48 protein-coding genes, 6 tRNA genes, 3 rRNA genes and 1 riboswitch (2 of these 58 only partly in view) are annotated in these 57,147 nt (G+C 57.9%); of the genes, 35 read left to right on the forward strand and 22 right to left on the reverse strand.

All coding sequences use genetic code 11. The features are described 5' to 3' along the window. The 4 genes from astD to astE all read left to right on the forward strand — a co-directional run. On the forward strand, positions 1–58 hold the 3' end of the coding sequence (gene astD, locus BLU48_RS02440) for a succinylglutamate-semialdehyde dehydrogenase (protein ID WP_164484857.1). The gene continues 1,412 nt to the left of window position 1, outside the view; only the last 58 of its 1,470 coding nucleotides appear in the window; the start codon falls outside the window, past its left edge; the stop codon is at positions 56–58. A 156-nt stretch (positions 59–214) separates the two neighbouring features. Next, complete coding sequence (gene astB / locus BLU48_RS02445) at positions 215–1,561, forward strand: N-succinylarginine dihydrolase (protein WP_057023896.1); 1,347 nt, start codon at positions 215–217, stop codon at positions 1,559–1,561. A gap of 23 nt (positions 1,562–1,584) precedes the next feature. Then, complete coding sequence (locus BLU48_RS02450) at positions 1,585–1,875, forward strand: hypothetical protein (protein ID WP_003214319.1); 291 nt, start codon at positions 1,585–1,587, stop codon at positions 1,873–1,875. Positions 1,876–1,886: 11 nt separating this feature from the next. Continuing rightward, positions 1,887–2,891 (forward strand): succinylglutamate desuccinylase, encoded by a 1,005-nt coding sequence (gene astE / locus BLU48_RS02455; RefSeq protein WP_057023897.1) that lies wholly within the window; start codon positions 1,887–1,889, stop codon positions 2,889–2,891. Between the two features lie 131 nt (positions 2,892–3,022). Here the strand turns inward: astE and BLU48_RS02460 are convergent, their stop codons facing one another. Beyond that, the gene (locus BLU48_RS02460) at positions 3,023–3,532 is read right to left on the reverse strand and encodes a 6,7-dimethyl-8-ribityllumazine synthase (protein ID WP_032879834.1); all 510 of its coding nucleotides are present in this window, start codon (positions 3,530–3,532) and stop codon (positions 3,023–3,025) included. A 113-nt stretch (positions 3,533–3,645) separates the two neighbouring features. Next, positions 3,646–3,815, reverse strand: a riboswitch (FMN riboswitch). Between the two features lie 191 nt (positions 3,816–4,006). On the opposite strand from BLU48_RS02460, the gene ltaE reads away from it, so the two are divergent. The 8 genes from ltaE (at position 4,007) to mgtE (ending at position 11,758) form a co-directional block, all read left to right on the forward strand. Next, complete coding sequence (gene ltaE / locus BLU48_RS02465; protein WP_057023898.1) at positions 4,007–5,011, forward strand: low-specificity L-threonine aldolase; 1,005 nt, start codon at positions 4,007–4,009, stop codon at positions 5,009–5,011. A gap of 146 nt (positions 5,012–5,157) precedes the next feature. Continuing rightward, positions 5,158–7,776, forward strand: a complete 2,619-nt coding sequence (alaS, locus tag BLU48_RS02470; protein ID WP_057023899.1) for an alanine--tRNA ligase — start codon at positions 5,158–5,160, stop codon at positions 7,774–7,776. 95 nt (positions 7,777–7,871) lie between these two features. Further along, positions 7,872–9,113: an aspartate kinase gene (locus BLU48_RS02475; protein ID WP_057013601.1), complete on the forward strand. Its 1,242-nt coding sequence runs from the start codon at positions 7,872–7,874 to the stop codon at positions 9,111–9,113. Between the two features lie 176 nt (positions 9,114–9,289). Beyond that, a complete protein-coding gene (gene csrA / locus BLU48_RS02480) occupies positions 9,290–9,478 on the forward strand; it encodes a carbon storage regulator CsrA (protein ID WP_003175645.1) in 189 nt (62 codons plus the stop codon). A 62-nt stretch (positions 9,479–9,540) separates the two neighbouring features. Next, positions 9,541–9,631, forward strand: a tRNA-Ser gene (locus tag BLU48_RS02485). Positions 9,632–9,739: 108 nt separating this feature from the next. Continuing rightward, positions 9,740–9,816 (forward strand) — tRNA-Arg (locus tag BLU48_RS02490). 72 nt (positions 9,817–9,888) lie between these two features. After that, positions 9,889–9,965 (forward strand) — tRNA-Arg (locus BLU48_RS02495). Positions 9,966–10,315: 350 nt separating this feature from the next. Then, a complete protein-coding gene (mgtE, locus tag BLU48_RS02500; RefSeq protein ID WP_043050354.1) occupies positions 10,316–11,758 on the forward strand; it encodes a magnesium transporter in 1,443 nt (480 codons plus the stop codon). 105 nt (positions 11,759–11,863) lie between these two features. Here mgtE and BLU48_RS02505 read toward each other — a convergent pair whose 3' ends face one another. From BLU48_RS02505 to BLU48_RS02515, 3 genes are all read right to left on the reverse strand, one after another. Continuing rightward, a complete protein-coding gene (locus BLU48_RS02505) occupies positions 11,864–12,190 on the reverse strand; it encodes an Arc family DNA-binding protein (protein WP_003193592.1) in 327 nt (108 codons plus the stop codon). Positions 12,191–12,565: 375 nt separating this feature from the next. Beyond that, complete coding sequence (locus BLU48_RS02510; protein WP_057023900.1) at positions 12,566–12,745, reverse strand: PA3371 family protein; 180 nt, start codon at positions 12,743–12,745, stop codon at positions 12,566–12,568. Positions 12,746–12,756: 11 nt separating this feature from the next. After that, a complete protein-coding gene (locus tag BLU48_RS02515; protein WP_057023901.1) occupies positions 12,757–12,987 on the reverse strand; it encodes a hypothetical protein in 231 nt (76 codons plus the stop codon). 327 nt (positions 12,988–13,314) lie between these two features. Between BLU48_RS02515 and BLU48_RS02520 the strand changes: the two genes are divergently transcribed. Next, positions 13,315–13,391 (forward strand) — tRNA-Arg (locus BLU48_RS02520). A 71-nt stretch (positions 13,392–13,462) separates the two neighbouring features. Here the strand turns inward: BLU48_RS02520 and BLU48_RS02525 are convergent. From BLU48_RS02525 to BLU48_RS02560, 8 genes are all read right to left on the reverse strand, one after another. Next, positions 13,463–13,726 (reverse strand): hypothetical protein, encoded by a 264-nt coding sequence (locus BLU48_RS02525; protein WP_057023902.1) that lies wholly within the window; start codon positions 13,724–13,726, stop codon positions 13,463–13,465. Then, the gene (locus tag BLU48_RS02530) at positions 13,726–17,178 is read right to left on the reverse strand and encodes a tape measure protein (protein WP_057023903.1); all 3,453 of its coding nucleotides are present in this window, start codon (positions 17,176–17,178) and stop codon (positions 13,726–13,728) included. The genes BLU48_RS02525 and BLU48_RS02530 overlap by 1 nt, the downstream gene beginning before the upstream one ends. A gap of 385 nt (positions 17,179–17,563) precedes the next feature. Further along, a complete protein-coding gene (locus BLU48_RS02535; protein WP_057023904.1) occupies positions 17,564–18,685 on the reverse strand; it encodes a phage major capsid protein in 1,122 nt (373 codons plus the stop codon). A 9-nt stretch (positions 18,686–18,694) separates the two neighbouring features. Next, positions 18,695–19,369, reverse strand: a complete 675-nt coding sequence (locus BLU48_RS02540; protein ID WP_057023905.1) for an HK97 family phage prohead protease — start codon at positions 19,367–19,369, stop codon at positions 18,695–18,697. Positions 19,370–20,133: 764 nt separating this feature from the next. Continuing rightward, on the reverse strand, positions 20,134–20,934 hold the full coding sequence (locus BLU48_RS02545) for a hypothetical protein (protein ID WP_057023906.1): 801 nt from the start codon (positions 20,932–20,934) through the stop codon (positions 20,134–20,136). 69 nt (positions 20,935–21,003) lie between these two features. Next, positions 21,004–21,351 (reverse strand): hypothetical protein, encoded by a 348-nt coding sequence (locus tag BLU48_RS02550; RefSeq protein ID WP_231989009.1) that lies wholly within the window; start codon positions 21,349–21,351, stop codon positions 21,004–21,006. After that, positions 21,348–21,560 carry a hypothetical protein gene (locus tag BLU48_RS02555; protein WP_057023907.1) on the reverse strand — a complete coding sequence of 71 codons (213 nt, stop codon included), beginning with the start codon at positions 21,558–21,560 and terminating at the stop codon, positions 21,348–21,350. Before BLU48_RS02555 ends, BLU48_RS02550 begins: the two co-directional genes overlap by 4 nt. Continuing rightward, positions 21,557–21,757, reverse strand: a complete 201-nt coding sequence (locus BLU48_RS02560) for a helix-turn-helix domain-containing protein (RefSeq protein ID WP_057023908.1) — start codon at positions 21,755–21,757, stop codon at positions 21,557–21,559. The genes BLU48_RS02555 and BLU48_RS02560 overlap by 4 nt, the downstream gene beginning before the upstream one ends. Positions 21,758–21,876: 119 nt before the next feature. Here BLU48_RS02560 and BLU48_RS02565 point away from each other — a divergent pair, with 119 nt between their 5' ends. Further along, on the forward strand, positions 21,877–22,407 hold the full coding sequence (locus tag BLU48_RS02565; protein WP_057023909.1) for a hypothetical protein: 531 nt from the start codon (positions 21,877–21,879) through the stop codon (positions 22,405–22,407). On the opposite strand, the gene BLU48_RS02570 is transcribed toward BLU48_RS02565, so the two are convergent. Continuing rightward, positions 22,400–23,611: a phage integrase gene (locus BLU48_RS02570; protein ID WP_057023910.1), complete on the reverse strand. Its 1,212-nt coding sequence runs from the start codon at positions 23,609–23,611 to the stop codon at positions 22,400–22,402. The two genes, BLU48_RS02565 and BLU48_RS02570, sit on opposite strands and share 8 nt — an antisense overlap. Positions 23,612–23,857: 246 nt before the next feature. Continuing rightward, a complete protein-coding gene (locus tag BLU48_RS32175) occupies positions 23,858–24,352 on the reverse strand; it encodes a hypothetical protein (RefSeq protein ID WP_231989010.1) in 495 nt (164 codons plus the stop codon). 32 nt (positions 24,353–24,384) lie between these two features. On the opposite strand from BLU48_RS32175, the gene BLU48_RS02580 reads away from it, so the two are divergent. From BLU48_RS02580 to BLU48_RS02605, 6 genes are all read left to right on the forward strand, one after another. Then, positions 24,385–25,921, forward strand: a 16S ribosomal RNA gene (locus BLU48_RS02580). A 122-nt stretch (positions 25,922–26,043) separates the two neighbouring features. Next, positions 26,044–26,120, forward strand: a tRNA-Ile gene (locus BLU48_RS02585). 10 nt (positions 26,121–26,130) lie between these two features. After that, positions 26,131–26,206: transfer RNA gene (locus BLU48_RS02590), tRNA-Ala, on the forward strand. Between the two features lie 237 nt (positions 26,207–26,443). Next, positions 26,444–29,335: ribosomal RNA gene (locus BLU48_RS02595) — 23S ribosomal RNA — on the forward strand. 157 nt (positions 29,336–29,492) lie between these two features. Next, positions 29,493–29,608, forward strand: a 5S ribosomal RNA gene (gene rrf / locus BLU48_RS02600). Together the 16S, 23S and 5S rRNA genes with 2 tRNA genes alongside form the textbook arrangement of a ribosomal RNA operon. Positions 29,609–29,962: 354 nt before the next feature. Continuing rightward, complete coding sequence (locus tag BLU48_RS02605) at positions 29,963–31,336, forward strand: MFS transporter (protein WP_057025508.1); 1,374 nt, start codon at positions 29,963–29,965, stop codon at positions 31,334–31,336. A 59-nt stretch (positions 31,337–31,395) separates the two neighbouring features. Here BLU48_RS02605 and BLU48_RS02610 read toward each other — a convergent pair whose 3' ends face one another. From BLU48_RS02610 to flgA, 4 genes are all read right to left on the reverse strand, one after another. Further along, entirely contained in the window at positions 31,396–32,145 is a 750-nt protein-coding gene (locus BLU48_RS02610) for a flagellar brake protein (protein WP_057025509.1), read from the reverse strand. 96 nt (positions 32,146–32,241) lie between these two features. Then, entirely contained in the window at positions 32,242–32,712 is a 471-nt protein-coding gene (locus tag BLU48_RS02615; RefSeq protein WP_057014683.1) for a flagella synthesis protein FlgN, read from the reverse strand. 48 nt (positions 32,713–32,760) lie between these two features. Then, entirely contained in the window at positions 32,761–33,084 is a 324-nt protein-coding gene (flgM, locus tag BLU48_RS02620; RefSeq protein WP_046069175.1) for a flagellar biosynthesis anti-sigma factor FlgM, read from the reverse strand. A gap of 141 nt (positions 33,085–33,225) precedes the next feature. Beyond that, positions 33,226–33,990, reverse strand: coding sequence for a flagellar basal body P-ring formation chaperone FlgA (gene flgA / locus BLU48_RS02625; protein ID WP_057025540.1), 765 nt, complete (start codon positions 33,988–33,990; stop codon positions 33,226–33,228). 73 nt (positions 33,991–34,063) lie between these two features. Between flgA and BLU48_RS02630 the strand changes: the two genes are divergently transcribed. From BLU48_RS02630 to BLU48_RS02660, 7 genes are all read left to right on the forward strand, one after another. Further along, the gene (locus tag BLU48_RS02630) at positions 34,064–34,996 is read left to right on the forward strand and encodes a chemotaxis protein CheV (protein WP_046069174.1); all 933 of its coding nucleotides are present in this window, start codon (positions 34,064–34,066) and stop codon (positions 34,994–34,996) included. 43 nt (positions 34,997–35,039) lie between these two features. Continuing rightward, positions 35,040–35,867 (forward strand): protein-glutamate O-methyltransferase CheR, encoded by an 828-nt coding sequence (cheR, locus tag BLU48_RS02635; RefSeq protein WP_057025510.1) that lies wholly within the window; start codon positions 35,040–35,042, stop codon positions 35,865–35,867. Positions 35,868–36,169: 302 nt separating this feature from the next. After that, the gene (gene flgB / locus BLU48_RS02640; protein ID WP_046069172.1) at positions 36,170–36,577 is read left to right on the forward strand and encodes a flagellar basal body rod protein FlgB; all 408 of its coding nucleotides are present in this window, start codon (positions 36,170–36,172) and stop codon (positions 36,575–36,577) included. A 3-nt stretch (positions 36,578–36,580) separates the two neighbouring features. Further along, positions 36,581–37,024, forward strand: a complete 444-nt coding sequence (gene flgC, locus BLU48_RS02645; RefSeq protein WP_057025511.1) for a flagellar basal body rod protein FlgC — start codon at positions 36,581–36,583, stop codon at positions 37,022–37,024. A 16-nt stretch (positions 37,025–37,040) separates the two neighbouring features. Then, a complete protein-coding gene (flgD, locus tag BLU48_RS02650) occupies positions 37,041–37,760 on the forward strand; it encodes a flagellar hook assembly protein FlgD (protein WP_057025512.1) in 720 nt (239 codons plus the stop codon). Between the two features lie 30 nt (positions 37,761–37,790). Next, positions 37,791–39,107 carry a flagellar hook protein FlgE gene (gene flgE / locus BLU48_RS02655; protein ID WP_057025513.1) on the forward strand — a complete coding sequence of 439 codons (1,317 nt, stop codon included), beginning with the start codon at positions 37,791–37,793 and terminating at the stop codon, positions 39,105–39,107. Positions 39,108–39,288: 181 nt separating this feature from the next. Beyond that, positions 39,289–40,386: a hypothetical protein gene (locus BLU48_RS02660; RefSeq protein ID WP_371851121.1), complete on the forward strand. Its 1,098-nt coding sequence runs from the start codon at positions 39,289–39,291 to the stop codon at positions 40,384–40,386. Between the two features lie 93 nt (positions 40,387–40,479). Here BLU48_RS02660 and BLU48_RS02665 read toward each other — a convergent pair whose 3' ends face one another. Then, the gene (locus BLU48_RS02665; protein ID WP_043050107.1) at positions 40,480–43,374 is read right to left on the reverse strand and encodes a ribonucleoside-diphosphate reductase subunit alpha; all 2,895 of its coding nucleotides are present in this window, start codon (positions 43,372–43,374) and stop codon (positions 40,480–40,482) included. A 684-nt stretch (positions 43,375–44,058) separates the two neighbouring features. Between BLU48_RS02665 and BLU48_RS02670 the strand changes: the two genes are divergently transcribed. Beyond that, on the forward strand, positions 44,059–44,784 hold the full coding sequence (locus BLU48_RS02670; protein WP_057025514.1) for a response regulator: 726 nt from the start codon (positions 44,059–44,061) through the stop codon (positions 44,782–44,784). Continuing rightward, positions 44,781–46,394: an ATP-binding protein gene (locus BLU48_RS02675; protein ID WP_057025515.1), complete on the forward strand. Its 1,614-nt coding sequence runs from the start codon at positions 44,781–44,783 to the stop codon at positions 46,392–46,394. Before BLU48_RS02670 ends, BLU48_RS02675 begins: the two co-directional genes overlap by 4 nt. A gap of 7 nt (positions 46,395–46,401) precedes the next feature. Here BLU48_RS02675 and BLU48_RS02680 read toward each other — a convergent pair whose 3' ends face one another. Further along, complete coding sequence (locus BLU48_RS02680) at positions 46,402–47,118, reverse strand: 4'-phosphopantetheinyl transferase family protein (protein ID WP_057025542.1); 717 nt, start codon at positions 47,116–47,118, stop codon at positions 46,402–46,404. A gap of 139 nt (positions 47,119–47,257) precedes the next feature. Between BLU48_RS02680 and BLU48_RS02685 the strand changes: the two genes are divergently transcribed. The 3 genes from BLU48_RS02685 to BLU48_RS02695 are packed head-to-tail and all read left to right on the forward strand — an operon-like array spanning position 47,258 to position 49,605. Then, positions 47,258–47,566, forward strand: a complete 309-nt coding sequence (locus BLU48_RS02685; protein WP_057025516.1) for a hypothetical protein — start codon at positions 47,258–47,260, stop codon at positions 47,564–47,566. A gap of 18 nt (positions 47,567–47,584) precedes the next feature. Continuing rightward, positions 47,585–48,262, forward strand: coding sequence for a response regulator (locus BLU48_RS02690; RefSeq protein WP_057025517.1), 678 nt, complete (start codon positions 47,585–47,587; stop codon positions 48,260–48,262). Continuing rightward, complete coding sequence (locus tag BLU48_RS02695) at positions 48,259–49,605, forward strand: ATP-binding protein (RefSeq protein WP_046069160.1); 1,347 nt, start codon at positions 48,259–48,261, stop codon at positions 49,603–49,605. Before BLU48_RS02690 ends, BLU48_RS02695 begins: the two co-directional genes overlap by 4 nt. Positions 49,606–49,699: 94 nt before the next feature. On the opposite strand, the gene BLU48_RS02700 is transcribed toward BLU48_RS02695, so the two are convergent. Then, positions 49,700–50,698 carry an AraC family transcriptional regulator gene (locus BLU48_RS02700; protein WP_057025518.1) on the reverse strand — a complete coding sequence of 333 codons (999 nt, stop codon included), beginning with the start codon at positions 50,696–50,698 and terminating at the stop codon, positions 49,700–49,702. Between the two features lie 337 nt (positions 50,699–51,035). Here BLU48_RS02700 and BLU48_RS02705 point away from each other — a divergent pair, with 337 nt between their 5' ends. The 3 genes from BLU48_RS02705 (at position 51,036) to BLU48_RS02715 (ending at position 54,079) form a co-directional block, all read left to right on the forward strand. Continuing rightward, the gene (locus BLU48_RS02705; RefSeq protein WP_046069158.1) at positions 51,036–52,367 is read left to right on the forward strand and encodes a dicarboxylate/amino acid:cation symporter; all 1,332 of its coding nucleotides are present in this window, start codon (positions 51,036–51,038) and stop codon (positions 52,365–52,367) included. A 144-nt stretch (positions 52,368–52,511) separates the two neighbouring features. Beyond that, entirely contained in the window at positions 52,512–53,498 is a 987-nt protein-coding gene (locus BLU48_RS02710) for an XdhC family protein (protein WP_057025519.1), read from the forward strand. After that, on the forward strand, positions 53,495–54,079 hold the full coding sequence (locus BLU48_RS02715) for a nucleotidyltransferase family protein (RefSeq protein WP_057025520.1): 585 nt from the start codon (positions 53,495–53,497) through the stop codon (positions 54,077–54,079). The genes BLU48_RS02710 and BLU48_RS02715 overlap by 4 nt, the downstream gene beginning before the upstream one ends. A gap of 174 nt (positions 54,080–54,253) precedes the next feature. Here BLU48_RS02715 and rne read toward each other — a convergent pair whose 3' ends face one another. After that, on the reverse strand, positions 54,254–57,147 hold the 3' portion of the coding sequence (rne, locus tag BLU48_RS02720) for a ribonuclease E (RefSeq protein ID WP_057025521.1). 253 nt of this gene lie beyond the right edge of the window; 2,894 of the gene's 3,147 nt are visible here — the last part of the coding sequence; its start codon lies beyond the right edge, outside the window; its stop codon occupies positions 54,254–54,256.

Here is a 57,147-nt window from a genome sequence, read left to right on the forward strand (position 1 = left end):
GGAGACTCCAAGTCTGGTGGTTCCAGCCACGCTAACCCCTGGCATTACACTGATCTAAATGTGGGAGGGGGCTTGCTCCCGATAGCTATCTATCAGTTGATGAATCAGGTGACTGAGCTGCCGCTATCGGGAGCAAGCCCCCTCCCACACCGGTTCAGTGGTGTGTTTAAGTAATTTGATGCCTATAAAAACAGATGTTCGTGGAGCCTCGCCGATGAAATCCTATGAAGTCAATTTTGACGGTCTAGTGGGGCCGACCCATAACTACGGCGGGTTGTCCTACGGCAACGTCGCGTCCCAGAGCAACAGCCAACAATCTTCCAATCCGAAGGAAGCGGCGTTGCAGGGTTTGCAGAAAATGAAAGCCCTGATGGACATGGGCTTTGTGCAAGGTGTGTTGGCGCCTCAGGAACGCCCGGACGTAGCCGCCTTGCGCAAACTCGGTTTCAGCGGCAGCGACGCCCAGGTGATCCAGCAAGCGGCCAAGCACGCGATGCCGTTGCTGGTGGCCAGTTGCTCGGCATCCAGCATGTGGGTGGCCAACGCCGCAACCGTCAGCCCGAGCGCCGACACGGCAGATGGCCGCGTGCATTTCACCGCCGCGAACCTCAACTGCAAGTACCACCGCAGCATCGAACACCCCACCACCAGCCGCGTACTGGGGGCGATGTTCGCCGATCAGAAACACTTCGCTCACCACGCCGCCTTGCCGGCGGTGGCGCAGTTCGGCGATGAGGGCGCGGCCAACCACACACGTTTCTGCCGTGAATACGGCGAGGCCGGCGTTGAGTTTTTCGTGTTTGGCCGCAGCGCGTTCGACACCCGTTACCCGGCCCCGCAGAAGTACCCGGCGCGCCAGACCCTTGAAGCGTCCCAGGCGGTCGCGCGCCTGCACGGCCTGAAGGATGACGGGGTGGTCTACGCCCAGCAGAACCCGGCGGTGATCGATGCCGGCGTGTTCCACAACGATGTCATCGCGGTGGGTAACGGCGAGATGCTGTTCTACCACGAAGATGCGTTCCTCAACACCGAACAGATGCTCGCCGAGCTGCAAGCCAAGTTGGGCAAGCTGGGCGGCAACTTCCAGTCCGTCTGCGTGCCCCGTGCCCAGGTCAGTGTCGAGGACGCGGTGCGCTCCTACCTGTTCAACAGCCAGTTGCTGACCCGCCCTGACGGTTCGATGCTGTTGATTGTGCCGGAAGAGTGCCGCGCCAACGAGCGCGTGTGGCAATACCTGCAGGGCTTGACCGCCTCCGGAGGGCTGATCCGCGAGGTCAAGGTCTTCGACCTCAAGCAAAGCATGCAGAACGGTGGTGGGCCGGCATGCCTGCGTCTGCGCGTGGCATTGAACGAAACCGAGCTGGCAGCGGTGAATCCAGGCGTTATCATGACGGCGTCGTTGTACGACACGCTGGCCCAATGGGTCGACAAACACTACCGCGACAGCCTGCGCGAAACCGACCTGGCTGATCCGCAGTTGCTGCTTGAGTGCCGGACGGCACTGGATGAACTGACGCAAATCCTTAAACTGGGCTCGGTTTATCCTTTCCAGATCAATTAACGCCGTACGGCTGAGAACTATTTATGACCACCGACACCCTGAAACTGATCCTTGAAGACACTGACGGCACCCAGCTGGAAACGTCCTGCACTCGCGTTGCCGTGGTGTGGCAGGGCAAGGAGATCTGGATCCAGCACGACGGTCGCGGCCAACTGCTGATCGGTGTGGATGTGGAAGAGGGCGACGCCGAATACGCCAATCTGCTGATGCGCCCATTGGCTACCAACCTGATGAGCCTGCAACTGGAAATGGAACCGGCCGACGTTGAGGGTGATGATGACGATCACGTCCATGGTCCTGGCTGCAACCACTAAGGAAGCTGCTTATGCTCGCCCTCGGCAAACTGCTTGAACTGACCCTCGCCGGTCGTGAACCGGCGCAAAAAATTCAACTGACTGTCGACGGCGTGCAGATGCGCTGGCTCAGTGAGGGCGCGCTTGAAGTGCGCCCACCTGAGGCGCGTGACAATGGCAGCGACCTGCTGCTGTCGTCCGGCATCCATGGCAACGAGACCGCGCCGATCGAGTTGCTCGACCGCCTGTTGCATGGCATTGCCCGCGGGGAGATCAAGCCCCGTACCCGTATTCTGTTCCTGTTCGGTAACCCCGAGGCCATGCGCCGCGGCGAGCGTTATCTCGAACTGGACATCAACCGGCTGTTCAACGGCCGACATGAAAGCAACATTGGCCCTGAGGCCATGCGCGCCGCCGAACTTGAGCAACGGGCCCGCAGCTTCTTCAGCCTACCTGGCCGCTCGCGCCTGCATTACGACCTGCACACCGCGATTCGTGGTTCGAAGATCGAGCAGTTCGCGTTGTACCCGTGGAAGGAAGACCGACAGCATTCGCGCCGTGAGCTGGAGCGCCTCAACGCGGCCGGTATGCAGGCGGTGCTGCTGCAGAACAAAACCTCGATTACCTTCACCGCGTTTACCTACGAGCAACTCGGTGCCGAGGCGTTCACCCTGGAGTTGGGCAAGGCGCGGCCGTTCGGACAGAACGACGGTGTGGACGTGTCGCGCCTGGAAGCGCGTCTGAAGCAGATCATCGAGGGCAACGAGCCTGAGACCGGCAGCCTGGACGGCCTGCAACTCTTCGCCGTTGCGCGGGAAGTGATCAAGCACAGCGACGCCTTCCTGATGCATCTGCCCGCAGATGTGGAAAACTTTTCGGAATTGGAAAAGGGCTACCTGCTGGCCGAAGACGTGGCCAAGACCCGCTGGGTGATCGAGGAGGAGGGCGCCCGCATCATCTTCCCCAACCCTAAGGTGAAGAATGGTCTGCGCGCCGGGATTCTTATCGTGCCTGCCACGGATGCTGGGTTGGCTTAAATCTTAAGCCCAACTGGATCCAAATGTGGGAGGGGGCTTGCTCCCGATGACGGTGTATCAGTTACAGATGAGCTGACTGACACTCTGTTATCGGGTTCAAGCCCCCTCCCACATTGTCTTTGCAGTGTTGCTTATACCGCTACAGCCCGCGGCTCACTACGACGGATCGCCCGTACTTTGTGCAGGGTATCGGCGCACGTACGCGCAGCTTCCTGGCCCTTATGCACGAAGTGCTCATAGAAGAATGTGGTGTGCTCGCTGCCCGCGTGGAAGTGATGCGGCGTCAGGGACACCGAGAACACCGGCACTTCGGTTTCCAGTTGTACCTGCATCAGCCCGCTGACCACCGACTGTGCGACGAATTCGTGACGATAAATGCCGCCATCCACCACCAGGGCGGCGGCAACGATGCCGGCGTAACGGCCGGTCTTGGCCAGCAGCTTGGCGTGCAGGGGCAGTTCAAAGGCGCCGCCGACTTCAAAGAAATCGATGTCCGATTCCTGGTAGCCCTGGGCGATCATTTCGGCGAGGAAACCTTTGCGCGATTGATCGACAATATCCTTGTGCCAGCAGGCCTGGATAAACGCGACGCGCTCACCGTGATGGTTTTTGCTTTTGCTGTCGATTGCGGTGGGTTGCATGTTCTGACTCCTGTTTAAGAAAAAAACAGGGCGTTATGAATCGAATGGGATTTAAGGGTACGAACAACGGCGTCATGCAGGCATGAGGTCAGTGCGCGGCCCTTAGGTGCCAATCCCGTTCTCTCTTCATCCGGACTATGACCGTCGGCCCCGGGATCACACCGGGTCTGCTGACCTTGTCGCCGTCCCGCGTGAGCAGTTCGAGGCGCCAAGCGCTCGCGGGCTATGCACATTGCGTGCAATTACCGCCGGTGGGGAATTGCACCCCGCCCTGAGAACGTTGCCGCCAGAATCCTGGCGGCGGAGAGTTTTTAACATGGTTTTTCAAAAACTGCACGATTGCCGTATCGATAACCTATATCGGTTTGTTTGGTTGGTATTCGATTGAATACAGGCGGGGCTTGATATTCCGCGGCTTTGCCCGCAGTAATCACTCACAAAAGGATTTATCCATTCCATCTGAGGCCCCCCTTCATGACCGTGATCGACCTGCGCAGCGACACCGTGACCCAACCCACCCCCGGCATGCTTGACGCGATGGCCAGTGCCGTCAGCGGTGATGATGTCTATGGTGAGGACCCCAGCGTCAACCGCCTGGAGGCCGAGTTGGCCAAGCGTCTGGGGTTTTCCGCTGCGCTGTTCGTGCCCACCGGCACCATGAGCAACCTGCTGGCGTTGATGGCTCACTGTGAGCGCGGCGAGGAATACATCGTCGGCCAGCAGGCCCACACTTACAAATACGAAGGCGGCGGTGCAGCGGTGCTTGGTTCGATCCAGCCACAGCCCCTGGAAGTGCAGGCTGACGGCTCGCTCGATCTGGACCATGTGCTCGCAGCCATTAAGCCCGACGACTTCCACTTTGCCCGCACGCGCCTGCTGGCGCTGGAAAACACCATGCAGGGCAAGGTGCTGCCGTTGGAGTACCTGGCCAAAGCCCGCGCCTTCACTCGTGAGCACGGCTTGGCCTTGCACCTGGACGGTGCGCGGATCTACAACGCTGCGGTCAAGCTGGGAGTCGATGCGCGCAAGATCGCCGAGCATTTCGATTCGGTGTCGGTGTGCCTGTCCAAGGGCCTCGGTGCGCCGGTCGGCTCGGTGTTGTGCGGCTCTACGGCGCTGATCGCCAAGGCGCGGCGGCTGCGCAAGATGGTTGGCGGTGGCATGCGCCAGGCCGGCTCCCTGGCGGCGGCGGGGCTGTATGCCCTGGATCATCAGGTGCAGCGCCTGGCTGATGACCATGCCAACGCGCAATGGCTGGGGGATGAGCTGCGCAAGGCCGGCTACACCGTGGAGCCGGTGCAGACCAACATGGTGTATGTGCAGGTCGGTGACCAGGCCCAGGCCCTGAAAGCCTTTGCTGCCGAGCGTGGGGTCAAGTTGAGTGCTGCGCCACGGTTGCGCATGGTCACGCACCTGGACGTCAGTCGGGCACAGACCGAGCAAGTCGTGCAGGCATTCGTCGAGTTTTCGCGAAAATGACAGTGCACGCCGTCTAATTGAGTGTTTCTATCACATAAACACGCTGTACCACCGGCAAAGGGCCGATATAATGCGGCCCTTTGCCGTCGCTCCGTCTGATGATGTTGCGCACTGGCCTTTGGCCGCAGCCTCCGTGGAAGAACCTAATGAAAAGCGCAGAAATCCGTGAAGCCTTCCTTCGCTTCTTCGAAGAGCAAGGCCACACCCGTGTAGCCTCCAGCTCATTGATCCCAAGCAATGACCCAACCCTGCTGTTCACTAACGCGGGGATGAACCAGTTCAAGGACTGTTTCCTGGGCCAGGAAAAACGCGCCTATACCCGCGCAGTCAGCAGTCAGAAGTGCGTACGCGCCGGTGGTAAGCACAACGACCTGGAAAATGTCGGCTACACCGCCCGTCACCACACCTTTTTCGAAATGCTCGGCAACTTCAGCTTTGGCGATTATTTCAAGCAGGACGCGATCAACTTCGCCTGGACCTTCCTGACCGGCGTATTGAAGCTGCCGAAGGAAAAACTCTGGGTCACCGTCTACGCCACTGACGACGAGGCCTACGACATCTGGACCAAGCAAGTCGGTGTGCCGCCTGAGCGCATGGTGCGTATCGGCGACAACAAAGGCGCACCGTACGCGTCCGACAACTTCTGGACCATGGGTGACACCGGCCCATGCGGCCCCTGCACCGAGATCTTCTACGATCACGGCGCCGACATCTGGGGCGGCCCACCGGGATCGCCGGAAGAAGACGGCGATCGCTACATCGAAATCTGGAACAACGTGTTCATGCAGTTCAACCGCACCGCCGATGGCGTGTTGCATCCGCTGCCGGCGCCGTCGGTAGACACTGGCATGGGCCTGGAGCGGATCAGTGCGGTGATGCAGCACGTGCACTCCAATTATGAAATCGACCTGTTCCAGAGCCTGCTGGCTGCCGCGGCCAAGGCCATCGGCTGCGCCAATGAAGACCAGGCGTCGCTGAAAGTGGTGGCTGACCACATCCGTTCCTGCGGCTTCCTGATTGCCGACGGCGTACTGCCGTCCAACGAAGGCCGTGGCTACGTGCTGCGTCGCATCATCCGTCGCGCCTGTCGTCACGGTAACAAGCTGGGCGCCAATGGCAGCTTCTTCTACCAGATCGTGGCGGCCCTGGTCGCCGAGATGGGCGAAGCCTTCCCGGAACTCAAGCAGAACCAGGCGCACATCGAGCGCGTGCTCAAGGCCGAAGAAGAGCAGTTCGCCAAGACCCTGGAACAGGGCTTGAAAATTCTCGAGCAGGACCTCGCCAACCTGCAAGGCACCGTGGTGCCAGGCGACGTAGTGTTCAAGCTCTATGACACCTATGGTTTCCCGATGGACCTGACCGGCGACATCGCCCGTGAGCGTAACCTGACCCTCGACGAGGAAGGTTTCGAGCGCGAGATGCAAGCCCAGCGGGTGCGTGCGCGTTCCGCCAGCTCTTTCGGCATGGATTACAACAGCCTGGTCAAGGTCGATGTGGCCACCGAATTCACTGGCTACAAGGCCACCAGTGGTTCGGCCAAGGTGGTTGCACTGTATAAGGACGGTCAGTCCGTCGACGTCTTGAATGAAGGCGACGATGGCGTGGTGGTACTGGACCAGACGCCGTTCTATGCCGAGTCCGGTGGCCAGATCGGCGACTGTGGTTTTCTCAAGGCGAACTCCGGTCGTTTCGACGTGCGTGACACCACCAAGACCGGCGGTGCGTTCCTGCACCACGGTGTATTGGCGTCGGGCAGCCTGACCGTCGGTTCGCCAGTGGAAACCCAAGTGGACGCCGACGTGCGCCACGCCACCTCGCTGAACCATTCGGCCACCCACTTGCTGCACGCGGCACTGCGCCAGGTGTTGGGCGAACACGTCCAGCAGAAGGGCTCGTTGGTCGACAGCCAGCGCCTGCGTTTCGACTTCAGTCACTTTGAAGCGATCAAGCCTGAGCAGATCAAGGCCCTGGAAGACATCGTCAACGCTGAGATTCGCAAGAACACCGCGGTGCAAACCGAAGAGACCGATATCGAGACTGCCAAAGCCAAGGGCGCCATGGCGCTGTTCGGCGAGAAGTACGGCGACAGCGTGCGCGTACTGAGCATGGGGGGCGACTTCTCGGTGGAGCTGTGTGGCGGTATACACGCCAACCGTACCGGCGATATTGCCCTGCTGAAAATTGTCAGCGAAGGCGGCGTGGCGTCCGGTGTACGTCGTATTGAAGCGGTCACCGGTGCTGCGGCCCTGGCCTATCTCAATGCGGCTGAAGAACAACTCAAGGAAGCGGCCACCCTGGTCAAGGGCAGCCGCGACAACCTGATCGACAAGCTGTCCGCCGTGCTGGAGCGCAACCGTGCGCTGGAGAAACAGCTGGAGCAGTTGCAGGCCAAGGCGGCCAGTGCTGCGGGCGACGACCTGTCGGCCTCGGCCGTGGACGTCAAGGATGTAAAAGTCCTGGCGGCGCGCCTGGACGGTCAGGACGGCAAGGCGCTGTTGGCCCTGGTCGATCAGTTGAAGAACAAGCTCGGCCGCGCAGTGATCCTGCTCGGCAGTGTCCATGAGGATAAGGTCGTTCTGGTTGCCGGTGTAACCAAGGACCTGACTGGCCAACTCAAAGCCGGTGATTTGATGAAGCAAGCCGCTGCGGCAGTGGGCGGCAAGGGCGGTGGTCGTCCGGACATGGCCCAAGGCGGTGGTGTAGACGCTGCGGCCCTGGACGTGGCCCTGGCCCTGGCCGTGCCGTTTGTCGAGGCAGGTATTTAAGGCGCTGTTAATCGGCCCGTGGTGTCGTCACGGGCTTGTTCAGTGCGGGTGGATTGGATATTAGGCGCCCCTTTACGGGCTGAGGCGGCTTGGAAATGGCTTTGATCGTACAGAAATTTGGAGGCACCTCGGTTGGTTCTGTCGAAAGAATCGAGCAGGTCGCCGACAAGGTTAAGAAGTTCCGCGATGCCGGCGATGACCTGGTGGTGGTGCTGTCGGCCATGAGTGGCGAGACCAATCGCCTGATCGAACTGGCCAAGGCCATCAGCGGGGATCAACAGCCGCTGCCGCGTGAGCTGGATGTGATTGTGTCCACGGGCGAACAGGTAACCATTGGGCTGTTGGCCATGGCGCTGAACAAACGTGGCGTGCCTGCGGTGTCCTACACTGGTAGCCAGGTACGCATTCTTACGGACAGCGCGCATACCAAGGCGCGTATTCTGCAGATTGACGATCAGAAAATTCGTACTGATCTGAAAGCAGGGCGCGTGGTAGTTGTAGCGGGTTTCCAGGGCGTGGACGAGCAAGGCAACATCACTACCCTTGGCCGTGGCGGTTCGGACACCACGGGTGTGGCGCTGGCGGCAGCGCTCAAGGCTGACGAATGCCAGATCTATACCGATGTGGATGGCGTCTACACCACTGACCCGCGGGTTGTGCCTGTGGCCCAGCGCCTGGACAAGATTACCTTTGAAGAAATGCTGGAAATGGCCAGCCTGGGTTCCAAGGTGTTGCAGATTCGTGCGGTAGAGTTCGCCGGCAAGTACAACGTCCCGCTGCGCGTATTGCACAGCTTCAAGGAGGGGCCGGGCACCCTCATTACTATTGATGAAGAGGAATCCATGGAACAGCCGATCATTTCCGGCATTGCTTTCAATCGCGATGAAGCCAAGCTGACGATCCGTGGCGTGCCAGACACTCCGGGCGTGGCTTTCAAGATTCTCGGCCCTATCAGCGGCGCGAACATCGAAGTCGACATGATCGTGCAGAACGTTTCGCACGATAACACCACCGATTTCACCTTCACCGTGCACCGCAACGAGTACGATGCGGCGGAGCGGATCCTGCAGAACACCGCGAGCGAGATTGGCGCCCGTGAGGTGGTGGGTGATACCAAGATCGCCAAAGTGTCGATCGTGGGCGTGGGCATGCGTTCCCATGCTGGCGTTGCCAGTCGCATGTTCGAGGCGTTGGCCAAGGAAAGCATCAATATCCAGATGATCTCCACGTCGGAGATCAAGGTGTCTGTAGTGATCGAAGAGAAATACCTTGAGCTGGCTGTGCGTGCGCTGCACACCGCTTTTGAGCTGGACGCACCGGCCCGACAGGGCGAGTGATGAGTAGCCAGGAAGGCGCGGTTTTACCGCGCCTTTCATTTTTTTGTGGGGCGCATGCTCTTTTGCGTGGGCTCGACAATACTTAGGCAGGTAGGGCTATGGCCTTTCGGTTGTAGGTCGAATGCCTTTTTTTTGCAGACTGTTGTTCCTGAACTGAAATGCGTGAGGAGAAAGGCATGCTGATTCTGACTCGTCGTTGCGCAGAAAGCCTGATTATCGGTGATGGCGAAATCACCGTGACCGTGCTCGGCGTCAAAGGCAATCAAGTACGTATCGGGGTTAACGCTCCGAAAGAGGTAGCGGTCCACCGCGAGGAAATCTACCTGCGGATCAAGAAAGAGAAGGACGAAGAACCAAGCCTTTAATTTTTATCGTTTTTTATGTTTGCAAACGGGGAAGAACGTGGTTAATATACGCCCCGTGTTGCGGAGAGCTGGCCGAGTGGCCGAAGGCGCTCCCCTGCTAAGGGAGTACACCTCAAAAGGGTGTCGGGGGTTCGAATCCCCCGTTCTCCGCCATTATTTGCTTAGTACGTTGCAATCTGGTTTTTTCGGTAAGTTGTTGAAAATACTCGAAAAAATAGCTTTACATAGAGATTGAACGGCCTATAATGCGCGGCAACAAATGCACTCGTAGCTCAGCTGGATAGAGTACTCGGCTACGAACCGAGCGGTCACAGGTTCGAATCCTGTCGAGTGCACCATTTAAGAGTCAGCTGCAGTAATGCAGGTGGCTCGGTTTAAACCAGTTGTGATCTGGTCTAAAAACACAATCTGCACTCGTAGCTCAGCTGGATAGAGTACTCGGCTACGAACCGAGCGGTCACAGGTTCGAATCCTGTCGAGTGCACCATACAAACAAAAAGCCCGCCTAGTGCGGGCTTTTTGCCGTCTGGGGTTTGTGTAGGTTTTATCCCTCGATTCAATCTTTTTCTCCTGCCCATGTGTTTTCCCTCCCGTCTGTGGCGTCGCAGTTCATGGATGTTAGCCAAGGGTGAGCTTTGACGCGCAAGCACTTGTTCTTTCCAGTTTTTTAACGTTTAAAACTTCCGGGCGGTGTATCATGCGCCCGTCAGCTCCGCCGGGGCTTGTGGAATACCTCCATGGACTTACCCAGTAGTTACTCAGTACCCCGTTTTACCAATCATGAATTGACTGATTGATCCTTCCGGCGTGCCCCGCTGCTGGGAGTGGAGTTCGCCTATGACCGAAGTAGAAGTAAAGAAAACACAAGAAAGCCTGCAGGATCGCCTGGCTCAAGTGATTGAGCTGCTGCAGCGCCAGCGCGTGGTCGAAGACCTAACGCACCGCCAGGAAGGCCCGAATCATGATCGCGTTGAAAACCTGGTTCACCGGCAGAACCTGGTCGAGTTGCAACGCAAGCTCGATGATCTGCACTCCGCCGACGTTGCTTACATTCTCGAAGCCCTGCCACTGGATGATCGACTGACCCTTTGGCAGTTGGTCAAGGCTGATCGCGACGGCGATATCCTTCTAGAAGTCTCTGATTCCGTTCGTGAAACCCTGATCGCCGACATGGACGATCATGAGCTCCTGGCTGCTGCCCGGGAGATGGATGCGGACGAACTTGCCGACCTGGCCCCTGAGCTGCCCCGTGACGTCGTCCATGAGTTAATGGAGGCGCTCGACTCGCAGCAGCGCGAGCGCGTGCGTTCGGCGCTGTCTTACGACGAGGATCAGGTTGGCGCGCTGATGGACTTCGAGATGGTCACCATCCGTGAAGACGTCAGCCTGGAGGTGGTGCTGCGTTACCTGCGCCGCCTCAAGGAGCTGCCAGGTCATACCGACAAATTGTTTGTGGTCGACTACGAAGGGATACTCAAGGGCGTACTGCCGATCAAGCGTCTGCTGGTCAACGATCCAGAAAAGAAAGTCGCAGACGTAATGGCCAGTGATCCGGTGAGCTTCCATCCGGATGAGGATGCTTATGATGCCGCCCAAGCGTTTGAGCGTTATGACTTGATCTCCGCGCCGGTTGTCGACAAGAACGGGAAACTGATTGGTCGTCTGACTATCGATGAGATGGTCGACCTGATTCGTGAGGAAAGCGAAACAGAAGTCCTCAACATGGCGGGCCTGCGTGAAGAGGAAGATATATTTGCCTCGGTATGGCGCTCGCTGCGTAACCGTTGGGCCTGGTTGGCGGTCAACTTGATCACTGCGTTTATCGCCTCGCGAGTTATCGGCCTGTTCGAGGGTTCCATCGAAAAACTGGTGGCGCTGGCGGCGCTGATGCCGATCGTAGCGGGTATCGGCGGTAACTCCGGCAACCAGACCATTACCATGATTGTGCGTGCCATGGCCCTTGACCAGGTTAATACCGGCAACACCTCACGCCTGATGCGCAAAGAGCTCGCGGTGGCGCTGATCAATGGCGTCGTCTGGGGTGGGGTGATTGGTATCGTCGCCTACCTGCTGTACGACAGTTGGTCCCTGGGTGTGGTCATGACCGCTGCGATGACTCTAAACCTTCTGCTGGCGGCGCTCATGGGTGTTCTGATTCCTATGACTTTGGCACGTCTTGGGCGTGATCCGGCGATGGGGGCCAGTGTGATGATCACGGCGATGACTGACAGTGGTGGCTTCTTTATCTTCCTGGGGCTGGCGACCATCTTCCTGCTCTGATTCCTTCCGGCGGGGGCAAATCTGCCCCCCTGTTCACATCATGCCTTTCCAAATTTCGCGCAAAAAAAAGCCAGCACATGGCTGGCTTCGGCTTTCTGGTGTCAATCAATTGGCTTCGGCGGCTGCCTCGACGTCGTGTGCGATCAGCGAGACCAGAGCATTTTGCTGGCGATGGGAGAGCTGACGAAAACGCTGCAGCAGTTCGCGTTCGTGCAGTGACAGCTCGGGGCTGTCCAGGCGCATGCTCAACTCTTCACCCAAGGCACCTTCCTGAATAAGGCTCTGTTCCAGGCGTGCGATGATTTCGGAGTTCATGCTGCGGTGATGATTGCGAGCCACCTCGGCAATGCGTTCCCGCATTCCGTCTGGCAGACGTACGACGAACTTGTCAGCCGTACGGCTGGAATAAATTGCCTGTTTCAATGGGCGCATATATTTAACCGGTTAGTTCAGGGGAGCGGTTTTTGGAATTGGCCGCAAGATGAGTGTTAAGACAAGGCTCACGACCAAAGTTCAACCCGAATTGCAAAGAGGCCGCATCATGCCTCAGATTTGACATTTCATTGGCGTCAATTCTGTGACAAATATTGAACTGCCTACAGGCTTTATGCCAGCACTGATTTGCGTTTTTGCGGACTGGTTAGAAAACTTTTCGCAATCAGCGGAGGGTGGCCGATCTTCGCCCATGACTGTCCCACATCCGAGTCAAAGGGCGCACACCGTAAGGAATGTGGCCTTTTGCCCGCAATCTTAAGACTAGTGGCAGTTTGCTTATTTGCTAATGTCAGGCGACATAAGGTAGGGGCATCAGCGCAGGATAGGGTCGAATTTGATTCGACGGCCTACGATGAGCGTCAGGAGCAGCAGGCTGCCAAACACGGCGCTGGCGATAAAGGCGGTGGTTTGATCATCCTGGGCCGTTGAGGCCAGGCCGAGCAGTGTGGCGGCGAAAGTGAGGCAAAGTAGAAGCCAGGCAAGCTTGGACATGAGCGGTGTTCTCAGAAAACCCAGTGTTCGGAGGCAGGCGCGCCTTGTGCGTCCTGGGCCAATCTGACAGGTGACTGCGAAGTGGCGTTCATCACTGCGAGTTGAGGGCGTTGTTGCTGTTGAAGGTAATGCGGGGTCGCTTGGCTGATTTGCGCAGTGTCTTCGGTAGGCGATTGGAATTGGAGCATCACCAAGGCAGTCAATGCCACTGTGTTAAGGCCTAGCAGAAGGGCGCTGTTCATGGTGGTCTACTCCGTGGATGCTTGGATCAATTGGTTTTTGTAATAGAATCATTGCAGATGCCGTGCCAATGTTTTATTCCAGTAAAATCAATTAGTTAGCTTTAGATTCGGTCGCTTAAGCTTGCAGTTTGCAAGCATGGCATTATGAAGGCAGTGCAATTTGCACGACCGATGCGTGGTGACGGGAGGTCGGGTTGCGGTTGCAATGCCACAAAAGTATCTGCCTACAATCAAAAAGCCTGCGGACGACATGACAAAATCAGCCCTGGCCGTTAACATGCTCGCCGATCATCGCTTGGCAGGCTTTTTGCGCTGACGGCAGTATTCGTCCCAGTAGCTCAATTGGATAGAGCATCCCCCTCCTAAGGGGAAGGTTGGCCGTTCGAACCGGCCCTGGGACACCATATAAAACGGGCTTCTGAGTGGTTTTCTACGCCAGCAGCAGAGGCCCGTACCAGCAGGCTACCAGCGCCAGCTACTTCACCACCATCAGTGGCGCCGGCGCTCTAGCTGAAGACTGCACCATCTCTGCCTCATACCGCTGAATGCGTGACAGCAGTTCGCCGTCTGCTGGGCCTTCGTGCATCACCACGGCGGTTACCCTGGACAAGAGCGTGGACATCTCCAGCATTCGCTCCCTCATTTGCTTGCCGGTGCCCGTGCACAGTTCCCCGGATAGCCGCTTGCTGATCACGCTCACCAGCTCCTCAGCAAGTTGTCGTCGATCTTCCAAATCCATCACACACGCCTCCAGAGTACGCCACCTTGGCCCATTTCCTGTTGTAGCACCCGGCGGACTGTCTGTTCCACCATCCCGCTGACGGCACTGCCAGTCGCCTGGGCGTCAGCAGCGGTTGACCCTGGCTGAGCCTGGACATTGACCTCGGTATGGATGGTGACCCCACCACCGCCGGCGGCGCCTACGCTTTCGGTCGCCGCTGATTGGCGGGCAAGGAAATTGGTCAAGTCCTTGTTCTGGGCCGGCGCCACAACCCGCTCACCGCCGTCGAGAAGCCACGTGCCTTCCTTCGGAATGTTACCCATACCGTCATGCGCCATACCGGCCAGTGCTGCGGATGAGACCCCGGCAACCATTGGTGCGGTGGCAGCAGCGGCTGCTGCGGCAGCTGCAGGTGCAGCGGCCGGCCCCACGATAGGAATCGCTGCTGTCGAGGCGAACGCTGCGAGGCTTGCCTGGAAGGCCGTTGCCTGGGCATTGGCCACCAGCGTCGGCACCGCACTCGCCTGGGTGGTCTTGCCCACCAGCATCTGCACCGCCTGGTAGACCAGCCATTGGGCGGCCATGTCAGACAGCGCCTGCAATGTCGACTTGGCAAAGTTTGAGACCAGATCGCCCAGCGCATCACCCGCATCCTCGGCGCCACTGGCCACATCAGAGAGGAAAGTGCTGAGTCCGCTCTTGGCACCATTCAGAACAGACGATGTTGCCTCAGCCGCTTGCGATGAATAGTCCTGAGCGGCGTTGACGTAGTTTTGCCAGGCGTTGCTGACACCATCCATCCATTCCGATTGAGCCTCGTCGAGCTGGTTGTAATGGTCCTGCTGAATGACCAGACGCTCAGCAAGCGCCTCATCCAGGGCGGCAGTCTGCTTGTCATAATTTGCCTTGGCATCCGGGTCTTTAGCCAGGGATGCGGCTTCATACTGCTTGTACATCTCCCGACGCTGCTTGTTGAAGTCCTGGTCGATGGACAGCATCTCCTTGAGCCGGGCCTTGTACTTATCGCCTTGCCCGGCGCCGGCCAGTTCCTGGTCAAACCCATCCTTGGCCGACTGGTTACTCTCGTCGAGGTTGAACTTCAGCGCGGAGAGCTTGGCGGCATCCTCATTGGCCTTGACCAAAGCCTTTTTGGCGTCCAGCTCGGCGGCCAGGCCGGAAAGCTCCGACTTCCGCTGCTCGCTGAGTTTCGCGTAGTTGCCGCTGGCGATTTCAAACGCCAGCTTCTCAACTTCGGTCGCCTTCTGCTTTTTCCCTGACGTTTCGTCGATCAGCGCGATCTGGCGCTTGTAGTTTTCCTGGGCGTCCTCAAAGGTTTTGAGGTTTGCCTTGATAGCCGAGGTATTGTTTTTCGTTGCCGCTGTTGCCGCCTTGTTCGCCTCCTCCTGCGCTTTTTTGGCGTAGGCCACCGACATGATTGCGGTCTTATCGGCTTCCGAAAGATCGGTATGCTCAGCTATATAACGACTGGCCTCTTTTACTGCGTCGTTGTTGTCCTGCAGCTGGCCAAGTTGTGTTTGCAGCGTCTTGAGGTATTTTTCCCCGGTTGCTGTGAAGCCTGATTTGGCTTGATTGTTGGCGACGGTTGCGCCGGTGTTCTGGCCCAAGAGCTCTGTCTGGAGGCCAAGCCTTTCGTTGATTTGGTTTGCAACCAATATGTTGTCGCTGACTACACCGGCCTGATTTTCCCAAGCTTTCAGCTTTTCGGGATCAATCTTCCCGCTTTCCGCTGCTTCGCGCAGGATAGGGCTTAGAGATTGGCCGGCGGCCTTGGCTGCATCGAGCTTGGCCGCTACTTCTTCGAATCCTTGAAGCTGCTTCGTGTAGCTGGGTGAGCGAACATCAGAAACGTCGACCATTGCGCCCTTGATCGAGGTTTTCAGATCGCTGTATGCCTCTTTTACGGCGAGTGCCGCCCCAAGTTGCTTGTCCTTCCAGGTGTTCACCTGGGCGCGCTGCTGGTCCTCGTTGAGCTTTTTGAATTCGGTGCGAACCTGGTCAACTGACTGGCCAAGGCTGCCGAGGTCGCCCATCAGCCTTTTTGATTTGCTGCTGAAGTCGACGAATGAGAGAGCCGCCGCTCCGGCGATAAATATGAGACCGACCGGCCCCCCCATCAGCGCCAGAAGGCCTCGGGCGGCGCCAGCTAATGCCGTGACAGCCCTCGTGGCGAGCCCGGTAGCAACGCCCGCTGCCGTTGAGGTGCTTGCGACTAGAAGGTTGGCCGCTGATTCTGCGCCCCTTGCAACAGTTAGCCGCTCAGTCAGCACCAGAGCCTTAGCCTTCGCAGCGCTCAAGGCATTTTCTGCAATCGTGACCTCAGTGGCGGTTACAGCCAGGCGCCTGTTCAGCGCCGCCAGCTGGACGGCATTTTTGGCTGAAACCAAATCTACTTCGGCCTTTCTTGTGGCGGCGGCTGCCGAGACGAGAGTTGCCCTCGCCTCTTCGGAGGCCGCTACTTTGCTCGCCACCCACATTGGCAGTAGGGCCGCATACCCGCCAGCCACTCGCCCCAGCGCGACGTAAAGCCCTGTGGTTAGAGCCTGTGAGAGCATTTCTGAGTTTTTAGTCACCGCATTCATGGCCGTCGGAAGGCTGTTATCTATGGCCTTCGACAAGCCCACAAATTCAGCCGCGACTTTCGAGCTTGCACCAGTAGCTTGGTCCAGCTCACCGACAAACCGCGTCATTGAGTTGCTGATGGCGGTGAAACTGCGCCCGATCGTTGTGGATGTTTTGGCGAATAGGTCATCCACTGCGCCGGCCTGCTTTTGAAGCGCCTTAACGACCGCCTGTGAAGTAAGCTCCCCAGCAGCACCCATTGTGCGCAACTGCCCAACGGTTTTGCCCATACCAGCTGCGATTGCCTGGGCCAGCGCCGGGGCTTGCTCCATGACGGAGTTCAGTTCCTCGCCACGAAGAACGCCAGAGGCGAACGCCTGACCAAGCTGGATAAGTGCGGCGTTCGCGCTCTCAGCAGAAGCGCCGGAAATTGCGAGCGTCTTGCTGACCGTGCCGACAACGCCTGCCACTTCCTTCCCGGACAGCTTCAGCGCGTCCTGGTTAGTGGCGATCCGCTGGTACAGCTCTGCCGTGGAAGTCAAAGGCTGGGCCGATGCTTGGGCGATGTCGAATACCGCCTTTTGTGCCTCGGCAAGCTCAGCGGAGCCATTCGTGACCAGCTTCAGCCGGTTCGTTAGCGTGCTGTACGCCTCGGTGGCTTGGTAAACACTGTGGACGCTGAATGCTGCCGCGAGTGGGCCGGCGATCCGAGAGGCGACACTTGATAGCGATAGAAACTGGCCCTGCAATGCGTTGATACGCGCAGAGGCGGCATCAGCGGCGGCGCCTGTACTGGCCACCGACCTTGAAGCCTGATTCATTCCTTGTTGAAACCCACCGATCCGGGCGATCAAATCCAGGGTCAGCGTGCCTAGTGAGCGAGTAGCCATCTGGCCGCCCTCCGGTAAAGATGGTTGGCGGATTTGTTAACGGCTTTAACAAATCCGATTAACAGGAGCTTCGGCTTAGGCCAGGCGGGGCAAGGGCTACAGCCGTTTGCTGATTCCATTTGCTGATTAACATTTTTTCAAAAAGGGGAAAAAATCTGCGCGTGAGAGGGGGAGTGGTCTAGAGACTTGCCGCTTGCCAGATTTTGACCGCCCCCGGGCCGAAAATGTGGGGAGTTGACGTGCTTCAAGGGTTGGGTTGCCTGCCACCAGCCGTTTGGTGTGTCGCATGGTTTGGCTGCGCAGGCTGTCGGGGTTGAGTTGTAGGGCACTGGCCGACTGATCCCTGCCACGTATCCCTTGCGGGTCGCCGTGGCTGCGATGATGCTTAGGCTGCTGTCAGGTCTACCGAACGGATAGCATCATTGGCGAACACAGCCAGACCAGCGCGCAGCTCGGCCAGCAGTGTCACCAGGTTGGTGACCAGGTTGTCACGGTCGAAGCGAGTGGCGATGACGGTTGGCTGCATACGGTCGAGGATGCGAACGTGTGCTGGATCGATGATCAACGCCTTGCCACGTGCCAGGCTTGGAGTCTCCACCACCACGTTCTTCCACAGCGTGGCGTTGGCTGGGTCTTGTGGTCCACCCAACAGGTACAGACCGTCTGTGCTCTTCTGGATTTGGATGGCGAACCAATCCAGCGGGTTCATCAGCACCACGCTTGGCTTCCAGCCTTCGGCCTTCATGCTCGCGGCTACCTCACCAACCCGATCAGTTGGAGTGGTGGCGATGGCTGGCACGAATGGCACCGCTTGCGCCATCAGGCCCAGGATCTTGCCTGCACCACCTGTGCCGTTGATGATCTCTGCCTCCAGCTTGGCCAGTGCGCCATAGCCCAGCAGGTTGCCGAGGTAGGACTGCAGCGATGGCTCATCGTCCAGCACCTGAACAGAGGCGCGTGTCCAGTGTGCGACGGTCTGGATGCTGGCGGTTGCCTCCACCAGCGTGACGTTCGACTCGGCCTTGAGCTGGCCTTCCTTCAGCTGGTAGTCGGCGTTGTTGTCGAAGCTCTCCAGTTGAGTGAACTCGTAAGTGCCTGAGCCGACCGGGATGCTGGCCAGAACCTCGAGCAACTGGAATGCCAGCCGTGGATCGTTCTGGATGCCGGCGGCGTGTTCGGCACGCACGGTGTACTCACTGTCACCGGCCTGGCCGCGACCAGAGTTGACCAGCGCCTTGATGCTGATCGACGGCAGTTCAACGCGGCCTGTGTCTTTGGCACCGGATCGGATAGCAGCAACGCCCTGAGACTTGAGGAACGCTTGTACCGCGCCCTTGGTGTCAGCGACGTTCGTACCGCCGCGCAGACGCACGCCTTTCTCTTCCATTTTTTGCACAATCTCCAGGGCCTGCTCGGCTTTGGTCAGGCTTTCTTCAACCTTTTGGCTCATTGCCTTTACGGCTGTACCGTGGTCATCCACGGCTTTGGTCAGTAGTTCGAGTGACATGGTGATACCTCAGCGTCCTTGAAGGGACGCGGTGATGTTCTGGAGTTTGGCCGCGATCTGGGCCAGTTCTGCGCTGTTGTCGACTTGCTCATCGCGAACAAGGCCGTTCCAGCCGCCCGACATAAGCCTCTTGGCTTCGCGGGCTGAGAGCCCCAGCGCATCACGCGCGGCGCGTTCAAATTCCCGAGGGTTCGGGCTTGCTGGATCAAAGGCGCATTTCACGCTGACGATCCGGGAGTTGGGGTTGGCGGCGATGGCCACAAGGCTCACCTCCACCAGGTCAATCTGTTTCAACAGGCGGGCACCATTCACCAGCTCGGCACCGCCGGGCGGGATCGTGTAACCGATGCTCAAGGCCAGCGCGCCGTCCTTTGCCAGGGCGTGAGCTGATTTGGCTTGTGGAACGTCCAAGGTGAAGCGACCAGACGACAGAAGGCCCTGGGCGTCCTCATCGAAGGAATCCCAAACACCTACAGGGTTGGTCTGATCGTGCTGCCAAAGGAGTGCAGGACGGGTGCCGGCGGCTGCGTGCTTGGCCAGGCTCTTGGTGAATGCCCCATGGGCGATGATGTCACCGTGGAAGTCTGGCTCACCGCCGAAGGTTGAGGCGTAGCCGGTAAAGCTGCCCACCGAGTCATCGGCGGCGAACTTGAATTGCAGCGGGGCGCTTTGAAATGGGCGCATAGGTGGTGTTCTCTCATAAGGAGCAAATAGTTTCATTTGCCGCTCAGGGAACGCATCACGCGCAACTGGACGGGATACAGCACATCACGCGCTGTATGAGTGTCCAGTATACGTTCAGCAACCCTAAGTGCAAGTTCATTTGTTGTCCGTCCCCCATTAGGGGTTGGGGTCTTCCACCAATGGTGGGAGTTAATTCCCTCAACTTGAGGAGATTGGTCAGGGTCGATTTCAAATCGACCCCTGGGACTTCCTCAAATTGAGGGAGTACAACTTCCTGCGCCGAAGGGTGTTACCCCAACGGGGGATGATCCATTTTTGGTTCATCGTTCTGGGTTGGTGAGTGCCGACGAATTTCGTCGACACTGGCTAAACCTCGAATTTCGCCGCTTTGAGAAAACCTCCTCCCAGAGCGTGGATACTGAAAACAACGCAATCTGTTGTTTTGCATGGCCTGAGCAGTAATCAGTCCTAAAGTACGTCTCGCATATGTCTCACTACACTTTCCGGGTAGTGGGGTACTGCGAAACTTTCGTAGTGATCAACTTGGTCGCGTTTTAAATCGGACCAAGTCAGATTTCAAATCGCGCCTGGTTGAAAAGTCGCGGATCGCGATGATTGGTACATGTGTGAAAATCCCGTATGTACCTGACCCGTTGAATCGACGGGGTACATCCCCGGATTTGCGGGTATCTAGATGCCCTGAGTTTTCAGGAGATGTCCCCAAAAGTGGGGGCGTCTCAGATGCAACGGGTTTTCGTGACATCTCAGGTCGAGCTGTAAGCATCAAGCCATTCATCGACACTTTGCTCCTCGGGAGGCTTAGGGGTATCTATAGGGGTGTAAGGAATGGTCTTGTATTCGTCCTTTCTTATTAACTTGTTTTCGTAGTTTGAAACACACGTAGTTGAAATCGGCTGAAAGCCTTGTGGTTCGTGGTCTGTAGCCGTTTCCTTGTGCCCTGGCCTTGTGCCCTCCTTGTGCCCTAGTTGTGCCTTAGTTGTGCCCAAGTTGTGCCCTAGAACTGCCAGGCGGACTTGGTCTGCGGTGATGGTCACAGGTTGGAGCGACTGCACGTCAAACCGGTCCTTGCTCACCGTGCCAGCCAGCAAGATGCTGGAGAGCTTGCCCATGCATTTGTGGAACCGTTGCATGCGCTCAGGAACCTGCAGGCCAGTGCTAATCCAGAACTTGTAGAACCGGCTCCGCTCACCAACACGGAATTCACCGGCGGGGAGAGGTGCGCCCGCTTTGCCTCCTGTTGTGGTCCGCTTGCGGGTCAGGTCAACGTTGAAAATGGCGTAGGCAGTCTCGCCTGTAAGCACCGACGTGAAGCGCAGGGTCAGTCCGGGCGATTTATGCTCCCCGTACCGGCCGGTGCTGTAACCCGCGTACCTGAATGCGTCGACGCCGATCGCAACCAGCACCGTTCGGCAAATCTCCGGCGCTTTGCTACCGATCCACTCAGGCGGTACGGGCTTGCCGCTCGCCGGTTGAATGGCGAGCTGCCCACGCTCAATGCTCACCGTGTCGCCACGGCGAAGTAGTTTTGTGGCTAGGCATTCCATTCAGCGGCTCACAGTCAGGCGCAAAGGGGGTTGCGTTTAACGACCCCCTTGCTTGAGGTCAGAGGATTGTCAGGCTGCGCGCTGCGTGCCACACTCTGCCCCGACATTGCCTTCCAAGTTAGTGTCACGACCCTGGCGGCGCTCCAACGCTGCCTGGGCCATCTTCTCCTCATTCGTTTCCGCTTCCTCGATCACTTCGGTCAGATTCTCGCTACGAGCACACAAGCTCGATCCTGCCAGCTTCAAACCTTTCATGAGCCCATCCAGTCGATAGCCGTTCAAGAACGGATTCCCTTCGTCGTAGGTTTCTTCCGTGAGGTTGTCGCTCACCAGGGCGGCAATTGTGTTCATGAAAATGCCGGCGTCCATCATTAGCTCGGCGTCATATTGTGCGATCTGTCTGTTCATTCTGTTCATGCTGGGTTCCCCTCGAAAAATTGAATTACCTGCTCTGCGCTCAGATCGAAGCGCTGACCTGCTTTGACGAAACACGTCTCCGCGTCTACCACCTGGAACCCACCACCACCGTTCACCGGCAGCCGTTTGGTAGAGCGGACAGCAATGCAACCGTGCTGCACTGCCACCTCACGGGCTTGCGCCTCAAGGGCGCGATCCTGCTTGCTCATCGGGCACCTTCCTTCGCCACACGATTGATGTACGCATCCAGCACCTTGACCAGGATCAGGCGGCGCCGGCCGAGCTTGAAGCTCTCGATCTCCCCGCGAGCTGCAATTTCGTAAAGCGTTGATCGCGCCACTCCGATCACTCGAGCTGCCTCATCTATGCCAAGAGCGATGGCTGGGGCTTGGTTTATATGGTTCATGTATAAAACTCCAGTTGTGTAAGCCGAACGCCCGGACGATACTGGACGGTGAAGGCATCATGATTGTCAGTAACAAAGAATGCAATCATATTTTTTGACATCATAACGGGAGATGACGAATGGCTAACCGATCTAAAAAGGTCATGCTGTCGGCACGCATCGAGCCTTACCTCAAAGCGGGTATCGAGCTCGCCGCCGTGGCGAAGAACGAAAAGATCGTCAAGCTCATGGAGCAATTCATTGAGATAGGTTTGGAGGACTTGGTCGTCGACAACCCTTTCAAGCTCATGACTCTTGAAAAGATTGATTTCATGTTTGTCTTCAAGTGCATATGGTCGGAAGATGAGCCGACATTGAAACTTAGAGCTGGGGGGTTAGGTGAAGGATTTGCCGGGTCGTATCTTTCAAGGCTGGCGGGCTGGGTCTTAAGTGATGACTACTTTAAAGGTGAGTTCGACCTTTATGGCGATTTAAACGGAGTCTCGCTTGGGGAAAAGTCGTCCGCACCGAATGTAAAGATCAATATTGATTTAGTAAGAAGTGAGTGGTCGATGATCAATAGCTACTATGAATTTCTAGACAGTAACAAGCCTTTCCATCCTGCCTATAGTGATTATAAAAGAATGGTTCATGAGTCTAAGGCTAAATAAGTTCCACCGCCGCCGCTTTAACGTCAGGCGCTAAGTGGGCATAGCGTAGCGTCATCTTGATGTCGGTGTGCCCCAGCAGATCCCGGACGGTGTTGAGCGGAACCCCAGCCATTACCAGGCGTGAAGCGAAGTCGTGTCGCATGTCATGCCAGCGGAAGCCGGTGATGCACGCCTCTTTCTGCAGCTTCAACCAGGCGCTTTTAACGTCCTCCATCCGGCCTCCCTCCAGGCCAGGGAATACAAAGGCTGATTCTCCGCTCTGATCTTTCCATGCCTTCAACGTATTGAAGGTTTCGGCGTTCATCGGTATATGGCGAGTTTCGGAAGTCTTTGCTGTATCACCGCCCACGGTGATTGTCTTGTTATGGAAGTTCACCATTGGCCAGGTCAGGCTAAATAGTTCACCACGCCTCATTCCAGTATTTAGGGATACCAGTACCATTGGCTTTAAGTGGTCGACGAATGCCAGTTCTTTCAGGTCCGGGAAAAGGACTTTATTGCGCTCGGCTCGCCATTGGTTTGCACTGTCACGCTCAAGGCAAGCGCGATGTTCTCGGACCTCCAGGGCGTTCCTCAAGTTGCGGGTTTCATCTTTCGATAGGTAGCGCACCTGGCCCTTGGTGTCGACTTTTAGCGGTTTGATCTTGTCCAGGGGTGAGGAGGGCAGATACTCCCAATCGACCGCCCGGGAGAACACGCCGCTGATGGTGCCCATCTTGCGATTGACGGTCGAGGGCTTGTTGCCGGCGGTGAGCCAGGCGGTGCGCAGCGACTCCAGATCCCGACCGGTGATGGCGTCCAGGCGCTGGCTCATGATCGATTCGAAATTGTTATCCAGGGTGTGCAATGTTTTTGCATACCCCTTGTTATGCGCCTTGAACCAGGGCAAATAGGTATCGTCTACGAACTCTCGCAGGCTGGGGGTGGATGAACCCCGTCTGCCGCGTGTGACGGCCAGGGGCTCGCCATGCTCATGAGCGTCCGCAAGATATCGGGCAGCCTCGGTTCTTGCCTGGGCGAGCGTGAGCGTGCCGACACGGCCCAGGGAGCGCTCCCGGTTGCGTGCCCACGAAACCATGTAGGCCATATGGCCGGTTGGCTGTATCCTGATGAAGAAGCCAGGCTGATCGGTATCGAACACCCGATAGTGTTTTTCCTCAGGCTTGAGGCTGTTGATTAGCTTCTGGGTGATCTTGGCTTTCATGTCCGTACCAGCAATGTACCAGCAGAAAGCACAATATCAGCCAGAACAGCCGGACACAACCATACGCTAAGCAATTGATTTAACTGGTAAGTGTATGAATTGTAAGTGGTATTTTTGACCCTCCTAAGGGGAAGGTTGGCCGTTCGAACCGGCCCTGGGACACCATCCATGTTGCTAGTTCCTTCTGTTGTCGGTGTTCGCCGATTTCGCCACTCAGACATTCCTTCTATATAGCTTTGGTTTATTTCAAGCCTGAAGTCGTTTTCTATCGGCTGTCAGATGGTTGAGGGGGGGGGGTGTCAGGGTTTTCGCAGGTGGATGATTGGAAGATTCTTGCGCTTCACCGAAGCGCACCTGTTTTCCTCTATAGAGAAGGGCTGGCAAATCGAGGTCAAATTGACAGTGCCGAAGGAATTTCATCTTTTTTGATTTAATGGCTTGACGCTCATGTTGATACCTGTAGAATTCGCCTCCCGCTGATGAGAGATCAGAAGCGCAAGTGGTTGAAGTTGTTGAAGAAATCTTCGAAAGCTTCTGAAAATAATCACTTGACAGCAAATGAGGCTGCTGTAGAATGCGCGCCTCGGTTGAGACGAAAGCTCTTAACCAACCGCTCTTTAACAACTGAATCAAGCAATTCGTGTGGGTGCTTGTGGAGTCAGACTGATAGTCAGCAAGATTATCAGCATCACAAGTTACTCCGCGAGAAATCAAAGATGTAACCAACGATTGCTGAGCCAAGTTTAGGGTTTCTTAAAAACCCAAAGATGTTTGAACTGAAGAGTTTGATCATGGCTCAGATTGAACGCTGGCGGCAGGCCTAACACATGCAAGTCGAGCGGTAGAGAGAAGCTTGCTTCTCTTGAGAGCGGCGGACGGGTGAGTAATGCCTAGGAATCTGCCTGGTAGTGGGGGATAACGTTCGGAAACGGACGCTAATACCGCATACGTCCTACGGGAGAAAGCAGGGGACCTTCGGGCCTTGCGCTATCAGATGAGCCTAGGTCGGATTAGCTAGTTGGTGGGGTAATGGCTCACCAAGGCGACGATCCGTAACTGGTCTGAGAGGATGATCAGTCACACTGGAACTGAGACACGGTCCAGACTCCTACGGGAGGCAGCAGTGGGGAATATTGGACAATGGGCGAAAGCCTGATCCAGCCATGCCGCGTGTGTGAAGAAGGTCTTCGGATTGTAAAGCACTTTAAGTTGGGAGGAAGGGTTGTAGATTAATACTCTGCAATTTTGACGTTACCGACAGAATAAGCACCGGCTAACTCTGTGCCAGCAGCCGCGGTAATACAGAGGGTGCAAGCGTTAATCGGAATTACTGGGCGTAAAGCGCGCGTAGGTGGTTTGTTAAGTTGGATGTGAAATCCCCGGGCTCAACCTGGGAACTGCATTCAAAACTGACTGACTAGAGTATGGTAGAGGGTGGTGGAATTTCCTGTGTAGCGGTGAAATGCGTAGATATAGGAAGGAACACCAGTGGCGAAGGCGACCACCTGGACTAATACTGACACTGAGGTGCGAAAGCGTGGGGAGCAAACAGGATTAGATACCCTGGTAGTCCACGCCGTAAACGATGTCAACTAGCCGTTGGGAGCCTTGAGCTCTTAGTGGCGCAGCTAACGCATTAAGTTGACCGCCTGGGGAGTACGGCCGCAAGGTTAAAACTCAAATGAATTGACGGGGGCCCGCACAAGCGGTGGAGCATGTGGTTTAATTCGAAGCAACGCGAAGAACCTTACCAGGCCTTGACATCCAATGAACTTTCTAGAGATAGATTGGTGCCTTCGGGAACATTGAGACAGGTGCTGCATGGCTGTCGTCAGCTCGTGTCGTGAGATGTTGGGTTAAGTCCCGTAACGAGCGCAACCCTTGTCCTTAGTTACCAGCACGTAATGGTGGGCACTCTAAGGAGACTGCCGGTGACAAACCGGAGGAAGGTGGGGATGACGTCAAGTCATCATGGCCCTTACGGCCTGGGCTACACACGTGCTACAATGGTCGGTACAGAGGGTTGCCAAGCCGCGAGGTGGAGCTAATCCCAGAAAACCGATCGTAGTCCGGATCGCAGTCTGCAACTCGACTGCGTGAAGTCGGAATCGCTAGTAATCGCGAATCAGAATGTCGCGGTGAATACGTTCCCGGGCCTTGTACACACCGCCCGTCACACCATGGGAGTGGGTTGCACCAGAAGTAGCTAGTCTAACCTTCGGGAGGACGGTTACCACGGTGTGATTCATGACTGGGGTGAAGTCGTAACAAGGTAGCCGTAGGGGAACCTGCGGCTGGATCACCTCCTTAATCGACGACATCAGCTGCTCCATAAGTTCCCACACGAATTGCTTGATTCATTGAAGAAGACGATAGAAGCAGCTTTAAGCTCCAAGCTGATAGCTCTTAGCTAATCAGTTGCGCTCGAAATTGGGTCTGTAGCTCAGTTGGTTAGAGCGCACCCCTGATAAGGGTGAGGTCGGCAGTTCGAATCTGCCCAGACCCACCAATTTTGTTATGGGGCCATAGCTCAGCTGGGAGAGCGCCTGCCTTGCACGCAGGAGGTCAACGGTTCGATCCCGTTTGGCTCCACCATTAACTGCTTCTGCTGTTAGAGTTTAGAAATGAATATTCTGAAACGAATATTGATTTCTAGTCTTTGATTAGATCGTTCTTTAAAAATTTGGGTATGTGATAGAAAGATAGACTGAACGTTACTTTCACTGGTAACGGATCAGGCTAAGGTAAAATTTGTGAGTTCTCTTAATTGAGAAATTCGAATTTTCGGCGAATGTCGTCTTCACAGTATAACCAGATTGCTTGGGGTTATATGGTCAAGTGAAGAAGCGCATACGGTGGATGCCTTGGCAGTCAGAGGCGATGAAAGACGTGGTAGCCTGCGAAAAGCTTCGGGGAGTCGGCAAACAGACTTTGATCCGGAGATGTCTGAATGGGGGAACCCAGCCATCATAAGATGGTTATCTTGTACTGAATACATAGGTGCAAGAGGCGAACCAGGGGAACTGAAACATCTAAGTACCCTGAGGAAAAGAAATCAACCGAGATTCCCTTAGTAGTGGCGAGCGAACGGGGACTAGCCCTTAAGTGGCTTTGAGATTAGCGGAACGCTCTGGAAAGTGCGGCCATAGTGGGTGATAGCCCTGTACGCGAAAATCTCTTAGTCATGAAATCGAGTAGGACGGAGCACGAGAAACTTTGTCTGAATATGGGGGGACCATCCTCCAAGGCTAAATACTACTGACTGACCGATAGTGAACTAGTACCGTGAGGGAAAGGCGAAAAGAACCCCGGAGAGGGGAGTGAAATAGATCCTGAAACCGTATGCGTACAAGCAGTGGGAGCCCACTTTGTTGGGTGACTGCGTACCTTTTGTATAATGGGTCAGCGACTTATTTTCAGTGGCGAGCTTAACCGAATAGGGGAGGCGTAGCGAAAGCGAGTCTTAATAGGGCGTCTAGTCGCTGGGAATAGACCCGAAACCGGGCGATCTATCCATGGGCAGGTTGAAGGTTGGGTAACACTAACTGGAGGACCGAACCGACTACCGTTGAAAAGTTAGCGGATGACCTGTGGATCGGAGTGAAAGGCTAATCAAGCTCGGAGATAGCTGGTTCTCCTCGAAAGCTATTTAGGTAGCGCCTCATGTATCACTGTAGGGGGTAGAGCACTGTTTCGGCTAGGGGGTCATCCCGACTTACCAAACCGATGCAAACTCCGAATACCTACAAGTGCCGAGCATGGGAGACACACGGCGGGTGCTAACGTCCGTCGTGAAAAGGGAAACAACCCAGACCGTCAGCTAAGGTCCCAAAGTTATGGTTAAGTGGGAAACGATGTGGGAAGGCTTAGACAGCTAGGAGGTTGGCTTAGAAGCAGCCACCCTTTAAAGAAAGCGTAATAGCTCACTAGTCGAGTCGGCCTGCGCGGAAGATGTAACGGGGCTCAAACCATACACCGAAGCTACGGGTATCACGTAAGTGATGCGGTAGAGGAGCGTTCTGTAAGCCTGTGAAGGTGAGTTGAGAAGCTTGCTGGAGGTATCAGAAGTGCGAATGCTGACATGAGTAACGACAATGGGTGTGAAAAACACCCACGCCGAAAGACCAAGGTTTCCTGCGCAACGTTAATCGACGCAGGGTTAGTCGGTCCCTAAGGCGAGGCTGAAAAGCGTAGTCGATGGAAAACAGGTTAATATTCCTGTACTTCTGGTTATTGCGATGGAGGGACGGAGAAGGCTAGGCCAGCTTGGCGTTGGTTGTCCAAGTTTAAGGTGGTAGGCTGGAATCTTAGGTAAATCCGGGATTCTAAGGCCGAGAGCTGATGACGAGTCATCTTTTAGATGACGAAGTGGTTGATGCCATGCTTCCAAGAAAAGCTTCTAAGCTTCAGGTAACCAGGAACCGTACCCCAAACCGACACAGGTGGTTGGGTAGAGAATACCAAGGCGCTTGAGAGAACTCGGGTGAAGGAACTAGGCAAAATGGCACCGTAACTTCGGGAGAAGGTGCGCCGGTGAGGGTGAAGGACTTGCTCCGTAAGCTCATGCCGGTCGAAGATACCAGGCCGCTGCGACTGTTTATTAAAAACACAGCACTCTGCAAACACGAAAGTGGACGTATAGGGTGTGACGCCTGCCCGGTGCCGGAAGGTTAATTGATGGGGTTAGCTAACGCGAAGCTCTTGATCGAAGCCCCGGTAAACGGCGGCCGTAACTATAACGGTCCTAAGGTAGCGAAATTCCTTGTCGGGTAAGTTCCGACCTGCACGAATGGCGTAACGATGGCGGCGCTGTCTCCACCCGAGACTCAGTGAAATTGAAATCGCTGTGAAGATGCAGTGTATCCGCGGCTAGACGGAAAGACCCCGTGAACCTTTACTATAGCTTTGCACTGGACTTTGAATTTGCTTGTGTAGGATAGGTGGGAGGCTTTGAAGCGTGGACGCCAGTCTGCGTGGAGCCAACCTTGAAATACCACCCTGGCAACTTTGAGGTTCTAACTCAGGTCCGTTATCCGGATCGAGGACAGTGTATGGTGGGTAGTTTGACTGGGGCGGTCTCCTCCTAAAGAGTAACGGAGGAGTACGAAGGTGCGCTCAGACCGGTCGGAAATCGGTCGTAGAGTATAAAGGCAAAAGCGCGCTTGACTGCGAGACAGACACGTCGAGCAGGTACGAAAGTAGGTCTTAGTGATCCGGTGGTTCTGTATGGAAGGGCCATCGCTCAACGGATAAAAGGTACTCCGGGGATAACAGGCTGATACCGCCCAAGAGTTCATATCGACGGCGGTGTTTGGCACCTCGATGTCGGCTCATCACATCCTGGGGCTGAAGCCGGTCCCAAGGGTATGGCTGTTCGCCATTTAAAGTGGTACGCGAGCTGGGTTTAGAACGTCGTGAGACAGTTCGGTCCCTATCTGCCGTGGACGTTTGAGATTTGAGAGGGGCTGCTCCTAGTACGAGAGGACCGGAGTGGACGAACCTCTGGTGTTCCGGTTGTCACGCCAGTGGCATTGCCGGGTAGCTATGTTCGGAATAGATAACCGCTGAAAGCATCTAAGCGGGAAACTAGCCTCAAGATGAGATCTCACTGGGACCTTGAGTCCCCTGAAGGGCCGTCGAAGACTACGACGTTGATAGGTTGGGTGTGTAAGCGCTGTGAGGCGTTGAGCTAACCAATACTAATTGCCCGTGAGGCTTGACCATATAACACCCAAGCAATTTGACTACTCTAACGAGCATCAGATTGCGGTGTGTGAAGACGAAATGAACCGAAAGTTCGACGCTCACAAAGCACCGACAGCTGTCACATACCCAATTTGCTGAAGCGAGGCCAGCTGGTCACGACTCAGTACCCGAATTTCTTGACGACCATAGAGCATTGGAACCACCTGATCCCATCCCGAACTCAGTAGTGAAACGATGCATCGCCGATGGTAGTGTGGGGTTTCCCCATGTGAGAGTAGGTCATCGTCAAGATTAAATTCCGAAACCCCAATTGCGAAAGCAGTTGGGGTTTTGTTTTGGGCGCTCGGAAATGCCACCCGCTGCTTGTTCCATATCCCTTATTGGTCCTCCTCTCCTCTGCGCTGCACTATTGATACTTTTTGCAATGCTGCCCAAGTTCAGTCGAACCTTGCAGCGGTTCGGGGTTCACAGCAGGTGCGTCATGTATTTATCTCTATGGTGTACCTGCAGGCACCGGTGCAGCGTCTGAGCTCTTATGCAAAATAATCCCCGGAAACAGGCAATACCGCCTGTCCGGACCCGCCCACCCCGGACTATCATGCCGATAGCCCTGTCTCTCACTGCAAGGAGCCGCTCGGAACGCCGATGCGCCAGATCTGGAAATCTTTTCGAGCCCTTTATTTCGCTTCCTTGATGATGCTGATTGGCTCCGGCCTGCTCAGTACTTATCTAGCCTTGCGCCTTGCGGCAGACAATGTCGACAGCCTGTGGGTCGGTGCGCTGATGGCCGCCAACTATTTTGGCTTGGTCCTGGGTGGCAAGATCGGCCACCGCCTGATTGCCCGGGTCGGGCATATTCGTGCCTACGCCACCTGCGCTGGGATCGTCGGCGCAGCGGTGCTGGGCCACGGTTTGATCGATTGGTTGCCTGCCTGGATCGTGCTGCGGATGATCGTAGGCCTGGGCATGATGTGCCAGTACATGGTCATTGAAAGTTGGCTCAATGAGCAGGCGGATGCCAAACAGCGCGGCGTAGTGTTCAGTGGCTACATGATCGCGTCTTATCTTGGGCTGGTGCTGGGCCAGTTGATCCTGGTCATGCACCCTCATCTTGGGCTCGAGCTGTTGATGCTGGTCGCGTTGTGCTTTGCCCTGTGCCTGGTGCCGGTAGCCATGACCCGACGTATTCACCCGGCACCATTGCACCCGGCGCCGATGGAGCCTCGCTTCTTTATCAAGCGTGTACCGCAGTCGCTCAGTACGGTGCTGGGCGCAGGGTTGATCGTGGGCTCGTTCTACGGTTTGGCGCCGCTCTACGCGTCCCAGCAGGGGCTGACGACTGAACAGGTTGGCTTGTTCATGGGTAGCTGTATTTTCGCCGGTTTGCTCGTGCAGTGGCCTCTGGGCTGGTTGTCGGACCGCTATGACCGAGCACTGCTGATTCGCTGCTTTGCCTTGTGCCTGGCGATAACGGCGTTGCCGCTGGCGATCATGGCTCAGGTGCCCTTGGAAGTGCTGTTCGTGACGGGGTTCTTTTGTTCGCTGGTGCAGTTCTGTCTGTACCCGTTGGCTGTGGCCTTTTCCAACGACCACGTCGAAGGTGACCGCCGGGTTTCGTTGACGGCCATGCTGCTGGTGACCTATGGCATAGGCGCGAGCGTTGGCCCACTGTTGGCAGGTGTCGTCATGAAGCTATTCGGCAGCCAGATGCTCTACGCGTTTTTCAGCCTCTGTGCGTTGATCCTGGTGTGGCGAATCCGACCGAAAGCAGTAACCAATCTGCATCAGGTCGACGACGCGCCGTTGCATCACGTGGCGATGCCCGACAGCATGTCCAGTTCGCCATTGGTTGCTGCGCTGGACCCGCGGGTGGATGAGCAGGTGGTGCAGGAGCAGATGCAAGTCAGCGTTCCTGATCCAGAGCCTGAACCCGCAACGGATGAGCCGGCTAATGAAGAGCCGCAAGAGCACCCAGACCCGGACGAACATCCTCATGACTTGAGCAGGGCGCGACCCTGAACGAAAAACGGGCAGATCCCGCCAGGATCTGCCCGTTTTTTTGCTTCAGCGTTTAGAGCTTAAAAATCGTCGTCTTTGTCGAAGCGCCGAGCCTCGCGCTGCAACTGATACACAAAGCGCTCCACTTGGCGTTGCACCAAGCCACTCATGTTGTGGAAGCGCACTCCAGCGAACGTAATGTTGATCTTGTCTTCGAAGTGCAGGTAGCGCAATTCTACGGCGGTGGTCATGCTGCCGAAGGGCAGGGCGGCGACAAAACGGTCGTAGACCTGGCCCAGCTGCAGGCGCTCGGAGATGTCGCCTTCAAAGCGAAGCTTGCAGCCGGTGGCGGAGATATCCAGCAACTTACCGTTGACCGGGGCCTTGAGTTTCTCGCCACCCAACTCGATATTCACCAATTGCGCCAGTTTCAATGCGGCACGAAAAGCATTGCGGCGCTGATGGTAGACCACCTCTGCGGGCATGTTGCCGCTGTAGATGCGGTGGCCGTCCTTTTCGCTGAGGCTCAGTGTGCCATTGCTTTCCCAGGCAATCCGCACACCATCGTGAAAACCTTCGATACGAAAGGGCTCGCCATTCTCCAGGTAGCGTTCACCGTCACGGGGAATCATTTCGTCCAGGACCAACGTGGTGCTGTCGCGGGAAACGTCTACCAGATAGCTTTGAAAGCGTTGGCTGCGCTCGTGGAAGGTGATGATCAAAGGATCATGGCTATCTTGGAGCATCCGCAAAGTGCTGGCGATTTCCAGAGGCGTGGTGAGGACCTTCGGTGGCTGCGGGGCATCTTCCGCATTAAGGGCGTTGAACACGGTTCTTCCATCTCCAGGCAAAATACGACTACACGCAAGAACCGGCATTTTGCCAGTATGTAGCGCACTTTGGATAGGTCGCGCTGTAAACCGGCGTCAGGCTTGGCTGCGGGTGCTTGGCTTGACCAGACGCGAGGTGGAGCCTTGTGCGTTGTACAGTGCTGGAGGTTCGCCGCCATGGAGTATGCGTAACTGATTGGCGGTCGTGGCTTGCTGAAGCTGGATCGACTGGCCGTTTAGCAGGTTGGCTTCCTGGCACTGGGCGAGCAATTGGTTGAGTTCCTTGCTTTGCGACAGCAACTGGTCACCTACCGAAGAGTGACTGGCCAATTGCGCGAGGCCATCATGATCGGCAGGCAGGCCCAGGCTGATCAGAATCTCGCTGCGCTTCTTGCCGTGCTGTTCGAGCAGCACTATCAGTGACTGTTTGCGCGCCAGGATTTCTTCCAGCAAGCGCATATCCCGGCCGTACAAGGCCAGGGACTCTTCTTTGAGCAGCTCGAGCAATTGCTGCGTCGGCGCCAGATCATCAATGATCAGTTGAAGCAAATGTTCGTCGTGGTGCATGGCTGGCCTTGGGTTTTAAGCGTCCAAAAGCCCTGCGCAGGCCTTTGCCTAGCGCTCGGCTTCGAAGTTGAGCAGCTTGCTGGCGACACGGTTGCTGTCGACTTTATAGCTGCCATCGGCGATGGCCTGTTTCAACTCGGCCACGCGGGCTTTGTTGACAACCGGCTGGTCGCGCAGCGAGTCAGTGACCTTCTGCAACTGTTGAGCCTCATTGCTCAGGTGAACCGATTCCCCACTCTGGCTGACGCTGGCCTGTTCTGCCTTGGCGGGCAGGGGCTGTGGCTTGGCTTCTACGCTGTCCTTGGCACCGCTGGTGCGCGTACTGCCTGGCAAAGCCGGGGCGTTATTCAAACGACTGAAATCAATGACCATGTTGAAAAAACCTCTGGGTATTTGGACGCTTGCCATGTTTTCGGCCATACCCAAACAAACTTTAGGCGCGAATGACAATAAATCTCCACACGGAACTTCTCGTGCACAGTGTAGGAAAACCCAGCGTCCTCTACCAGTGTTCTATAAAGCGACCTCGACTTGCCCGGGGGCGGTCACGCGCGCCTTGATGACGCGGTTGGAGTTGAGATTCTTGACACGGATCTGTTCGCTCATGCCGCCGTTGGACAGCGCTTCACCCGGCATTCTTACATTCAACCCGCCGCTGCTGGCGGAAATCACCACCTGGTCACCTTTGCGAATCACTTCGGCCTGTTCCAGGTGAACCAATGTGATGACTTGATCGGTGACCATTGGTCGGGTGAGCCGCTGCCCAATAGCCTGGTCCACTGAGGTCAGATAGCCCTGGTTGATCTGGCTGATGTCCCGTTCACGCAGGGCCACATCCTCAAAGCTAATAATACCGGTGCGTTTCAGCGGCCGCGCAACGACAACCACATCACGGAACAGCTTGACCTGCGCAGGCACGAATACTGTCCACGGCGAGGCACCTTCACAACGTACTTTCACCGTGACCCGGCCAATGGGTTGAGAGGGGCTTTCCAGGGTGGCTGTCAATTCCCTGTCGCACATGGGCATGCGCAAACGCGGGTCCAACTGATTGACTTGGATTTCATAACGCCCCGGCGTCTGTGTGGTTGCCAGATAATCTTCTACAGTGAACTCAAGAAACCCTTGGGTGACGCCGATAAGTACATCAGGCAGGGTAACGTTGTCGGCACGGGTCGCAGCATTGAGCCCCAAGGCAAGCAACGCCATCGAGGCGCAGAGCAATCTGCGATAGCGTTGGCAGCCAAAGTGTCGGGAAACTGTCGTTTTAATATCCATGAACAACAAATAGCAAAGCTCGTGCCGTTTAGTGTTGGGTACGCTTCGTACCCCTAGTTTTAGGAGTCTGGGCATGGCAGGTGTAATGGATTCAGTAAACCAGCGCACACAGCTGGTAGGGCAGAATCGCCTGGAGTTGTTGCTTTTCCGCCTGGACGGCAAGCAGTTGTATGGCATCAACGTGTTTAAAGTGCGTGAAGTGCTGCAATGCCCCAAGTTGACGATCATGCCCAAGTCCAATCCGGTCGTGTGTGGCGTGGCCAACATCCGTGGCGCGACTATTCCGATTCTCGACCTGGCATTGGCCACGGGGTCCTCAGGTTTGCAAGACCGCCAGAGTCCCTTCGTGATCATTACCGAGTACAACACCAAGACCCAGGGGTTCCTGGTGCGCTCGGTGGAACGTATCGTCAATATGAACTGGGAAGAAATCCACCCGCCGCCCAAGGGCACCGGGCGCGATCACTACCTGACGGCGGTGACGCGGGTCGATAACCAGTTGGTGGAAATCATCGACGTGGAGAAAATCCTCGCCGAAGTAGCGCCGACCTCGGAAACCATCTCCGTAGGTGTGGTGGATGCCGAGACCGCGCATAAGGCCGTGTCTTTGCGCGTACTGACCGTGGACGACTCTTCAGTGGCGCGCAAGCAGGTCACGCGTTGTCTGCAAACTGTCGGTGTGGACGTAGTGGCGCTCAATGACGGTCGCCAGGCCCTGGACTACCTGCGCAAGCTGGTGGACGAAGGCAAGAAGCCAGAAGAAGAATTCTTGATGATGATTTCCGACATCGAGATGCCGGAAATGGACGGATACACCCTTACGGCCGAGATACGCAACGATCCACGCATGCAAAAATTGCATATCATCCTGCATACTTCGTTGTCGGGGGTATTCAATCAGGCAATGGTCAAGAAGGTCGGTGCTGATGACTTCCTGGCCAAATTCCGTCCTGATGACCTCGCATCCCGGGTAGTCGACCGGATCAAGGCAGCAGATCACAGCTGAGGGATTCTCCCCTGGCGGTCACACGATTTAAGAGGCGGTACCATTGTCTACGGGTAATTTGGATTTCGAACAGTTCCGGGTCTTCCTGGAAAAAGCCTGTGGCATATTTTTCGGTGAAAACAAGCAATATCTGGTATCCAGCCGTCTCAACAAGCTGATGGAACAGCAGGGCATCAAGTCCCTGGGTGAGTTGGTCCAGCGGATCCAGACGCAGCCGCGCAGCGGGCTCAAGGAAATGGTGGTCGATGCCATGACCACCAACGAAACCTTATGGTTTCGCGATACCTACCCCTTTGAAGTGCTCAAGAACAAAGTGCTGCCGGAGGCGATCAAGGCCAGCCCGGGCCAGCGCTTGCGTATCTGGTCGGCGGCGTGCTCTTCGGGGCAGGAACCGTACTCGATCTCGATGTCCATCGACGAGTTCGAACGGACCAATATGGGCCAGTTGAAAGCAGGCGCGCAAATTGTCGCAACGGATCTGTCCGGCACCATGCTCACCAACTGCAAGACCGGTGAGTACGACAGCCTGGCGCTGGGCCGCGGCCTGTCCCAGGAGCGCCTGCAACGATACTTCGACCCCAAGGGGGCGGGGCGCTGGGCGATCAAGGCACCGATCAAGAACCGCGTGGAATTCCGCTCGTTCAACCTGCTCGACAGCTACGCCAGCCTGGGCAAGTTCGACATGGTGTTCTGCCGCAACGTGCTGATCTATTTCTCGGCTGAAGTGAAGAAAGACATCCTGTTACGCATCCACGGCACGCTCAAGCGCGGCGGGTATCTGTTCCTTGGTGCTTCCGAAGCCTTGAACGGCCTGCCGGATCACTACCAGATGGTGCAGTGCAGCCCGGGAATCATCTACCAGGCCAAGTAAGTCAATGTGGGAGTGTGGGAGGGGGCTTGCTCCCGATAGCAGTGTGTCAGTGATAGATTTATCAACTGAACCACCGCCATCGGGGGCAAGCCCCCTTTCACCTTTGTATTGCGGCAAAATAAATCAAAGTGGCAATGCCCATTGCCGCTTTACTGGCGCCATGCGGAAATCACTTGCCGCTTTTCTGGCATTGCCGCCGGCAATCTCCCCGCAAACCCCTAATATACGGGGGTTCACAAGATTGGCATGTACCTTGCTATAACCCTGCTAACGAACAGCAGGTCAGCCTAAAGGTCTCCGCCATGAGCATCAGCTTCGATAAAGCGCTCGGTATCCACGAACAAGCCCTGGGCTTCCGCGCCCAGCGTGCCGAAGTCCTGGCCAACAACATTGCCAACGCCGATACCCCGAACTACAAGGCTCGGGACCTGGACTTCTCCGCCGTGCTCGCTGCCCAGCAGGACAAGACCAAGAACGGCACCTTCGCCTTGAACATGACCAACAACCGTCATATCGAAGCGCAGGGCCTGGGCAATGCTGACGAGTCGCTGCTGTATCGCACGCCGATGCAGCCGTCGATCGACCAGAACACCGTCGACGCCCAACTGGAGCAATCGAATTACGCCGAGAACTCGGTGAACTTCCAGGCCAGCTTCACCCTGCTCAACAGTAAATTCAAAGGGCTGATGTCAGCCCTGCGTGGAGAGTAAGCCATGTCCCTGTCCAGTGTTTTCAATATTGCCGGCAGTGGCATGAGCGCGCAAACCACGCGCTTGAACACCGTCGCCAGTAACATCGCCAACGCCGAGACCGTGTCTTCGAGCATTGACCAAACTTACCGCGCGCGTCACCCGGTGTTTGCCACCATGTTCCAGGCTAGTCAGAGCGGCGGCAGTGATTCGTTGTTCCAGGACCAGGACGCAGCCGGCTCCGGTGTGCAGGTGCTGGGTGTAGTCGAAGACCAGAGCAACCTTGAGGCCCGTTACGAGCCGAACCATCCCGCCGCGAACGAAAAGGGTTACGTCTACTACCCCAACGTCAACGTGGTCGAGGAGATGGCTGACATGATTTCCGCCAGCCGTTCATTCCAGACCAACGCGGAAATGATGAACACCGCCAAAGCCATGATGCAGAAGGTCTTGACCCTGGGTCAGTGATAAGGGGCGCCAAATAATGGCCATCGTTGATACGTCTAACAACACGGCAGTCCAGGACCTGTTCAATTCCAAGGTCAAGGATGCTTCGAACAATGTAGCGAATGTTTCCAAAGCCGCGACCGGCAGCCAGTCGCTGGGCAAGGATGCATTCCTGCAGTTGCTGGTCACCCAGCTGAAAAACCAGAACCCGCTGTCGCCCCAGGACAACGGCGCGTTCGTGGCCCAGCTTGCACAGTTCAGCAGCCTTGAAGGCATCAACACCCTCAACGACTCGGTGAATAACATCTCCAGCAACTTCAGCTCCTCGCAAGCGCTGCAGGCTTCGTCGCTGGTGGGGCGGTCGATCATTATCCAGACCGACAAAGCCATGGTTGATACCAGCAAGAGCATGAACGGTTCGGTGGAGGTGCCATCGGCGGTGGGTAACATTTCCGTCAAGATCACCGACAAGGACGGCAACGTCGTGCGCACCGTGGATATGGGCGCGCAGAGTGCCGGCAGCCAGAGCTTTATCTGGGATGGCAAGAATGAGAAGGGCGAAATCGCCCCAGCCGGCACCTACACCTTCAATGCCTCCACCAAGAACGACAAGGGTGATGCGGTGGCCCTGGCCACCTCACTGCCGGCCACGGTAACCAGCGTGACCCTGAGCAAGACCGGCGGCGAAATGCTGCTCAACCTTGCAGGCGGCATGGGCAGCGTCAAGCTGTCGCAAATTCAGACTATCGGTACATAGAGCCGGCTAGATACGGCAGAGGGAGAGAACATGTCTTTTAATATCGGCCTTAGCGGCCTCTATGCGGCCAACAAACAACTGGACGTGACCGGCAACAACATCGCCAACGTCGCGACCACTGGCTTCAAGTCATCCCGTGCGGAATTCGCCGATATCTACGCGGCCTCCAAGCTGGGTACTGGCCAGAATACTATCGGCAACGGTGTGAACCTGGCGGCGGTGTCCCAGCAGTTCACCCAGGGCGACGTCAACGGCGGTGGCGGCATCCTCGACATGGCGATCCAGGGTGGTGGTTTCTTCGTGCAGAAGGGTAGCGACGGCTCGTTGGAATACACCCGTAGCGGTGCTTTCCGTGCGGACAAGGACGGCTACATCACCAACAACACCGGCACTTCGCGTCTACAGGGCTACGCTGCGGACGAGAATGGCAAGATAACCAAGGGTGGCCTGGTGGACCTGCAACTGAACCTGGCGAATCTGCCACCGAAGGCGTCCACCAAGGTGGATTCGGCCAGCAACCTCAACTCCTCGTCCCCGGTGATCGACCAGACCAAGAATCCGTTTGATCCGAGCAAGTCCGAAACATTCACTACGCAATACAGCACTACGTTGTACGACTCTCAGGGTAACGCCCACCCGATGGTGCAGTACGTGGTGAAAACCGATGCCAACCAGTGGCAGTCCTACACCTTGATTGACGGCCGCAACCCTGATGGTTCGGCTCCTACCGGTACCGGTGCTGACGTGAAGGCGCCTGTGCCCTCGACTCTGAGTTTCGATGGTGCCGGTAATCTCAAGAGCATCGTGACCGGTGGTGTTGCCGGCAACACCTTGACCATCAAGGATTGGGTACCTGGCACAGTCACCGATGGAGTCTGGAAGGCCAACGATGCGACAGCGAACAAGGACGGCATTGCTATCAACATGGGCAACGTCACTCAGTACAACTCCGCCAGCTACCGCAACCCGCCAATCACTGACGGTTATGCCACTGGCCAGATCACCGGCCTGAAAATCGACGGCAGCGGTGTATTGTTCGCAACCTTCAGCAACCAGCAGAGCAAGGCCATCGGCCAGATTTCCCTGGCCAGCTTCAACAACGAGCAAGGCCTGCAGCCGGCTGGCGGTACGGCTTGGAAAGAGACCTTCGCATCGGGCCAGCCGGGTTACGACGCGCCGGAATCTGGTACCCTGGGTTCGATCAAGGGCTCCTCTCTGGAAGCCTCCAACGTCAACCTGACCAACGAGCTGGTGGACCTGATCAAGGCCCAGAGCAATTACCAGGCGAACGCCAAGACCATCTCCACCCAAAGCACCATCATGCAGACCATCATTCAGATGACCTGATACCGTCGCTCAAGTACCAGCGTTCAATCAAAGGCCCCTCGATCGAGGGGCCTTTTTTTGTGTGCGCTACATAGTTATTTACTGCTCGTTTCACCACGCCCCGATGCGGGAACGCATAACGCCGATTTGGCCACGGATCAGCCAGCGGACGGTTGTCGTCCGGCGAATATAGGGGAAGTAAATGGCGGGTTATGCATTGTGGGAGAGCGGCGCGCGGGGAGCGCGCGGTTTCGACGCGGGTATCTATGGCGATGTATATGGGCGGCAAAGTCCGGCGTACGGGGCCAATGACGACAAGGCCGCCAACACTGAGTCGGTCAGGCAACTGCTCAGCCAACTGATGGATGCCGAAAAAACCTCCAAGAGCCAGACCGCTCAAGAGCTTCGCGACAAGCTGAACGATAAGCGCGAAGAGCTCGGTGACGAAAAATTCAAAGAGATCATGCAGGAGCTGATGGAGAAGGCCGACGTCTCTTGGTTGGAGTTTCTGCGGCGCCTGATGAAGTTGTGGTTTCCAGAACTGGATGATGAATCGCCAACGCCCTCACCGCCTTCCCCTGGCCCATCGCCAAGAGGTGGAGGTGGTGGAGGCGGCGGTGGCAGGCCAAGTCCCAACAATTTCGGCCCCAGCGAGCCCATGAGTAATCTGCCGATTACCGAAGGCTCCAAGCACTTCAATTACAAACCCGATGAAAGTAACCCAGGTAAAAAACCAGACAATATCTGGAGTGGATTCAGCCAGGGGCCGGACGGCAATTGCGTCACCGTTTCAGCGATTAAGGGCGCAATGATGAAGTTTGGTCAGAAGCCCACTGACGTCTTCGCAGAGGTCAAAGAGACGAGCAATGGCTATTACGTGAAAATGCGCGATGGGAAAGAGGTTAACTTTTCCAAAGATGAATTACGGCAGGCTGCCAGGTATGCACAGTTCAAGGGCGATAACCCGCAGATGTTGACTGATGCCAACTTCATGTTTGCGGCGAGCGCCAAGCGTGCGCAGATGGAGGGCAATGGTCTGGACGACAACCCGAACGAATCGAAAAAGAGCTTTGCCCACGCGATGCAAAGCCTGAACAACGGCGAAATGCCCCACGAAGCGTTGGATCGCCTTGGTTTGAAAGGGCTCTACAGGAAATCCTCGAGTAGTGAACTGGCGAGCGGCAAGCTGGGCGTCGTGGCCTATGATCGCCATTCAATGGCGGTCATCGACGGTAAAGTTGAGCTATGGGGGCGGCGAGGTGGCGCGCCGAAGCAGGGTATTGCGTACGCGTTCCTCTAGGCGTGATAAACGAAAAAGCCCGATAAACCCTGTGCAGTCGGGGTTCATCGGGCTTTTTAAATCCAGGGCGTTCAAGTCCTGGATGGGTTCAGCTTATTGGCAAGCTTCGCAATCCGGCTCGTCAATCGCGCAGGCCTTTGGCACTGGTGCTGGGCCGGCGGGGGCTGCGAGTACCGAATCATCACCGTGGTTGCCGCTGGAAACAGCATTGAGCTTACCGGTGTTGATGGTCGACTTCTCGGTGCTGGTTGCGGCCAGGGCACGGAGGTAGTAAGTGGTTTTCAGGCCACGGTACCAAGCCATGCGGTAGGTCACGTCCAGCTTCTTGCCCGATGCGCCAGCGATGTAGAGGTTCAGGGACTGGGCCTGGTCGATCCACTTCTGACGACGACTGGCGGCGTCAACGATCCACTTGGTGTCCACTTCGAACGCGGTCGCGTAGAGCTCTTTGAGTTCTTGCGGGATGCGCTCGATCTGCTGCACCGAACCGTCGTAGTACTTCAGGTCGTTGATCATGACCGAGTCCCACAGGCCGCGGGCTTTCAGGTCGCGGACCAGGTACGGGTTGATCACGGTGAATTCGCCCGACAGGTTCGATTTCACATACAGGTTCTGGTAGGTCGGTTCGATCGACTGCGACACGCCGGTGATGTTGGCGATGGTAGCGGTCGGTGCGATGGCCATGATGTTGGAGTTACGAATACCTTTCTGTACACGGGCACGTACCGGTGCCCAGTCCAGGGTTTCGTTCAGGTCGACATCGATGTACTTCTGGCCACGCTGTTCGATCAGGATCTGTTGCGAATCCAGCGGCAGGATGCCCTTGGACCACAGCGAACCCTGGAACGTCTCGTAGGCGCCGCGTTCGTCGGCCAGGTCGCAGGAAGCCTGGATCGCGTAGTAGCTGACCGCCTCCATGGACTTGTCGGCGAACTCGACCGCAGCATCCGAACCGTAAGGAATGTGCTGCAGGTACAGCGCGTCCTGGAAGCCCATGATGCCCAGGCCCACTGGACGATGCTTGAAGTTGGAGTTCTGCGCCTGTGGCACCGAGTAGTAGTTGATGTCGATGACGTTATCGAGCATGCGTACTGCGGTGTTGACGGTGCGTTGCAGCTTGGCGGTGTCCAGCTGGCCGTTGACGATGTGGTTCGGCAGGTTGATCGAGCCCAGGTTGCAAACGGCGATCTCGTCCTTGTTGGTGTTCAAGGTGATCTCGGTGCACAGGTTCGAACTGTGGACCACGCCCACGTGCTGCTGCGGGCTGCGCAGGTTGCATGGGTCTTTGAAAGTCAGCCATGGGTGGCCGGTTTCAAACAGCATGGACAGCATTTTGCGCCACAGGTCTTTGGCCTGGATGGTCTTGAACAGCTTGACCTTGCCTGGGTACTCGGTGAGGGCTTCGTAGTACTCGTAGCGCTCCTCGAAGGCCTTGCCGGTCAGGTCGTGCAGGTCCGGTACTTCGGATGGCGAGAACAGGGTCCACTTGCCGTCATCGAAGACACGCTTCATGAACAGGTCAGGGATCCAGTTGGCGGTATTCATGTCGTGGGTACGACGACGGTCATCACCGGTGTTCTTGCGCAGCTCGATGAACTCTTCAATGTCCATGTGCCAGGTTTCCAGGTAGGCACACACAGCGCCTTTGCGCTTGCCACCCTGGTTCACGGCGACGGCGGTATCGTTCACCACTTTCAGGAAGGGGACGACGCCCTGGGACTTGCCGTTGGTGCCCTTGATGTACGAACCCAAGGCACGCACCGGCGTCCAGTCGTTACCCAGGCCGCCAGCGAATTTGGACAGCATGGCGTTGTCATGGATCGCGTGGTAGATGCCCGACAGATCATCCGGCACGGTGGTCAGGTAGCAGCTCGACAGTTGTGGACGCAGGGTGCCGGCGTTGAACAGGGTCGGGGTCGACGACATGTAGTCGAAGGACGACAGCAGGTTGTAGAACTCGATGGCGCGGTCTTCTTTCTGCTTCTCTTCAATTGCCAGGCCCATGGCCACGCGCATGAAGAATACTTGCGGCAGTTCGAAGCGGATGCCGTCCTTGTGGATGAAGTAACGGTCGTACAGGGTTTGCAGGCCCAGGTAGGTGAACTGCTGGTCACGTTCGTGGTTGATTGCCTTGCCGAGTTTTTCCAGGTCGAAGGTGGCCAGCACCGGGTTGAGCAATTCGAACTCGATACCCTTGGCGATGTAGGCGGGCAGGGCCTTGGCGTACAGGTCGGCCATCTCGTGGTGGGTGGCGCTGTCGGCCACGCCCAGGAAGCCCAGGCCTTCGGCACGCAGGGTGTCCATCAGCAGGCGCGCGGTCACGAACGAGTAGTTCGGCTCGCGTTCAACCAGGGTACGGGCGGTCATCACCAGGGCGGTGTTGACGTCGGTCAGGGCCACGCCGTCGTACAGGTTCTTCAGGGTTTCGCGCTGGATCAGGTCACCATCGACTTCTTCCAGGCCTTCGCAGGCTTCGGTGATGATGGTGTTCAGGCGGCCCAGGTCCAGCGGCGCAAAGCTGCCGTCGGCCAGGGTGATGCGGATCGACGGGTGCGCTTGCACGGCAGCTTCTTCAGCCGGGGAACGCACGGCACGTTCCTTGGCGCGCGAATCACGGTAGATCACGTAGTCGCGTGCGACTTTCTGCTCGCCGGCACGCATCAGGGCCAGTTCGACCTGGTCCTGGATTTCCTCGATGTGGATAGTGCCGCCCGATGGCATGCGACGCTTGAAGGTTGCGGTGACCTGTTCGGTCAGGCGGGCAACCGTGTCGTGGATGCGCGACGAGGCAGCAGCGGTGCCGCCTTCAACTGCAAGAAACGCTTTGGTGATGGCGACGGTGATTTTGTCATCGGTATAAGGAACGACAGTGCCGTTACGCTTGATCACGCGCAGTTGGCCAGGTGCAGTGGCGGACAGATCCAGGTTCGAATCAGCGGCCTGCGGCACGGAGCCCTGCGGGTTCTCGCGAGTTGTGTCGGTTTGCATGGGGGGTTGTCTCCACGTTCTATATTTGATTGCGAGTGCCAGGCTTTTTCCTGCAACACCCGTACCGTTTTCCATGTCGGGGATGGAGAACAGCTGCCATCCGCGTGAGCGGTTTGGTCTACTGAAAAATCTGTTGGTTCAACGCTGCGCTAGCAATAAAACGCTTGAGTTTCGAGCCACTTGTGTGGTTGGACGCTGGTGTCGAAAACCCTACATGTAGGGTCTTCATGAGCGCCGAGGTACAAGATAATGCGTTTTCGAGGGGTTAGCAACGGAGTAACCTGTGGATAACGCTGTGAGTAAAATGTGTAAGAAAGGTCGAATAGGCGTGTAGGCCGCATTGCTGCTGGATTACGCCGTTTGTCATTAAATATTTCGGGCTTGAACCAGCCTGCCCATTTTCGAAGGGCGCGAACCCTATCACAAACAAACGTGATCTCCGAATGGATTTCCAGGCTTGTGTTCAAGGGCCGGCGCGTGGCTACAATCCACCTCTGTTATCCCCTCAAGAGATGACAAAGAGGGTGTGCCTGATGAAGATCAAAATGTGGGAGAGGGCTTGCTCCCGATATCGGTGTGTCAGGCAATACATCTATTACTAATCCACCGATATCGGGAGCAAGCCCCCTCCCACATATGATCGAGTTGTCATGACGATTATCGATAGCGCGACGAGGATCACCCATGGAGCAAGAAGCCTGGCAGATATTGATCGTCGAGGACGACGAGCGACTCGCCGAGTTGACCCGCGAATACCTGGAAAGTAACGGCCTGTGTGTGTCGGTGGAAAGCGACGGCGCGCAGGCCGCGGCGCGCATCATCGCCGAACAACCAGACCTGGTGATCCTCGACCTGATGCTGCCCGGCGAAGATGGCCTGAGCATCTGCCGCAAGGTGCGCGAGCGCTATGACGGCGTAATCCTGATGCTCACTGCGCGCACCGACGATATGGACCAGGTACTGGGCCTGGACATGGGTGCAGACGACTATGTATGCAAACCCGTGCGCCCGCGTTTGTTACTGGCGCGTATCCAGGCGTTGCTGCGCCGCAGCGAGTCGGCGTTACCGGCAGTAGTGGAAAACCAGCGCCGCCTGCAATTCGGCCCCTTGGTGGTGGACAACGCCTTGCGCGAGGCCTGGCTGCACGATGGCGGTATCGAACTGACCAGTGCCGAGTTCGACCTGTTATGGCTGCTGGTGGCGAACGCCGGGCGCATCCTTTCCCGCGAGGAAATCTTTATCGCCCTGCGCGGCATCGGCTACGACGGCCAGGATCGCTCCATTGATGTGCGCATCTCGCGCATTCGGCCGAAGATCGGCGACGATCCGATTCACCCGCGCCTGATCAAGACGATCCGCAGCAAAGGCTACCTGTTCGTCCCCGAAGCCGCCGTCGATATGCCGCTGTGAACTCGATCTTCCTGCGCATCTACGGCGGCATGTGCGCGGCGCTGATCCTGGTGGCGCTGCTCGGTGCCCTGGCGTTGCACCTGCTCAACGATGTGCGCAGCGGCCAGTACCGCGAGCGCCTGGCCCACGGCACCTTTGCGTTGATGGGCGATAACCTGCAACCCATGAGTGCCATTGAGCGGCTGCGCGCCTTGGCGGTGTGGGAGCGCTTGCTGGGCATTCCGCTGGAACTGCGCACGTTCACCCAGGCGCAACTGGACCTGGGTCAGCGCAATCGCCTGCAACGTGGCCAGGTCCTGGTGGAGCAGACCGGCCCCCATGCGGCGCGGGTGCTGCGATTGGTCAGCGAACAGGAGCAGTTGGTGCTCACCGGCGAAGTGCAGCAGATCAGCGAGCAATTGGCCCGTGCGACCATCTACCTGCTGGCCGACGAACTGGTGCGCTTTCCAGTCGCCGAGCAGCCGCAGCGCCTGGCCGATATAAAGGAAGCCAAGGGCTTTGGTTTTGAAATGCACTTGGTGGCCCTTGACCAGGCCGACATGGACGACGACCAGCGCCGGCGCGTGGCGGAAGGCGATACGGTGATGGCCCTGGGCAAGGGCGGCGATTCGATCCGCGTGTTTGCCGGCATGGTTGGCACGCCATGGGTGCTGGAGATCGGCCCGCTGTATCAAATGAACCCTTACCCGGCGCAATGGCTGATTCTGATCACCTTGATCGGCCTGACCCTGATCGGCTTGATCGTCTATTTGCTGGTGCGTCAGCTTGAGCGCCGGCTCAAAGGCCTGGAGGCGGCAGCTACACGCATCGCCAAGGGCAACCTGGAGGTCCGCGTGCCGGCCCGAGGGGCTGATTCGGTCGGGCGCCTGGCGGCCGCATTCAATGGCATGGCCGAGCACTTGCAACAATTGTTGGCGATTCAGCGCGAGCTGGTGCGTGCGGTGTCCCATGAGTTACGCACACCGGTGGCGCGCCTGCGGTTTGGCCTGGAGATGATCGGTGATGCCGCCACCCCCGAGGCTCGGCGCAAATACCTGGAAGGCATGGACGGCGATATCCAGGACCTCGATGGCCTGGTGGACGAGATGCTCACCTATGCGCGCCTGGAGCAAGGGGCGCCGGAGCTGAATTTCCAGCGGGTGGACCTGGATGCCTTGCTCGACCAGGTGATCGGCGAATTGTCGCCACTGCGCCCGCAAGTCGCCGTCACCCGCGGTATTTGTCTGTCATCGACGCATTGGGATGACGCCTGGGTCGACGCCGAACCACGCTACCTGCACCGTGCCCTGCAGAACCTGGTGAGTAACGCCATGCGCCACGCCAAGGGCCAGGTGCTGATCAGTTACCAAGTAGGCCAGGTGCGCTGCCGCATTGACGTGGAAGACGATGGCCCCGGCGTGCCTGAAAGCGCCTGGGAGCGGATCTTCACACCGTTCCTGCGCCTGGACGACAGCCGCACCCGAGCGTCTGGCGGCCACGGCCTGGGCCTGTCGATTGTGCGGCGGATCATCTATTGGCACGGCGGGCGGGCGTTGATCAGCAAGAGCAACAACCTGGGCGGGGCGTGTTTCAGCCTGAGTTGGCCCCGGGATCAAGAGAAACCCCAATAGCGTCCTATCAAGCGCCGACGGCCACCAGGCTCAACAACTGTTCCCCCTCCAGCACAAATTGCCCCTCCAACTCCTTGCCACAACACCACTCACTCGACAGGTCCGTCAGCAACCGCAGCCGCACATGCCCAGCCTGCGACCACTCCAATACCTCGGCATGTTCAAAGTAAAAACGCTTTTGCACGATCGGATAGAGCGCCTTGAACAGACTCTCCTTGACCGAAAACGTCAACGTCACCAGCAGCCCGAGCTGCTCACGCGGTAGTGCCGCCATGCGCTGCAACTCATGGGCCGTCAGAATCTCCCCGGCCAGGCGTTCAGCCCGTTCCAGGGCCAGCAGGTTCTCCAGGTCCATCCCCAGCCCGCGCCACTGCGTCTTGTGGCCGACAATGGCTGCGGCGTGCCCGGTGCTGTGGGTGATGGAGCCACTGATATGCCCAGGCCAGACCGGTGCGCGGTCTTCACCGATCGCCGGGATGCAGTTGAGGTTATCGAGTCGTTGCAGCGCTTCGCGGGCGCACAGGCGGCCGGCGAGAAACTCCGCCTGCCGCTTGGCCACCGAGCGCTGGATGCTCGCCGGCGGCGGCACGGCGCTGCGCTGGAAATCCAAGGGGTTCAATAAGGCCGGGTCGAATCGCGTGCTCAAAAACACCGTGCCCGGCAAGGGGACAGGCAGCGGCCAACTGGCATCGAGTGGGGTACAGCAAGCGGGTAGGAGCGTCATGCGCAGCATTTTGCCGAGTTGGCGCGCCAGTGGATAGCCCGGCAGCGGTTCAGTTGTGGTTCAGAGCCTGTTCAGGGGGAGTTCAGGGGCGCTTGCGTAGTCTGGACCCCACAGCCTAAACGCGTATGAGGTAACCACCATGACTGCGATCAAGAAGCTGATGTTGGCGTTAACCATGCTCGGCGCCACCGCCGGCGTGCAAGCCTCGGATGGCGACTTTAGGGCATTTGGCAGCGAGAAAACCAAGAAATCCGGCAGCCCGATCCATCGTGTCAGCTTCGAAGACGCCGGCACCCAGACCGCGCCGTGGGGCCGGGCCCTGGGCGCTACCGCCGCGCAACCCGACTATCGCAGCGGCTACCCGCACCTGACGGGCCATTACAATGGCATTAAACTGCGCCCGCAAGACGTGCAGGGCCGCTATGATATCCCTCGGTCGGATAGTTGAATTGCCTTGGAGAGCCTTATGAAATTGCTGGTGGTGGAAGATGAGGCGCTGTTGCGCCATCACCTGTTTACCCGCCTGAGCGACAGCGGGCATGTGGTCGAAGCCGTGGCCAATGCCGAGGAAGCCCTGTACCAGACAGGCCAATTCAATCACGACCTGGCGATCATCGACCTTGGCCTGCCCGGCATGGGCGGCCTGGACCTGATTCGCCAACTGCGCACCCAGGCCAAGACCTTTCCGATCCTGATCCTGACCGCCCGCGGCAACTGGCAGGATAAAGTCGAAGGCCTGGCGGCCGGTGCCGACGACTATGTGGTCAAGCCGTTTCAGTTCGAAGAGCTGGAGGCGCGGATGAACGCCTTGTTGCGCCGCTCCAGCGGTTTTACCCAGTCCACCATCACTGCCGGGCCCTTGCTGCTGGATCTCAATCGCAAGCAAGCCTCTCTGGATGAACAGCCGCTGGCGTTGACCGCTTATGAGTATCGGATCCTCGAATACTTAATGCGCCATCATCAGCAAGTGGTGGCCAAGGACCGCTTGATGGAGCAACTCTACCCCGATGACGACGAGCGCGACCCGAACGTCATCGAAGTGCTGGTCGGCCGCCTGCGCCGCAAGCTGGAAGGGCCGACCGGGTTCAAGCCGATCGATACCGTTCGCGGCCTGGGTTACCTGTTCAATGAGCGCTGCCGTTGATTCGCTCGCTACGTGTGCGCCTGATGCTGGCGGCCGCCACCCTGGCCGTACTGTTCATGCTCGGCTTGTTGCCCGCCATGCAAGGCGCGTTCAGCCTGGCCCTGCAGGATTCCATCGAGCAGCGCCTGGCGTCGGACGTGACCACCCTGATCTCCGCCGCGCGGGTCGAAAATAATCGCCTGCTGATGCCGGCGCAGTTGCCGGATGAACGCTTCAACCTCACCGACAGCCGGCTGCTTGGCTATATCTACGACCGCGAGGGCCACCTGGTATGGCGTTCGCGGGCGACCCGGGAAGAAAACATCAACTACAAGCCGCGCTACGATGGGCGCGGCAACGAGTTTGCGCGCATCCGCGAAGCTAATGGCCAGGAATTTTTCGTGTATGACGTCGAGGTCAAGCTGCTGGGAGGCAAGAGTGCGGCGTTCAGCATCGTCGCCCTGCAACCGGTGCGTGAATATCAACTGACCCTCGAAGGCTTGCGCGAGAATCTCTACCTCGGCTTCGGCGCGGCCCTGCTCGTGCTGTTGACGCTGTTGTGGCTGGGCCTGACCTGGGGCTTGCAAGCCCTGCGACGCTTGAGCCAGGAGCTTGACCAGATCGAAGGTGGCACTCGTGAGAGCCTTTCCGAAGAACACCCCCGCGAACTGCTGCGACTTACCGGCTCCCTCAACCGGTTGCTGCACAGCGAACGCGAGCAACGCACACGCTACCGCGATTCCCTGGATGACCTGGCCCATAGCCTGAAAACCCCACTGGCGGTCTTGCAGGGAGTGAGTGAGGACATGGCTCAGCGCCACGAAGACCGTGGCCAGGCGTGGGTGCTGCAATCGCAGATCGAGCGCATGAGCCAGCAGATAGGCTATCAATTGCAGCGTGCCAGCCTGCGTAAGAGCGGTCTGGTGCGCCACCAGGTGCGTTTGGAACCGGTGTTGCAAAGTCTGTGCGATACCTTGGAGAAGGTCTACCGCGACAAGCGCGTCAACGTATCCTTTGACCTGCCGCAAGAGTGCGACGTGCCCATCGAGAAAGGTGCCCTGCTCGAAATGCTCGGCAACTTGCTGGAAAACGCCTATCGGCTATGCCTGCGACAAGTACGTATCAGCCTGGTGGAAAACCTGGACGGAATCGAACTGTGTATCGAAGACGACGGCCCCGGTGTGCCGCCCGACCAGCGCGCACGGATTCTGCAGCGCGGTGAGCGGCTTGATCGCCAGCACCCGGGGCAGGGCATCGGGCTGGCGGTGGTCAAGGACATCATCGAAAGCTACAACGCGCGCCTGACCTTGGGGGATTCTGCTTTGGGTGGCGCTGCGTTCAGGATTCATTTTCCGGCGCTGTGATGTCTATTGGCTGGGCTGGCATCCTGTGGGAGGGGGCATGCCAGAAATTATGTAGATACCCATGCCGAGATGAGCCAGCCTCGGCCACCTCCGTTTAACTCTCCTGCGCGCGATACGCCCCCGGCGTCAACCCCGTCCACTTCTTGAATGCCCTATGAAACGCCGACGGCTCAGAAAACCCCAACTGCTCGGCAATCTCCTGCAAGGATAAATCCGCCCGCCCCAAATGGTAGATGGCAATATCCCGGCGTAACTCATCCTTCAATGCCTGAAAGCTGGTGCCTTCTTCACGAAGGTGCCGGCGCAGGGTCTGCGGGCTGATGTGCAGGTGTTGGGCGACGGCCTCCAGGTCTGGCCAGGGCGTGCGATCGCGACTCAGCAAGCGGCGCAACTGGCTGCTCAGGCTGTCGCCTTCATCCGGCCGGGACAATAAGTCGGCAGGCGAGCGCTGCAGGAAGTGCTTGAGGGTGCGTTCATCCTGTAACAACGGCAGGCTCAGGTAGCGGCAGGGAAATACCAGGCTGCTGTTCGGCGCGCCGAACACGTGGGGGCAGGGGAACAACAGGTCGTATTCACTGGCATGGACCGGCATGGGGTAACTGAAGGTTGCCTGCTGCAGTCGAATTCGCTGGCCGATCAGCCAACTGCCCAGGCGATGCCAGATCACCAGCAGGCATTCACTGAGAAAGTGATCCGGGTCCCATAGCTGTGAGTCGTCCAGGCTCAGTCGCGCCATATCGCCTTCTTTCGTCAGCTGCCAGCGCGGGCCCTGCGGGAAGAGGCTATAAAATAATAAGCCGCGCTCCAGGGCCTTCTCCAGCGTGCGGCAATGGATCAGGGCGTGGCACATCATGGCGAAGGTGCCGCGTTTGCTCGGCCCATCGGCGAACCCCAGGTACTCGTCATCCAGCTCCAGCCAGAGCATTTGCAGCAGCCGGGTGAATTGCTCCGGTGCAATGCGGGCGCGAGGCTCGCTCAGCAGTTCAGGGGTGATGCCCACTTGCTGCAACAACACCGAGTAGTCGTAACCGGCTCGACGCGCACCGCCTAGGGCTGCTCGAGCGTAATGACTGGCGATGGTACGTTCGCGCATGCAAGGGCCTCGTCCGTGGAATGGCGGATGGTAGCCATGACCCGGCCGAGCGACAAGGCGGATATCCGCCAAATTGTAGGACGAGACCGGCTGGGTGGGCGGAAATCCGCCACATGATCGAATGCTCAGGGGCGGCTGTAACCCGCCTGGCCCTGATGTCTAAAGGCCTTCAGCGGATTTGCGCAAAGTGGCACGCCGTTTGCGATAAGGACTACAGCGCAGGCTTTGTCCTACAGGCTTCGCCAACAACAAATCCCTCCAGTGCAGGAGGGTTCGCAATTCAAGTGTCGTGGGCAATGGCGGATATTTGCCCCCGGGACGTTTGAGGAACTTTGCAATGACGACTCGTCAGCCAATCTACAAATCCCTGTATTTCCAGGTGATCGTCGCAATCGTTATCGGTATTCTGCTCGGCCACTTCTACCCGCAGACCGGCGTGGCCCTCAAGCCACTGGGTGACGGCTTTATCAAGCTGATCAAAATGGTCATCGCCCCGATCATCTTCTGCACCGTGGTCAGCGGCATCGCTGGTATGCAAAGCATGAAGTCGGTGGGCAAGACCGGCGGCTATGCGCTGCTGTACTTCGAAATCGTCTCCACCATCGCCCTGCTGATCGGCCTGGTCGTGGTCAACGTCGTGCAACCGGGTGCGGGCATGCACATCGATGTAGCGACCCTGGACGCCTCCAAAGTGGCGGCCTACGTCACCGCCGGTAAAGACCAGAGCATTGTCGGCTTTATCCTGAACGTCATCCCGAACACCATCGTCGGCGCCTTCGCCAACGGCGATATCCTGCAAGTGCTGATGTTCTCGGTGATCTTCGGTTTCGCCCTGCACCGCCTGGGCGCCTACGGCAAGCCGGTGTTGGACTTCATCGATCGCTTCGCCCACGTGATGTTCAACATCATCAACATGATCATGAAGCTCGCTCCGATCGGTGCCCTGGGTGCCATGGCATTCACCATCGGCGCCTACGGTGTGGGTTCCCTGGTGCAGTTGGGCCAGCTGATGATCTGCTTCTATATCACCTGCGTCCTGTTCGTGGTCGTGGTACTTGGTGCCATCTGCCGCGCCCACGGTTTCAGCGTATTGAAGCTGATCCGCTACATCCGTGAAGAACTGCTGATCGTACTGGGCACCTCGTCTTCCGAATCCGCATTGCCGCGCATGCTGATCAAGATGGAGCGCCTGGGTGCGAAGAAGTCGGTGGTCGGCCTGGTGATCCCAACCGGCTACTCGTTCAACCTCGACGGTACGTCGATCTACCTGACCATGGCTGCCGTGTTCATCGCCCAGGCGACCGACACCCACATGGACATCACCCACCAGATTACCCTGCTGCTGGTGCTGTTGCTGTCTTCCAAAGGCGCGGCGGGCGTGACCGGCAGTGGTTTCATCGTACTGGCTGCGACCCTGTCGGCCGTAGGCCACTTGCCGGTGGCCGGCCTGGCGCTGATCCTGGGTATCGACCGCTTCATGTCCGAAGCCCGTGCGCTGACCAACCTGGTGGGTAACGCCGTTGCCACCATCGTTGTGGCCAAGTGGGTCAAGGAGCTGGACACCGACAAGTTGCAAAGTGAGCTGGCGTCCGGCGGTACCGGTATCTCCGACACCCGCGAAGAAGATGACCTGGGTGTGGCCGAAGGCCCGGCGCCTGTCATCAAGTAAATCGCTGCTGGCGTGATCTGACGCCAAGGCAACCCGCAAACGCCCCGACTGGTTCGGGGCGTTTGCGTGTGTGTACGGCCACTTCTGGATTCTTTTGCTTTACAGTAAATGACGATTTCATTAACAACGCTGGCAGGAGGTTTGATGGACAGTGTGGATTTGAATGTCCTGCGTAGCGTCCTTGAGTGGCGCCGCGCCGGGCAGCGCGTGGTGTTGTACAGCGTGGTGCAGACCTGGGGCAGCGCGCCGCGCCCTCCTGGGGCGATGCTGGCCTTGCGCGGTGACGGGGTGGTGATTGGCTCGGTGTCCGGTGGCTGCATCGAAGATGACTTGATCGCCCGCCTGCAGGACGGGCGGCTGGCTGATGATGGGCCACCCGTCCAATTGGTCACCTACGGCGTCACCCGCGATGAAGCGGCGCGCTTTGGCTTGCCGTGCGGCGGTACGCTGCGCCTGACCGAAGAGCGGGTGGATGACTGGGGCTGGGTGGCCGAACTGCTGGCGCGCTGTGAAGACCACCAGGTCGTCGCGCGTGAATTGGACCTGACCACGGGCGCGGTAGCCCTGAGCGCCGCGAGCAAGACCGATGTGGTGAGCTTCGACGGCGAGCGTCTGCGTGCCATTTATGGGCCGCGTTGGCGCCTGCTGTTGATCGGCGCCGGGCAGTTGTCACGCTACGTCGCGCAAATGGCGCGCTTGCTGGATTTCGAAGTGCTGATCTGCGACCCCCGTGAAGAATTCGTCTATGGCTGGGAAGAACAGCACGGTCGCTTTGTGCCAGGCATGCCCGACGAGGCGGTGCTGAATATCCAAACCGATGAACGCACCGCTATCGTCTGCCTGACCCACGATCCGCGTTTGGATGACATGGCATTGCTGACAGCACTGAACTCTACCGCGTTCTACATCGGCGCGCTGGGGTCGCGGGTCAATACCCAGAAACGTCGAGAGAATCTCGCAGCCCTGGGCTTGTCGGAGGACGCCATTGCACGTTTGCACGGGCCGATTGGCTTGCATATCGGTAGCCATACCCCGGCGGAGATCGCTTTGTCGTTGATGGCGGAAATTGTCGCAATCAAGAACGGTGTGGCACCGGTGCAGAAAAAACCCTTGGCGGTGGTGGCGCAGTGACCGTCACGGCGATCGTGCTGGCAGCAGGGCAGGGCAGTCGTTTTCGCGCCGAAGCCGGTGCTGATCAGGACAAGTTGCTGGCCGTTTGCGTGGGCCTGGATGGCGTTTCCCGGCCGGTGATCGAGCAGGTACTGGTTAACCTGCCCGCGTCGCTTGTTGAGCGCTGGGTGGTGACCTCACCGGAGCGCCTTGAGGTGATTCGTTTAGCTGAGGCGTACGGTTGCAAGGTCTTGCTGCTGGAATCGGCCGGTATGGGTGACAGCATTGCCGCAGCCGTTACGGCCAGCGCCTCGGTGGATGGTTGGCTCGTTGTGCTGGGTGATATGCCGTTTATTCGATCCGCGACGATCGAGCGTGTGCTGGCCGATCCGGAAAACATCACTGTGCCGGTGCATGCCGGGCAGTATGGGCATCCGGTGGCTTTCGGTCGTGTATTTGGGCCTGCGTTGATGGCGTTGACCGGGGACCGTGGCGCGAAGCCTTTGTTTGCACAAGCACAGGTGCGAGGCGTGCAGGTGGATGATCCTGGGGTGCTGTGGGATGTGGACGTGCCGCAACGGTTGAGGTTCAGCGCCGACTGAATGTGGGAGGGGGCTTGCTCCCGATAGCTGTGGGTCAGCTCATGCAAATGTTGACTGATCCACCGCTATCGGGAGCAAGCCCCCTCCCACACTTGAACAGCCGTGTGTTCGAATCTTTTGCAGAAAAAAGCCCCGCCTGATTGCTCAGGCGGGGCTTTTTAGTAGCGGATGGAATCAAACGAGGGGTTTAGGCTCTTCTTCCACGGCCTTGTGCTCTACCGCCTGGGCAGCCGCTGCAGCCGCTGCTTCGGCTTCCTTGCGGCGACGACGCACTTCACGTGGGTCGTTCGGCGCACGGCCGTTTTCGGTAAGGGCGCTGGCAGGTGCAGCTTCAACTACAGGGGCGGCCACTTCGGCAACCACTGGGGCTTCAACTTCAACCACGGGTGCAGGCTCCACAACCGGCGTCGGCTCAACCACTGGGGCTGGCTCGGCGACGACTTCGGCAACCGGCGTCGGCGCTTCTTCTACCGCAGGGGCAGGCGTTGGCGCTTCAACCGGGGCAGCCGGCTCAGCGGTCCACTGAAAGGCGGTCTGTTCTTCGCGAACTTCACGCACAACCGGGGCGGCTTCTTCGGCAGCCGGTGCTTCTACAGCCGCTTCAACCACTGGCGCAGGCTCGATAACCGGTGCGGGCTCAACAGCAACCACTTCGGTTTCTGGCTGTGCGTCGCGAACCGGGGCAACTTCCACTTCCGCAGCCACTGGGGCTTCGATTGGGGTAGTGGCTTCAACGACTGGCGCTTCAACAGTCGGCGCTTCAACCACTGGGGTCTCGGCGGCTGGCGCTTCTACCGCAACGGTTTCCTCGACAGCAGCGGTAGCTCGCTCGGCTTGCTCGTGGGCCTGGGCTTCAGCAGGTGCGCTGATGACCGAGCTGGCGACGGCCGCGGTAACGGCCAAGCCAGCAGCCAGTTCGGCGCCTGTTGGTTCGTTGTTGGCAGCTTCTGCGTTTTCACCGGCTTCTTCCGAACCTTCGATCACGTTGCCGTTGGCGTCACGCTGACGCTCACGACGGTTGCTGCGACGACGCTGGCCACGGGAGCGGCGGCGTGGACGATCGCCTTCGGCGTTGTCCTGGCCGTCTTCCTGCAGTTGCTCTTCGCCGGTCAATACTTCTTCTTCGCTGGCGGCAGCGGCTTGCTCAGCGCGTGGTTGACGCTCCTCACGCGGTGGGCGCGGCTGGCGCTCTTCACGTGGGGCACGCTCTTCACGCGGCTGGCGCGCCGGGCGTTCTTCGGTGCTGGCAGCAGCGGCGGCAGCAACGGCTGGCGCGGCGTCCAGCGGCTCACGCAGTTCACGCACGCGCTCTTCGCGCTCGCCACGCGGCTTGCGATCTTCACGCGGGGCACGTGGGGTACGTGGTGCGCGCTCTTCACGCGGTGCACGTTCTTCACGGGCGACGGCCGGGGTGTCTTCGCGGGCTTCGCGAGGTGCACGCTCTTCACGTGGCGCGCGTTCTTCACGCGGTGCACGTTCTTCGCGAGGTTTGCGCTCTTCGTCACGGCGACCGTTGCGGTTACGGCTCTGCTGGCGACCGTTGCGACGTTCTTCGTTGCGCGCCGGGCGCTCGGTGGCAGGCTTTTCGACCACTACCGGGGCAGCAGGCTCTTCCTTGGTGGCGAACAGGCTGACCAGCGATTTCACCAGGCCTTTGAACAGGCTTGGCTCAGGCAGGGCGGCCGGGGCGGCAACCGGAGCAGCGGCTTCGGTAGGCATCGGTGCGTTGGCACGGGCCGGCGCGGTCTTCACGGCGGCTTCCTGGCGGACCAGGGTGCGGGTCGCAGCGGCTGGCTGGACTTCTTCCACTTCGGCAGCGGCAGCAGCGATTTCATAGCTGGACTGGCCGCTATGGGCTTCCGGGCTGTCATCACGCAGGCGCTGGACTTCGAAGTGCGGCGTCTCGAGGTGATCGTTCGGCAGGATGACAATACGGGCACGGGTGCGTAGTTCGATCTTGGTGATCGAGTTGCGTTTTTCGTTAAGCAGGAAGGCGGCAACCGGAATCGGCACTTGCGCGCGGACTTCGGCGGTGCGGTCTTTCAGGGCTTCTTCTTCGATCAGGCGCAGGATCGCCAGGGACAGCGATTCAACGTCACGGATGATGCCGGTGCCGTTGCAACGCGGGCAGACGATGCCGCTGCTCTCGCCCAGGGATGGACGCAGGCGCTGGCGGGACATTTCCAGCAGGCCGAAGCGCGAGATACGGCCGACTTGCACGCGAGCACGGTCAGCTTCCAGGCATTCGCGGACTTTCTCTTCCACGGCGCGCTGGTTCTTGGCGGGGGTCATGTCGATGAAGTCGATCACGATCAGGCCGCCGATATCACGCAGGCGCAGCTGGCGGGCGATTTCTTCAGCCGCTTCCAGGTTGGTCTGCAGGGCGGTTTCTTCGATGTCGCTGCCTTTGGTGGCGCGCGCCGAGTTGATGTCGATGGACACCAGGGCTTCGGTCGGGTCGATGACGATGGAGCCGCCGGAAGGCAGTTCGACCACGCGCTGGAAGGCGGTCTCGATCTGGCTTTCGATCTGGAAACGGTTGAACAGCGGCACGCTGTCTTCGTACAGCTTGATCTTGCTGGCGTACTGCGGCATCACCTGGCGGATGAAGGTCAGGGCTTCGTCCTGGGCTTCAACGCTGTCGATCAGCACTTCGCCGATGTCCTGGCGCAGGTAGTCGCGGATGGCGCGGATGATCACGTTGCTTTCCTGGTAGATCAGGAATGGCGCGGAACGATCCAGGGACGCTTCTTTAATGGCGGTCCACAGTTGGAGCAGGTAGTCGAGGTCCCACTGCATTTCTTCGCTGCTGCGGCCCAGGCCTGCAGTGCGAACGATCAGGCCCATATCAGCCGGTGCGACCAGGCCGTTCAGCGCTTCGCGCAGTTCATTGCGCTCTTCACCTTCGATGCGACGGGAAATGCCGCCGGCACGTGGGTTGTTCGGCATCAGCACGAGGTAACGGCCGGCGAGGCTGATGAAGGTGGTCAGGGCGGCGCCCTTGTTGCCACGTTCTTCTTTCTCGACCTGGACGATGACTTCCTGGCCTTCGCTCAGGACGTCCTTGA

It is taken from the genome of Pseudomonas synxantha, from assembly GCF_900105675.1.
GTDB classification, from domain to species: domain Bacteria; phylum Pseudomonadota; class Gammaproteobacteria; order Pseudomonadales; family Pseudomonadaceae; genus Aquipseudomonas; species Aquipseudomonas synxantha.

What these genes read in the sequence shown, in the direction of transcription:
- BLU48_RS02545 (WP_057023906.1), bottom strand. Translation starts at nt 20,934, where the DNA reads ATGGAATGCCTAGCCACAAAACTACTTCGCCGTGGCGACACGGTGAGC.
- BLU48_RS02605 (WP_057025508.1), top strand. Translation starts at nt 29,963, where the DNA reads ATGCGCCAGATCTGGAAATCTTTTCGAGCCCTTTATTTCGCTTCCTTG.
- BLU48_RS02505 (WP_003193592.1), bottom strand. Translation starts at nt 12,190, where the DNA reads ATGCGCCCATTGAAACAGGCAATTTATTCCAGCCGTACGGCTGACAAG.
- flgC (WP_057025511.1), top strand. Translation starts at nt 36,581, where the DNA reads ATGTCCCTGTCCAGTGTTTTCAATATTGCCGGCAGTGGCATGAGCGCG.
- BLU48_RS02570 (WP_057023910.1), bottom strand. Translation starts at nt 23,611, where the DNA reads ATGAAAGCCAAGATCACCCAGAAGCTAATCAACAGCCTCAAGCCTGAG.
- BLU48_RS02690 (WP_057025517.1), top strand. Translation starts at nt 47,585, where the DNA reads ATGAAATTGCTGGTGGTGGAAGATGAGGCGCTGTTGCGCCATCACCTG.
- BLU48_RS02555 (WP_057023907.1), bottom strand. Translation starts at nt 21,560, where the DNA reads ATGAGCAAGCAGGATCGCGCCCTTGAGGCGCAAGCCCGTGAGGTGGCA.
- BLU48_RS02525 (WP_057023902.1), bottom strand. Translation starts at nt 13,726, where the DNA reads ATGGATTTGGAAGATCGACGACAACTTGCTGAGGAGCTGGTGAGCGTG.
- BLU48_RS02665 (WP_043050107.1), bottom strand. Translation starts at nt 43,374, where the DNA reads ATGCAAACCGACACAACTCGCGAGAACCCGCAGGGCTCCGTGCCGCAG.
- BLU48_RS02710 (WP_057025519.1), top strand. Translation starts at nt 52,512, where the DNA reads ATGGACAGTGTGGATTTGAATGTCCTGCGTAGCGTCCTTGAGTGGCGC.
- flgA (WP_057025540.1), bottom strand. Translation starts at nt 33,990, where the DNA reads ATGGATATTAAAACGACAGTTTCCCGACACTTTGGCTGCCAACGCTAT.
- BLU48_RS02660 (WP_371851121.1), top strand. Translation starts at nt 39,289, where the DNA reads ATGGCGGGTTATGCATTGTGGGAGAGCGGCGCGCGGGGAGCGCGCGGT.
- csrA (WP_003175645.1), top strand. Translation starts at nt 9,290, where the DNA reads ATGCTGATTCTGACTCGTCGTTGCGCAGAAAGCCTGATTATCGGTGAT.
- mgtE (WP_043050354.1), top strand. Translation starts at nt 10,316, where the DNA reads ATGACCGAAGTAGAAGTAAAGAAAACACAAGAAAGCCTGCAGGATCGC.
- flgB (WP_046069172.1), top strand. Translation starts at nt 36,170, where the DNA reads ATGAGCATCAGCTTCGATAAAGCGCTCGGTATCCACGAACAAGCCCTG.
- BLU48_RS02565 (WP_057023909.1), top strand. Translation starts at nt 21,877, where the DNA reads ATGGCTAACCGATCTAAAAAGGTCATGCTGTCGGCACGCATCGAGCCT.
- flgD (WP_057025512.1), top strand. Translation starts at nt 37,041, where the DNA reads ATGGCCATCGTTGATACGTCTAACAACACGGCAGTCCAGGACCTGTTC.
- BLU48_RS02630 (WP_046069174.1), top strand. Translation starts at nt 34,064, where the DNA reads ATGGCAGGTGTAATGGATTCAGTAAACCAGCGCACACAGCTGGTAGGG.
- BLU48_RS02540 (WP_057023905.1), bottom strand. Translation starts at nt 19,369, where the DNA reads ATGCGCCCATTTCAAAGCGCCCCGCTGCAATTCAAGTTCGCCGCCGAT.
- BLU48_RS02535 (WP_057023904.1), bottom strand. Translation starts at nt 18,685, where the DNA reads ATGTCACTCGAACTACTGACCAAAGCCGTGGATGACCACGGTACAGCC.
- BLU48_RS02450 (WP_003214319.1), top strand. Translation starts at nt 1,585, where the DNA reads ATGACCACCGACACCCTGAAACTGATCCTTGAAGACACTGACGGCACC.
- BLU48_RS02705 (WP_046069158.1), top strand. Translation starts at nt 51,036, where the DNA reads ATGACGACTCGTCAGCCAATCTACAAATCCCTGTATTTCCAGGTGATC.
- BLU48_RS02670 (WP_057025514.1), top strand. Translation starts at nt 44,059, where the DNA reads ATGGAGCAAGAAGCCTGGCAGATATTGATCGTCGAGGACGACGAGCGA.
- astE (WP_057023897.1), top strand. Translation starts at nt 1,887, where the DNA reads ATGCTCGCCCTCGGCAAACTGCTTGAACTGACCCTCGCCGGTCGTGAA.
- BLU48_RS02460 (WP_032879834.1), bottom strand. Translation starts at nt 3,532, where the DNA reads ATGCAACCCACCGCAATCGACAGCAAAAGCAAAAACCATCACGGTGAG.
- BLU48_RS02685 (WP_057025516.1), top strand. Translation starts at nt 47,258, where the DNA reads ATGACTGCGATCAAGAAGCTGATGTTGGCGTTAACCATGCTCGGCGCC.
- BLU48_RS02530 (WP_057023903.1), bottom strand. Translation starts at nt 17,178, where the DNA reads ATGGCTACTCGCTCACTAGGCACGCTGACCCTGGATTTGATCGCCCGG.
- BLU48_RS02510 (WP_057023900.1), bottom strand. Translation starts at nt 12,745, where the DNA reads ATGTCCAAGCTTGCCTGGCTTCTACTTTGCCTCACTTTCGCCGCCACA.
- BLU48_RS02700 (WP_057025518.1), bottom strand. Translation starts at nt 50,698, where the DNA reads ATGCGCGAACGTACCATCGCCAGTCATTACGCTCGAGCAGCCCTAGGC.
- BLU48_RS02680 (WP_057025542.1), bottom strand. Translation starts at nt 47,118, where the DNA reads ATGACGCTCCTACCCGCTTGCTGTACCCCACTCGATGCCAGTTGGCCG.
- flgM (WP_046069175.1), bottom strand. Translation starts at nt 33,084, where the DNA reads ATGGTCATTGATTTCAGTCGTTTGAATAACGCCCCGGCTTTGCCAGGC.
- BLU48_RS02550 (WP_231989009.1), bottom strand. Translation starts at nt 21,351, where the DNA reads ATGAACAGAATGAACAGACAGATCGCACAATATGACGCCGAGCTAATG.
- alaS (WP_057023899.1), top strand. Translation starts at nt 5,158, where the DNA reads ATGAAAAGCGCAGAAATCCGTGAAGCCTTCCTTCGCTTCTTCGAAGAG.
- BLU48_RS02615 (WP_057014683.1), bottom strand. Translation starts at nt 32,712, where the DNA reads ATGCACCACGACGAACATTTGCTTCAACTGATCATTGATGATCTGGCG.
- ltaE (WP_057023898.1), top strand. Translation starts at nt 4,007, where the DNA reads ATGACCGTGATCGACCTGCGCAGCGACACCGTGACCCAACCCACCCCC.
- flgE (WP_057025513.1), top strand. Translation starts at nt 37,791, where the DNA reads ATGTCTTTTAATATCGGCCTTAGCGGCCTCTATGCGGCCAACAAACAA.
- BLU48_RS02515 (WP_057023901.1), bottom strand. Translation starts at nt 12,987, where the DNA reads ATGAACAGCGCCCTTCTGCTAGGCCTTAACACAGTGGCATTGACTGCC.
- astB (WP_057023896.1), top strand. Translation starts at nt 215, where the DNA reads ATGAAATCCTATGAAGTCAATTTTGACGGTCTAGTGGGGCCGACCCAT.
- BLU48_RS02560 (WP_057023908.1), bottom strand. Translation starts at nt 21,757, where the DNA reads ATGAACCATATAAACCAAGCCCCAGCCATCGCTCTTGGCATAGATGAG.
- BLU48_RS02475 (WP_057013601.1), top strand. Translation starts at nt 7,872, where the DNA reads ATGGCTTTGATCGTACAGAAATTTGGAGGCACCTCGGTTGGTTCTGTC.